Raw genomic sequence first — 57,671 nt, 5'->3', positions numbered from 1 at the left:
CGATTGTGTTCTTCTATGCGGTTCTTGGCGGCATGAAAGGCATTACCTATACTCAAGTTGCTCAGTTCTGTGTGTTAATTTTTGCGTTCCTTGTCCCTGCCGTTTTTACATCCATTATGATGACAGGTAACGTATTCCCTCAAATTGGTATGGGTTCAACCATTTCAGGCACTGATGTGTACTTGATGGACAAGCTAGAGGGCTTAACTCAAGAACTTGGCTTTAACTCCTATATCGATGGTTCAAAAAGTACGGTTGATGTGTTCTTCATTACTGCCGCATTAATGGTCGGTACTGCCGGTCTACCACACGTTATTATTCGTTTCTTTACCGTTCCTCGTGTAAAAGATGCGCGTATTTCAGCAGGTTGGGCATTACTGTTTATCTCACTTCTTTACACCACAGCGCCAGCGGTTGCTTCATTTGCTCGCGTAAACTTAATTGAAACCATTAATGGTCCAGATCAACAAGGTGTTACTGCTGAAAATGCACCAAGCTGGTATAAAAACTGGGAAAGCACCGGTCTTGTTTCTTGGGATGACAAAAATGGTGATGGTAAAATGTTCTACGCTGGTGATGAGCGTAATGAAATGAACATTAACCGCGACATCATTGTATTGGCTTCTCCAGAACTTGCGAAATTGCCAAACTGGGTAGTAGCGCTGCTAGCTGCGGGTGGCTTAGCTGCTGCACTATCAACCGCTGCTGGTCTATTACTGGTTATTTCAACCTCGATTTCACATGACTTGTTGAAGAAAGGCTTGAAACCGAACATGACCGATAAAGAAGAACTGATGTACGCTCGGGTGGCGGCAGCGGTAGCGATTGTCGGGGCCGGTTACTTAGGCATTAATCCACCGGGCTTTGTAGCACAAGTGGTGGCCTTTGCCTTCGGCTTAGCAGCAGCGTCCTTCTTCCCTGCCATCATCTTGGGTATCTTCTATAAGAAGATGAACAAAGAAGGGGCGATTGCCGGTATGGTTGTCGGTATCATCTTTACCGCCGCTTACATTGTTTACTTTAAGTTCATTAACCCAGCAGCAAGCACGCCAGACAACTGGTTATTCGGAATCAGTCCTGAAGGCATCGGTACGTTAGGTATGTGTTTGAACTTTGTGGTATCAATTGTGGTGAACAAGTTTACTGCTGAAGTACCAAAAGATGTACAAGACATGGTTGAGTCTATCCGTTTCCCTAAAGGAGCAGGTGAAGCTCACGACCATTAATATGAACAGCGAGTGCTATCGCTAACATAACAAAGCCCGAAGCATTGAATGCTTCGGGCTTTATTTGTTCCTAGAGGGAAATGATTAATAACTAAAAAAATTTAAATAAAACAGTCATCCTTGAGGAGCCTAAGCGACATCGAAGATCTATATACAGCGCGTGGTAAGTAGATTTCCGCTACTCAGCAGTCTTGTTAATTTATCCCTTCAAGTCCTTTGGAACTCGCCATCTCGTTACCCTTTCTCGACTTCAATCCCCAACACTTGCGCGACAGCTTCAAGTTCAGCTAAATCTTCCACAAACAGCAATGCATTTGAATCATCCACGGCTAAGTAAAAGCTACTGCTGCCATCAAGCGCATTAATGGTAATGGCATGAATGTTTTCCACTTTATCGGTGACCACAAGCCCGCCCATTGCAATACGGACTTGCCCTTGAAAGATCTCAACTAACACACCTTGCTTGGTTTGATATTCACCCATCATTTGCTACTTCCCATTTGATTTTATAAACGATTTAATACGGCTCTTAACTTAAGTGGTTTCACTGGTTTAGCAAGTAATTGGAAGTTACCCTGGTGAATCGCTTGCTTCACTTCTTCAGAACGATCAGCACTGACTACCACACCAACAAAACCATCCCCTAGCACTTGGCGAAGATGATTTAATACTTCCAATCCAGTGCGACCATTATCCAAATGATAATCAGAGAATACGACTTCGGGGCACCAATCTTGCTCAATCGCTTGCATGCTCAACTTCAAATCAGTTGCGGTTCTAACTTCACAGCCCCAACGCTCTAACAAGGTTTGCATCCCAAGTAATATGGCCGGCTCATTATCCACACACAATACTTTGATATTGGCTAATGGCGCATGTTCGATTGGCGCTACCGCCGCGCTTTCTAGCGGTTGTAATTTACCTTTATTTAAAGTGATAGAAAATACCGTTCCATCACCCGGCCATGATCGCAATTCAATCCGGTGATTCAATAACCGAGTGATCCCTCTGGCAATCGCAAGCCCTAAGCCTAATCCTTGATCGGCGCGGTTTTGATCAACCCGAGTAAATTCATCAAAAATCTCACTCTGTTTTTCTACAGGAATCCCGATACCGTTATCCCACACTTCAATTTTCACTTGCTCACCACTGCGGCGCACACCTAATACAACACGACTGGTTTGCCCTTCTTTTTGGCTGTAACGAAATGCATTGGTCAATAAATTTTGTAAAGCGCGACGTAATAATTTAGGGTCAGATTCGACAATAAAGTTAGTGGGAATACGGTGGAAAATAATATTTTGCTCAGTGGCAAGTACGCTAAATTCTGCATCTAACTTATCCAGTACATCGCGCAGAGCAAAACCTTTCACATCCGTTGGAACCTTGCCGGATTCTAAGCGAGAAATATCCAATAAATCGCCAATTAAATCTTCCGCCGCCCCAAGCGCACTTTCAATATGCGAAGAAAACTTTTTGGTGTTCTCATCGGTGGCCGTTTCCGATAACGATGACGCAAATAAGCGTGCAGCATTAAGCGGTTGCATTAAATCATGGCTGACCGCCGCCAATAAACGACTTTTCGATTGAGAGGCTTGTTCTGCACCTTGCGTCGCTGAAACTAACTTAGTGTTTAAATTTTCAAGTTCATGGGTTCGTTCTTGCACGCGATCTTCAAGGTTTTCATTGGCTTCTTTTAAAGCCTGCTCGGCGCGCCTAAATGCAGTAATGTCAGAGAAACTCATCACAAAACCACCGCCAGGCATCGGGTTGCCTTGCACCTCAATCACTTGACCATCGTCACGGATACGCGATGAAGTATGTTTAGTACCGCGCTCTAAGTGTTCAACCCGGCGACGAACATGCACTTCAGGATCGCCCGGCCCACATAAACCTTGTTGTGCATTGTGGCGAATTATATCGGCAATCGGCCGACCCACTTGGATTAAACCGGGAGGAAAATCAAATAATTCAATATACCGTTGGTTCCACGCCACCAGCCGCAGTTGTTTATCCACCACTGCAATACCTTGGCTAACGTGCTCAATCGCACCTTGTAATAAGCCGCGGCTAAAATCGTACAACTCTGAAGCTTCATCGACAATGGCCGCCACTTCCTCTAGTTGCATGTTTCGACCTTTGAGTGCTGAAGTTAGCACCAAGCGTGCTGAAGAGGCGCCAAACACACCGGCGAGCACCCTTTCGGTATGACGAATTAATTGCGCAGAAGCTTGCTGTTGAGGAAGAGAGGTTTCGGGTTGCTGAGCCCAGAACAATTGAAATGCCGTTCTAGCTCGTTTACGCCCAACAAAACGTGATGCCAACATTTCAAGCTCTGCCACACTGACTCGGCTTTGATAAATACTCACATCTTCACTTTCTGGCATAGGCGTGCCAACAAAAGAAGCCGCTTGCAAGCGATCGCTTAAACTAGAACGGGTGAGTTGAGACACCACAAAATAAGCCACGGTATTAACCACAAGGCTTAATGCCATGCCCCAGTCAGCAGAATTTAGATTTAACGCTTGCAGCCATTGTGGCGGGGTTAGCATCCACACCAAAAAGTTGGTTTCCGCGCTGCCAGCCAACATATTGGTTTGTAACATTAAAGTCGCAAGCCACACCAGAAACCCCAGTCCTAACCCGACATACACCCCTTGTCGATTGCCTTGTCGCCAGTACAGCCCACCTAATAGCGCAGGGGAAAATTGCGCAATCGCAGCAAACGAAAGCAAACCAATTACCGACAACGATGACACTTGATCAAGTACCTGATAAAAACCCCAAGCACCCAGTAATAACAAAGCAATTAATGCGCGGCGAACATTCAGCAACAATCCCGATATTTGGCCGGGCTTGGCATTGGATAATTTCATCCGACGCAACAGCAATGGCCACACTAAATCATTCGATACCATGATGGTTAGGGCAATGGTCGACACAATCACCATGCCACTGGCTGCGGATGTCCCCCCAAGATAGGCCAATAACGCAATATTATTTGCGCCCACCGATAATGGCACATTGATCACATAAGCATCGGCACTGCTGCCAGCAAGTAAATATTGCCCAGCCAAAGCGAGTGGCAAAACAAAAAGACCCATTAAGAATAAATACAGTGGAAACACGCGTCTGGCGGTATGCAAATCACGCGCTTGATCGTTTTCAACAATGGTGGTGTGAAATTGCCGTGGCAAACAGATGATCGCCGCCATGGTGAGCACCATATGAATAAGCAATGTTGGAATATTAGGGGATTGATAATATTGCTTTGCCAGAGTCATCATCGATATATCTGGCTCTTGATAAATCAAGTACACCACAAAAACGCCAACCATTAAGAAGGCGACCAATTTAACGACTGATTCAAAGGCAATCGCCATCATGATGCCACGATGATGCTCGGTATTATCAATATGGCGAGTGCCAAATAAAATGGTAAACATGGCCATCACGCCTACCACAAACCAAGAGACTTGCAGGTCTTGATAACCAAGTTCCGCCATCAAATTAGGGGCCACAAGCTCTAGCCCCATAGTGATTCCACGAAGTTGCAAAGCGATATAAGGAAGAATACCGATGACCGCAATCAAGGTCACCACAATGGCTAAACCTTGTGATTTCCCATAACGAGCAGCAATAAAATCAGCAATCGACGTGATGTGCTCACGCTTTGTGACTAGGATAAGTCTCGCTAAAATGCGCCACCCAAAGGTAAACACCAAAATAGGAGCAAGGTAAATTGGCAGGAATGACCACATGTCAGCACTGGCTTGACCGACCGTACCGTAAAACGTCCACGAGGTGCAATACACGGCAATGGATAGGCTATAAATCCAAGGTCGCCAGCGAAATAACCAGCTTCTTTGTCTATCGCCATACCATGCGATTAAAAATAAAATTCCCAGATATGCCAACGACACTGGGATCACAATCCATCCTTGCATAGAACCTCAAATCATACGTCCGTGTATCGTCTCTTACTTGAAGCTAAAATTTATTCACTGCAGCTTCAATTACTTTGGGTATCTATTTTTCACGCTGAGTCATCAGCACCCTTTAAGGCATTGTGCTATGCGCTTATGCTCATCTCAATCTATTTACGATTGATTTGTGGGATCGGTGGAGAAATTGGGCTTATCTTTCAATCCTGTGCATACGGTTTAATGTCATGCTCGAACGTCGCGAGGCTGAGGCTCATCAAGTTTAATCAGCAAAGCCATCAGGCCCATTGCCGCCATAATCCAAAAAATACCACCTCCCCAGTATTCATAACCCCAACCACTGATGGCGGTCATAATTGCCACAAAAGCCCCTAATGGAATCGCATTGTATAAGGCTTGTAGCGGCACCATGTGACGGTCGTCGGCCTGTTGAATATATCGAATCGTGGCATAATGAGCTAATGCAAAGGTCAGTCCGTGCAAAGTTTGCAGTAAAGCAAGCAACCAAATATCATTGGTTAATGCCAATCCACTCCAACGCACAATACTGGCAACCGAAGCCAATAAGAACATCGTTCGTAATGACCAACCCGCAAACAATCGGCCACTAAAAGCAAATAAGATCACTTCCGAAACCACCGAAAAGCTCCATAAATACCCAATGACCGACTCCGAAATGCCCGATGCTTTCCAATGAATAGCACTAAAACTGTAATACGCAGCATGCGAACCTTGGATTAACGCAACCAACAATAAAAACTTCACCACTGGCCATTGCTTTAAAAGCTCAAGCACTTTAGGCCTAGGCCTGTGATGATTTTCCACTTGCGTTTGCAGGGCAATACTTGGGGTGCGTAATGAAAATAAGAAAGTACACACAAGGCCAGCCATCGCGGTATACACCACCATATCACTGCCAAACCCATTCACCAGATACCCCACCACGGTCGAACCCACAATAAAAGCCACTGAGCCCCATAAACGGCTGCGACCATAATCCATTAGATTCAACTTACTGTAAGAATTGGCCACCGCATCCGACAAAGGTATACCTGGGCCAAAACAGGCATTAAATCCAACCGTCGCTAAGGCCAAAAGCCAAAAGTTGCCTCCGGTAAAGAAATGCAATGCACAGAAAATCAGCGCGGCAAACGTCAAAATGCGCAAAGCTGGCATTAAATGCTCAACTTTATGCAACCTTGGTGTTAACACTAAATTGGTGACACAACGAGTAGCAAAACCAATGCCGATCAACAGGCCTATCTCACTCGCCGACACGCCTTGCTCGGAAAACCATAATCCCCAAAAAGGCAGGTACACACCGTAAGCAAAAAAGAATCCGAAAAAATATTGAGAAATCCAACCAAATGGAGACGGTGTGAGCATGAGTATTCCGTTCAAAAATGCGCAGAAAAAGGAAGGTAGAAACCAAGGCAATTATGCCTCTAAACCGTGCGGATGACTATTTTATTCCGCCCTTTAATCGAGGCATTTTTCCGCTATTTATTTTTATTCATATCCTATCATTGGGCATTTAGACCAAAGTCGTCTAGCGAGATAGGATAAAAGTGTACACACTCAATGCTCAGGTTATTTCTTGGTGAGTAGATATCGATGCCAGATAAGTTCAACATGACATTAGCGCCGTTTGATCGCTTATCCGAACAGGAACAACAACGCCTTCGCTCGAGCTTAGATGTCGCTTATTTTCGCCAATCCGATACCATTCTTACGCCGGGAAAATCAGCCGATCACCTTTTCATCATGATCAAAGGGATTGTCGAAGAAACGGATGACCAAGGTAGCGAAGTGTTTGCACACTACTCCACTGAAGATCTCTTTGATGTTCGCTCACAGATTGATGGTGTGATTAAACATCGTTATACCGCATTAGAAGACACCTTAGCTTACTTGCTTCCTCAGTCTATTTTCATGGCGCTGTATCAAGCTAACCCGCAATTTGCCGCGTATTTTGATAATAACCTTTCAAAACGCCAAGCCTTGATCGATAACGCACATAAACAACAAAACTTAGCCGAGTTTATGTTGACTAAAGTCGATCGAAACATTTACAGCCAAGCGTTATGTATTGAATCGAATGCGAGCTTAAAAAGCGCTGTAGAGCAAATGCAACTACATAGTACCGATGCGGTATTCGTCCCATTAGATCCCGCATCACCCAAGGTATTAGGCATTGTCACCCGAACTGACTTATTGCACGCCATTGCTTTGCAAAATAAAACCTTAGACTGTGATGTAAAAGATATCGCCCACTCTCCGGTCATGTCGGTGAAACAAGGTGACTATTTATTCGATGCCATGATCAGCATGACTCGAAATAAGTGCAAACGACTGGCCGTCACTCAAGGCGACGCAGTCGTGGGAATATTGCATCTTACTCAAGTGTTAAGCGCCTTCTCGACCCACTCTCATGTGTTGACCTTGCGTATTGCCAACGCCAATAATATTGACGAATTAGTCTTTGCCGCAGGAAAACAGCGCGAGCTGGTGCAAACTTTATATCGAAATGGCATCCGAACTCGCTTCATCATGGAACTGATTTCGGCAGTCAATGAACAAATCATCGAAAAAGCCTTCGACTTAATTGTGCCGCACAACCTACATGATCATTGCTGCTTATTGGTGCTGGGGTCAGAAGGTCGCAGTGAACAAATCCTTAAAACCGATCAAGATAATGCTCTCATCGTCAAAGATGGCTTGCACTGGCATCAATTCGGCCCATTAATGGAAACATTAAGCCATACCTTACAACAGTTAGGTTACCCACCTTGCAAAGGCAAAGTCATGGTGAACAACCCTGAATGGGTTAAATCTCAACTCGATTGGAAAAAAACCATTCAACATTGGGCAGAACAAAATACCCCGCAATCCGTGATGAACCTTGCCATCATGGCCGATGCTCACGCCATTGCAGGCAATCAAGCCTTACTCACACCAGTGAAGGCACATCTACAACAATACATGCAGCAACAATCACTGTTATTAATGGAGTTTGCTCGCCCAGCATTGGGCTTTGCCGTGCCATTAACGCTGTTTGGTAACGTGAAGCAAAGCAAGCAAGGCATCGACATCAAACAAGGCGGCATTTTCCCTATCGTGCATGGTATTCGCAGCTTAGCATTAGAATTTGGCGTCTCTCAAACCAATACCTTTGAGCGCATTGAACAACTTTGCCAGCGAAATGTTTTAGAAAAACTCACTGCAGATAATTTATCTGAAGCATTAAAACTGTTTATTAAATGGCGCTTAAGCCAACAACTCAACCTAAATCACAGTCATAACCAATTGGACGTTCAACAGCTCAATCGTACCGACCGCGATTTACTCCGCCATAGCTTACACGTCGTAAAAAAGTTTAAGCAATGGTTGAGCTACCATTATCAAATTCGCGAGTAGCCCATGAATTCACTGCAACGATTATGGTGGTATTACCAACTGAATGGCTCGAAATATCAGCCATTATTTCGATCAATCCCAACGGATGAGTTTGTGTCTCTCGATTGCGAGACCACCAGCTTAAACCCGAAGCAAGCCGAATTAGTCACCATTGCCGCAACTAAAATCATCGACAATAAAATCATCACCAGCGAGCCTTTTCATATTCGCTTAAAAGCACCTCAATCGTTAAATGAACACTCTATTCGTATTCATAAAATGCGTCATCACGATTTAGAAGATGGGTATTCAGAAGAGGAAGGATTGCAAAAACTGCTCGATTTCATCGGCAATCGACCATTGGTTGGCTACCACATTCGTTACGACAAAACGATTTTAGACCGAGCTTACAAAAAACATTTTGGTTTTCCACTGCCTAATCCTTTAATCGAAGTAAGCCATCTTTACCATGAAAGGCTCGAGCGCTTATTACCCAACGCTTATTGTGACTTAAGTTTAGAAGCGATTTGTCGGCATTTAGATCTACCCATTCAAGAACGCCACGATGCCCTGCAAGACACCATCACTGCCGCGCTAATTTATGTTCGACTCACTCATGGTTCACTGCCCAATCCGAGTTTGGCGTACAAAAAATAGACATTCAAACGTCATCTTTAATCGATAAAATGCCAAAAAAGTTCAGACTCAGCTCTCACTTTTTGGCATTGCCAGCTTAAAAAAACCTTAATTTACAAGCTATAAGCCTAAAGTCTAATTGTAGAAAAGCCGAGATAAGCAGAAAGTTAAATCAACAGCTATTTAAACTGAAGAATGATTTCAATTAAGAACAATAATCGACTTAGAAATTGAGTCTGCCTCATGCAAGGAGAGCACAATGAGTGAAGTACATATTCATCCTGTCAAAGACAATATCCAAAAGCACACTCACGCTGATAACGATACTTACCTATCCATGTATCAAGAATCTGTTAATGACCCACAATTGTTCTGGGGCAAACATGGCAAAATCGTTGATTGGATCAAACCGTTTACTCAAGTAAAAAACACCTCTTTTGAACCGGGTAATATCAACATTAAATGGTTTGAAGATGGCCAACTCAACGTATCGGCCAACTGTATTGATCGCCACCTTGCAGAGCGCGGCGATGAAGTCGCGATCATCTGGGAAGGCGATGACCCGAAAGACGATGACCAAATTACTTTCAACCAACTGCATGACAAAGTTTGCCGCTTCTCTAACGTATTAAAAGCACAAGGCGTGAAAAAAGGCGATGTAGTTTGCTTATACATGCCAATGGTGCCAGAAGCGGCCGTTGCTATGCTAGCATGTACTCGTATTGGCGCGATTCATACCGTGGTATTTGGTGGTTTCTCACCAGAAGCATTATCTGGCCGTATTATTGATTCTAACGCTAAAGTCGTGATTACTGCCGATGAAGGCGTACGTGGCGGCCGAGCAGTACCATTAAAAGCCAACGTTGACCAAGCACTGAAAAACCCAGATACCAATATCTCAAGTGTGGTGGTTTTCCAACGCACTGGCGGTCATGTCGAGTGGAACAGCGAGCGTGATATTTGGTGGCACGAAGCCGCAGAGCAAGCCTCTCCTGAGTGTGAACCTGAACCAATGAATGCAGAAGACCCACTGTTTATTCTTTACACCTCAGGCTCAACCGGCAAGCCTAAAGGTGTACTACACACCACGGGTGGTTACCTTGTTTACGCGGCAATGACCTTTAAATACGTGTTCGATCACCAAGAAGGCGACGTATTCTGGTGTACCGCGGATGTAGGTTGGATCACCGGTCATACTTACCTTGTTTACGGCCCATTAGCGAATGGCGCAAAAACCATCTTATTTGAAGGTGTGCCAAACTATCCAAACACCAGCCGCATGAGTGAAGTCGTCGACAAACATAACGTTAGCATTCTATACACTGCGCCAACCGCTATTCGCGCGTTAATGGCAAAAGGGGATGAAGCGAATAAAGGCACCTCACGTTCAAGCTTACGTATTATGGGCTCAGTGGGTGAACCCATTAACCCAGAAGCTTGGGAGTGGTACTACAAAACGATTGGTGATGAGCGCTGCCCAATTGTTGATACTTGGGTGGCAAACCGAAACTGGCGGCATCCTCATCACGCCACTACCTGGAGCAACGGACTTAAAACCTGGCTCTGCTACTCGTCCTTTCTTTGGCGTGCAACCTGCGCTATTGGATAACGAAGGCGGTGCATTAGAAGGCGCGAATGAAGGTAACCTCGTGATCACCGATTCATGGCCAGGACAAATGCGTACCATTTATGGCGATCATGACCGCTTCGAGCAAACTTACTTCTCGACCTTCAAAGGCGTGTACACCACTGGTGATGGGGCTCGTCGTGATGAAGATGGTTATTACTGGATCACAGGCCGCGTTGATGATGTATTAAACGTATCTGGTCACCGCATGGGCACCGCAGAAATTGAATCAGCGTTAGTGGCGTTTGATAAAATTGCTGAAGCAGCGATTGTCGGCGTTCCACATGATATTAAAGGCCAAGCAATTTACGCCTACATCACGCTAAACGACGGTGAGTTCCCATCTGCAGAATTGCATAAAGAAGTGAAAGATTGGGTACGTAAAGAAATTGGACCAATTGCTACACCAGACGTGCTGCATTGGACGGACTCGCTACCAAAAACACGTTCAGGCAAGATCATGCGCCGTATCTTACGCAAAATTGCCACCGGTGATACCGATAGCTTGGGTGATACTTCAACCCTTGCCGATCCAAGTGTGGTCGATAAGCTTATCGAAGAGAAAGCGAACTTGGTTTAACGACACCAAAGAGTCAATAAATCAACATTATAAACCGCGGCTTAGGCTGCGGTTTTTTTATATTGAAATCCAATCACACAACACGCTGAATATAAATCCCTAATCACGTCATCATCACTTTAAAGATGACGGTGTTTAAATCATGAATACATCATCATTTCTAGCGAACTTAATACAAAAAAGAAGTCTAACTCCACACGTTAATAAAAATGGCGAAATAGAAGCCGCCATCCATCTTTTACCTCATTAGACCAGTAAAATGCTGCGATTTGCGTTGATTTAGCTATAATTGACCAAATTAGTGGATGCACGGTCAATTTTTTTGCTTTCTTACTTAGCAATTCATCAAAATTATGACATGATGCATTTTACATTCACTTTAATGGATATTAGCCACACAATGTCAGCAAACTTACGAGTTCTCGTCTTAAATGGGCCGAATTTAAATTTGCTCGGGTTACGTGAACCGACACACTATGGTTCGAACACGTTACCCGATATTGTTGCCAACTTAGAAGCGCAAGCTACAGAGTTAGGCATTCAACTGTCTCACTTACAATCTAATCGTGAATACGAGCTGATTGAAGCGATTCATGCTGCCCATAATAATATCGACTTTATCATCATCAACCCAGCCGCTTTTACCCACACCAGTGTGGCACTGCGCGATGCGTTGCTTGGGGTTAATATTCCATTTATTGAAGTTCACCTTTCTAACGTTCATGCGCGCGAAGCGTTTCGCCACCACTCTTATCTTTCCGATAAAGCAGTCGGCGTGATTTGTGGGTTAGGTGCGCAAGGTTATCAATTTGCACTGTCGGCGGCATTTTCACACTTAAGTAAACCGAGTCATTAATTCCGAGTGATTCAGATCACTTGGTATTTAATAAATCGGACACTTAGATAAGAAAGCGCGGTCAGGAATTTATAGCGGCGTCGAGACAATTTCGACAATGCATACAAGCTTGGTGGTCATTTATTGTCACCTTGAAATGAATAATTAAACTAATAGAGAAAACATTATGGATATTCGTAAAATCAAGAAGCTTATTGAGCTAGTAGAAGAATCTGGTATTGCTGAACTTGAAATCTCTGAAGGTGAAGAATCAGTACGTATCAATCGCTACAGCAACCAAGCAGCGCCTGCGGCACCTATCCAATATGCAGCAGCTCCTGCTCCAGTAGCAGCGCCAGTAGCCGCTCCTGCAACAGCAGCAGTAGAAGCACCAGCAGCACCTGTTGAATCAGGTCATAAAGTGCTTTCTCCAATGGTAGGTACGTTCTACCGTTCTCCAAGCCCTGAATCAAAATCATTCATCGAAGTCGGTCAATCGGTCGAAGAAGGTCAAACCATCTGTATCGTTGAAGCGATGAAAATGATGAACCAAATTGAAGCAGACAAATCAGGTGTAATTAAAGCGATCTTAGTAGAAGACGGTCAACCAGTAGAATTTGATCAAGCGCTTGTAATTATTGAATAGTCGCACCGATTAAGAGGCAAGATAAATGCTAGATAAATTAGTCATCGCGAACCGAGGTGAAATCGCCCTTCGTATTCTTCGCGCATGTAAAGAGTTAGGCATCAAAACCGTTGCTATTCACTCAACTGCTGACCGTGATTTAAAACACGTATTGCTTGCAGATGAAACCATTTGTATTGGTCCTGCTCGCAGCACAGACAGCTACTTGAATGTTCCTCGTATCATTTCCGCGGCTGAAGTCAGTGGCGCAGTGGCAATCCACCCGGGTTACGGTTTTCTATCTGAAAATGCGGACTTCGCTGAACAAGTTGAGAATTCAGGCTTTATTTTTGTTGGCCCGAAAGCCGAGACCATTCGCCTAATGGGTGACAAAGTTTCTGCAATCAACGCCATGAAAAAAGCGGGTGTACCTTGTGTACCTGGCTCTGACGGTCCACTTGACGATGATGATGCGAAAAACCGTGCGTTTGCAAAACGCATTGGCTACCCAGTTATCATCAAAGCGTCTGGCGGCGGCGGCGGTCGTGGTATGCGTGTAGTACGCAGCGACAAAGAATTAGTTGAAGCGATTGCCATGACACGTTCTGAAGCAAAATCGTTCTTCAATAATGACATGGTTTACATGGAGAAATACCTAGAAAACCCTCGTCACATTGAAGTTCAAGTTTTAGCTGACGGTCAAGGCGGCGCTATCCACTTAGGTGAACGTGACTGTTCAATGCAACGTCGTCACCAGAAAGTAGTGGAAGAAGCTCCAGCACCAGGTATTACCGAAGAAATGCGTCAATACATTGGTGAGCGTTGTACTCGTGCTTGTATCGAGATCAACTACCGCGGTGCAGGTACATTTGAATTCTTATATGAAAATGGTGAGTTCTACTTCATTGAAATGAACACCCGTATTCAAGTAGAGCATCCTGTGACAGAAATGGTGACGGGCATTGATTTGATCAAAGAGCAATTGCGTATTGCTGCAGGTCAGCCTCTATCTTTCACACAAAATGACATCAAAATCCGCGGCCATGCCGTTGAGTGTCGTATTAATGCGGAAGATCCAGAGCGTTTCCTACCTTGCCCGGGTAAAATCCAACACTTCCATCCACCAGGTGGTATGGGCGTTCGTTGGGAATCTCACGTTTACGCAGGCTACACAGTACCGCCTCATTACGATTCAATGATCGGCAAGCTGATCACTTTCGGTGAAAACCGCGACGTGGCGATTGCTCGTATGAAGAATGCACTAGGTGAAACCATCATTGATGGCATCAAAACCAACATTCCTCTACAAATGAACATTATGAATGACGAAAACTTCCAACACGGTGGTGCAAATATCCACTACCTTGAGAAGAAATTAGGCCTACAATAAGCGTTCACTCTCACTAAGAGAGAACAAAAAAATAAAAGCGAGTACCAGCATTGGTACTCGCTTTTTTATGCACTTTAAACGGTTAAGCCACCTTTGTTTTATTCGTTGGCAGCATCCGATTGCGCTTTTTGTTTCTTCTTCATTCTCATGGTCGAATAAACCGAGAATACCGCTAATACAATAAACGCTAAAGCGATTGGACGGTCGTATAGGAATGACCAACTCCCTTCATACATCATTAACGATTTTCTTAAATTGGTTTCCGCCATTGGCCCTAAAATAATCGCGAGCAGCACAGGGGAAGATGGAATATCGAGCTTAGTAAACACAAACCCAATCAAACCAAACGCAATCGCAATCCCAACATCAAACATTGAATTGTTAATTGCATAAGCCCCCACCACAGATAAGAAGACAATGATTGGGATCATGATCATTTTCGGCACTTCAATAATTCGGCAGAAGAATCGGATACCAAATAAACCAATCGCCAACATCACCACATTAGCCACCAGCATTGAACTGAATACACCATAAACAACATCAGGATTTTGAGCAAACAACAGTGGCCCAGGTGTTAAACCTTGTACAATCAACGCTCCCAGTAATACCGCCGCGACAGCATCGCCCGGAACACCCAACGTTAATAAAGGCACTAAAGAGCCACCGGTCACACCATTATTGCCCGATTCAGCCGCCGCTAAGCCACGAATAGAGCCTTTACCAAACTCTTCTGGATTTTTAGATGAACGTTTTGCTTCGTTGTAACAAACAAATGCCGAAATATCTGCACCAGCACCGGGAACAGAACCGATAGTTGTCCCCATCAATCCACTTTTAATGGTGGTCGGCAGTATGTCTTTCAAATCTCGAGCGCTTAATAATTTATGGTCAAACTTAGGAGGAGCAACACTTTTCTCTGACAAGATTTTTTCTAGCTGACTCAACGCTTCAGAAAGAGCAAATAAACCAATCAATACTGGAATTACGTTAATACCGCTGTATAAATCCATAATGCCAAATGTAAATCTCGGCACGCTGCTAATCGGATCTAACCCCACGGTTGATACCAACAAACCAATAGTCCCCGCCAATAAGCCTTTTAGTATATTGGTTGAAGATACGCTAGCGATTATCGTTAAGCCAAACAAAGCCAAAGCAAAGTATTCCGGAGCATTAAACCTTAAAGCAAAATCTGCCAACTTAGGAGCAATCGCAATCAAAATAATAGTACTGATTAAGCCACCTACAAATGAGGCCACAGCAGAAATACTCAACGCTCTTGCTGCTTGACCTTTTGCGGCCAAAGTATGCCCATCTAGCACGCTGGCAGCCGAAGCTGGCGTGCCCGGTGTTTTAAGTAAAATAGCGGCAATAGAGCCACCATAAATACCGCCAATATAAACACCGATCAGCATGACTAATGCTGCGGTAGGATCCATACCAAAAGTAAATGGGAGTAATATCGCCACCCCCATGGTTGCAGTTAAGCCAGGTAAAGCGCCTAAAATAATACCGCCCAACACACCAAAAAAGAGAACAGGAAAAACGGCTGGGCTCAGTGCTGTGGTTAAACCATCCATTAAATATTCAAACATAATTGCATCCTATAACCACATCGCTTGCGGTAGTGATATATAAAAAACCTCACCAAATAAGTAATTCACTGCAACAACAAAAATGATGGCAACCACGTAATAAACGGGCTTCTTTATTTTGAAATAAACAAGATAGAACATGAAAGCAGCAAGACTGGCATATAAGTAACCAAGCACACTAATAAGCAAGGCATAGCCAATTAAAAAGCAGATACCAAAAATAGACATTTTAGAAATAAAAGCTTCTTGCAGTGATTGATCCCCTTTCAACTTATATTGAACAAGCAACAATACACAAATCACAATTTGAGCCACGACGATGGCCATTGGAAAAAATTTCGCACTCACACTGGAGTCTTGATACATAGGACTATCAAATTGTGTGATAACTGCAAAGGCGATCGCACTCAACACAATGATAATGGACGGGAAAACGACATTTCTATTGAGCATAGAATCCATCCTTAAAAACTCATTTAAAATGAAAAATATAGCAACCCTCAAGAATGAAGGCTGCTATCTTAGGTAATCTCAGAAAGTCACAGGTCACCTTCGTTGACTAACGTTGATTGGTATTACTGACGAAAAAGCCGAGTTACTTAATTAATTCACCCAGTGTTTTTGTGTCATCTTTAACAAACTGAGTAAAGGTTGCCGCATCAAGGTTATGAATAGTCATTGCACCTTTTGCCATGAAATCTTTAAACTCTTCAGATGCCATCGCTTGATCAAAGGCTTTACCTAAAGTTTCAATGATTGCATCTGGCGTATCTTTCGGTGCACCAATACCACGCCACGTACCTGTTACTACATCAACACCTTGCTCTTTTAAAGTTGCTACATCTGGGATGTATTGAATTCGTTCGTTAGACATCACACCTAATGCTTTTAATTGACCAGAACGCAGCTGAGCAATCGCTTCACCCGGCGTGACCATAGTTACATCAGTATGCTTACCAAGAACCGATGGAATGGCTTCCGATGCGCCGTTATAAGGGATGGCATTAAGTTTAATGTTTTGGTCTTTTTCCAAAGCCATTAAATAAAAATTTGGCGCAGCCGTTGAAGCAAATTTCACTTTGCCAGGATTTTCTTTCGCTTCTTTAATCAAATCATTAATCGTATTGTATGGGCTGTCTGCTGAAACCAGCACAACCGCAGGATCAAGGTTCACCATACGGATCAATTTAAAGTCGTCTGCCGTGTGTTGCATTAACCCCATTTGCGGTAAAGAGGCAATCTCACGAGTCACAACAGTTAACGTATAGCCATCAGGTCGTTGTTGGGCACCAAAGCTCATGCCTACAGCGCCAGCGCCACCAGTGCGGTTCATCACCGAAATGTTTTGCCCTAAAATATCTTTAGCACTATTGGCAAGTGTACGACCCACCGCATCTGTACCACCACCTGCACCAAATGGAACCACAAGGCGTATGTTCTTTGTTGGATAATCCGCAGCAACCGCAGTCGCAGAAACAAGAATACCGGCAGCAAGCATGATGGATTTAAGTAATTTACTCATAAGAAATACCTTTCTAATAATTAACGATATGTTTTTGTAGGGTTTTCTAGTTTTTGCATTTGATATTCATGCATCGTCAGTTGCTCGATTGCCACGGCAATCCAACCACTAATTAACATGTCATACCATTGTTCGACGCCACTGCACGCAACGACGATATTGCCATATACGAATGATCCATAAAAAAGCAGATCATCTTCACGTAATGCCGAAGGGTGTAAAGTTTGAAGTTGAATATTGCTGGTGGATTCACGCCACGCTTGTTGTGCTTTTTTACGAGCAAACTGATCAAACGAAATAGACCACGACTCAGGTGAACCTAACGATTTTTCAAAAAGGATCGCATCTTCAAATGACACTTCCCAAGGTTTCACTTGAGGATTCATAACAACAATATGCAATTCTTTTCGATTGGTTCGCTCAAATAAACGCTCAATAGCGGGTGAAACTAGATCCACCGCATCCGCAGCAATTTCTTTAAGATCTTTCATCAACAACTCCTTAACTCGTCCATAACATTCAGAGTATTGTATGACAAAATAACATCAAGAATAATCCTACAATAATCAACTGCCGATCACGGCAAATGCTTTGTATACAAGACTTGGATCACTATTCTTACTTTTAAGGTTGACCATAAGTAATAATGGCCGTATTTCATCAGACGCCTTTCACTTTCATTTAATTTGTCTTATGAAAGCACCACCAAAGGTTAAGAGTTTCAAATCATTAATATTGCAACATGACCTATATTGCACTCCCTATGATTTGTCTCTGAACCCATCTTTTGCCAAAATACGCCTCTTTATCTTACTTTTCTTATACTCGAAGTAATTGAAGCTACACCTTCAACTAAGAGGGGTATATTTGCCAATCAAAGGTATCTCACCATGAAAACCCTGCATGCTCGTTATCAACAAGCACACAAAGAAGCCAAGTGGGCTGTCGGATTAGCGCTGGCTTATTTTGTTTGGTGGTATGTTTCCGCTTATGGTTTAGCGCCTGCACCAGACAACATTCAAGCGATGCCAACACTCTATTTTGGCTTTCCTTTATGGTTTTTAATGGCCTGTATTGTCGGTCCAATTGTTTTCACTTTATTGTGCGCAGCGATGGTCAAATGGATCTATCAAGACATGTCACTGGAAATACAACGAGAGCAAGAAGACCATGAATAACCAAATCCTCATCCCATTGGTTGTGTATTTAGTGGCCGTTTTTGCTCTCGCGTTTTGGAGCAGCCGTCACAGCAATAAACAGGGTTTTTTAAATGAATATCTTGTGGGTGGTCGCAGCATGGGGGGCTTTGTGCTTGCCATGACTCTTGCTGCCACTTACGCCAGTGCCAGTTCCTTTATTGGGGGGCCGGGAGCCGCTTATAAGATGGGATTAGGGTGGGTTTTACTTGCCATGATCCAATTGCCTGCGACCTGGCTTACCTTGGGAGTTTTAGGTAAAAAATTTGCCATTGAAGCGCGTCGTCATAACGCACTCACTCTCAACGATATTTTATACGCACGCTATCAAAACCGAGGTGTGGTGGTGTTTGCTTCACTCTCTTTATTGTTGGCTTTTTTCGGCACAATGGTGGTTCAATTTGTTGGCGGAGCGCGCTTACTGCAAACCGTGACGGGGCTTTCTTATACACATGGCTTAATGATTTTCGCCATCACTGTGGGCTTATATACCACCATTGGCGGCTTTCGCGCAGTTGTCATGACCGATACCTTACAAGGCATTATGATGATCATCGGCACCATCGCTTTACTGGTTGGTATTGTGCATGCCGGTGGCAGCGTTGGCGAGATCATCACCGACTTGCACACCATTGATCCCGCGTTAATCACGCCTTATGGGCCGAATCATTTCTTAACTGAACCCTTTATGATGAGCTTTTGGGTACTGGTGTGCTTTGGCGTCATTGGCTTACCCCATGCGGCGGTACGTTGCATGTCCTACAAAGACAGCGCATCACTGCACAAAGGTATGGTGATCAGCACTATCATGGTCGCACTGCTCATGCTAGGCATGCATTTAGCAGGTGCTTTTGGCCGTGCTATCGTGCCAGATATTGCCAGCCCAGACCAAATTATGCCGACTTTAATGATCACCGTATTACCGCCTGTTGTGGCCGGCATTTTCCTAGCAGGGCCAATGGCGGCGATCATGTCCACCATCGACTCACAATTAATTCAAGCTTCAGCCACCTTACTCAAAGACTTGTACATTAACTACATCAACCCTTCCATTGCCGAAGGTGAAGCCGCCGAGAAAAAACTGCCCAAATTATCGTTATGGGTAACCGGTATATTTTCCGCCTTAGTGTTTGTTGCCGCGCTCAATCCACCCGATATGATCATCTGGCTCAACCTACTCGCCTTTGGCGGCATGCAAGCGGTATTTTTGTGGCCGTTGGTATTAGGTTTGTATTGGAAGAAAGCCTCGGCCACTGGTGCATTTTCTTCAATGTTGGTGGGATTGTTTTCTTATATTGCGCTCAGCACCCTCAAACCAGACATGGGCGGCCTGCATGCCATCGTTCCAACCCTTACCCTTGGTCTGATTGCTTTTATTGTTGGCAGTAAAATCAAACCGAATAGTAAAAATAAACACATTATTTCTGATAACCCATCACCACATAAGCTATATTAGCCCGTATAATTGGTGCATAAATAATGTAAGACCATATCAACCCATAACACCCGACATCGTCAGCTCATCTCTCGAACATAGCTTCCCGAGACGAAATGACGACTTGTCGCACTCAACTAACAAGCGAGCTCATCATGCCTTGGATTCAAATAAAACTTAATGCGACTAAAACCAATGCAGAGGCCATTGGCGATATGCTCATGGAAGAAACCGGAGCCCTTTCCGTCACTTTCCTTGACGCAAAAGACGCACCTATATTTGAACCTCTACCCGGTGAAACTCGCCTATGGGGTGAAACCGATATATTGGCGCTTTATGATGCAGAAATAGATACCCAACTGGTACTAAGCCAAATCAAAGGCAGCAACATGCTAGCCGCCGATTTCGCTTACAAAGTAGAACAACTGGAAGATAAAGATTGGGAACGCGAATGGATGGATAACTTCCACCCAATGCAATTTGGTGAACGCTTATGGATTTGCCCAAGCTGGCGCGATGTACCCGATCCAACGGCGATTAACGTCATGCTAGACCCTGGCCTTGCTTTTGGCACCGGAACGCACCCAACGACCGCTGTATGCTTAGAATGGCTCGATGGTTTAGACCTTGAAGGCAAAACCGTCATCGATTTTGGTTGTGGTTCAGGTATTTTAGCCATTGCAGCGATCAAACTAGGCGCAGCCAAAGTCATTGGTATTGATATTGACCCTCAAGCCATCGTCGCTTCAATTGAAAATGCCAAACGTAATGGCGTAGCCGACCAACTTGAATTGTTCTTGCCACAAGATCAACCAGAAGGCTTAATCGCTGATGTGGTGATTGCGAACATCTTAGCTGCGCCATTGCGTGAGCTATCCGGCGTGATCTCAAGTTTAGTAAAACCGAATGGTTACTTGGGTATGTCTGGTATTTTGGATTCACAAGCTGACGATGTTGCCACCTACTACACCGATCAATTCAACCTAGACCCAATCATTGCTCAACAAGAATGGTGCCGCGTCTCGGGTCAAAAAAAACCTGAATAATCACATCGATAAAAACAATTCATCTCCAAATTCGGGGCTAATTGGCTGAAAAATAGGCAATTTACAAAACTAATTGTGAAATGCTCAAATATTAGTCTTTTCACGCCCCGAAAAAATGCGTAAAATGCGCGCCCTTGCTGATACGAACTGTGATGCTGTTTTGAAAATCGGAAACTACACATTAACGAACAACTTAATTGTGGCCCCAATGGCTGGTGTCACCGATAGACCGTTTCGTGAATTGTGTCTTCGATATGGGGCTGGCATGGCCGTCAGTGAAATGATGTCCTCTAACCCAAAAGTTTGGAACACATCAAAATCCCAACAACGCATGGTACATGAAGGTGAATCGGGCATTCGCAGTGTACAAATTGCTGGGGCAGATCCACAGCTAATGGCACAGGCCGCCCAAGTCAGCGTTGAAAACGGTGCGCAAATCATCGACATCAACATGGGCTGCCCAGCCAAGAAAGTAAATAAGAAACTTGCAGGCTCCGCGTTACTGCAACACCCAGACATCATCGAACAGATTTTGACTGCGGTCGTAAAAGCAGTAGAGGTTCCAGTAACCCTAAAAACGCGCACAGGATGGGACACAGACAATAAAAACTGTGTCGAGATTGCAAAAATGGCTGAGCAATGTGGCATACAAGCCTTGGCACTCCACGGGAGAACCAAAGCCTGCATGTACAAAGGCGAAGCAGAATACGACAGCATTAGAGCCGTGAAACAAGCTATTTCTATCCCAGTGATTGCCAATGGTGATATTGATAGCCCAGAAAAAGCGAAATACGTACTGGATTACACCGGCGCGGATGCTCTGATGATCGGTAGGCCTGCCCAAGGTCGACCTTGGATTTTTAACCAAATCCAACACTTTTTAACGACGGGTGAACACTTGCCACCGATTCCAAAAGAAGAAGTGCAAGGCATCTTACTCGGACATGTTCAAGCTCTGCATGAGTTTTATGGAGAGTTCTTAGGCCCTCGCATCGCACGTAAGCATGTGGGTTGGTACTTAAAAGAACATGATCAAGAGGGTGACTTCCGCCGTGTTTTCAATGCCATCGAGGATGCCGATCAGCAACTTGATGTGCTTAAAGGTTATTTTGTATATCCGAGTTGATTAGGGTGATCACTTTAAACAACCGATATAGATAACGTTGCATTATAATTAAGAAGAGCTAAGACTAATTATGTTCGAACAAAACCTGACTTCAGAACCACTAACAGTAACGACTGTCACATCACAAGACCAGATCACACAGAAGCCATTACGTGACTCTGTGAAAGCATCTTTAAAAAACTACCTGGCGCAATTAAACGGCCAAGACGTTACTGAGCTTTATGAATTAGTACTAGCAGAAGTTGAGCAACCAATGCTTGATATGGTTATGCAATACACTCGCGGTAACCAAACTCGCGCAGCGAACATGATGGGTATCAACCGTGGTACGCTTCGCAAGAAATTGAAAAAATATGGTATGAACTAAGCAATACGCTTAGTTTATCCTAAAAAACCGCGTTCATTGGACGCGGTTTTTTTATGGGCATATCATCACTCCAGCACTTTCCTAAACGGTACAAAAGGAAGTTATAAACACAAATAACCTTTATCAAATACTCTTTTCATTTTTTCAACGCCCTTTTCAACAGTTCTTGTTGCGCGGCATGTTTTTGCGCTTTTGATTCACCGTCGGTGGTTAAGGCTTTTAACTGTTCTTCACTCAATTGTTCTAAATATCGAAAATCTTGGCTATTTTGCAGGTTACCAAGTGATTGCTTTAACCGGTTGATGATGCTCATATTGGCCTCTTTATTGCTCGTTTGAATGGGATTGATGACCACTGACTTGTTGGCGGTAAACGGTTGGGGTTAACCCGGTGTGGCGACGAAACATTTTGATGAATGCGGAGGCATCGCTATAACCTAACTGAAAAGCGACTTGGTTGATGGCATCACTTTGTTTGAGCAACTGCAAAGCGGTGACGACCTTTAAACGTTGCCTCCATTCATTAAAGCTCATGCGTAAGTGCTTTTGAAAACGTCGAGTTAAAGTGCGTTCGGTCGAAAAGACTAATTTTGCCCACTCCGATAAACTGCGATCATCAGCAGGGTTTGCCTCTAGCGCACTTAAGATAGGTTGCAACAAGCTATCTTGCGTCGTGGGTAAAAAGTCATCAACTTGGTGAGCACTGGCTAACCGCTCAAGTAGTACGTCCGTTAAGCAAGTATCTTGATGGCTTTCAATTTTATCGACTTGGCGAGTGATTAAATCGTCAATGATCGCAAGCACTAAAGGCGGTAAGGCAATCATGCAAGCTTGGTTAGGTAGCCCCTCTGAGCGAGCAATATCAATGTTAATCGCGCAATACTCAACATCCTTTCGGTTAAAGGCTCGATGCGGCACATTGGCAGGAGTCCAAATCGCATAACCGGCAGGTGACACCATTTTTCGGCCATTCACCTCCATATCTAACACGCCTTGCTTAATCAGATGAATTTGCCCCCAATCATGCTGGTGTGGCAAGGTTTCAGTACCGCCCGCAATGTGAAAGTAGTGTATGAATACGGTACTGGGTAATTGCTCCACCAGCTTAGGCATAAAGGTTGGGTTGCCATTCACTTGATTGTTGGTCATCACTTCACTCCATTCATCCGCTTGTCTGAATCGACCTATTCAGTGTCCGATTCAACCTACTCTGTTTTTTATCTTTCGTGCCACACTCAAATACCGACTGATAAAACGTTTTACCTATTGAGTCATCATCAGGTATAACAAGGAGAACATCCATGACAACGCACTCCAAAACCGTTTTTATTCGCTGCTTATTTCCGATCATGGCGGTCGCGATTTGGGCGACCAATGCCGTCGTCAGTAAAATGGCAACCGCAACCATTGAGCCAGGTGCTATCGCATTCTACCGCTGGTTTGTGGCGTTGTTAGTGCTCACTCCCTTTTGCTTACCTTTGGTGTATCGTCAGTGGCCTGTGGTAAAAAAGCACTTACTGAAACTGACGGTCTTGGCGTCTTTGGGCATGGTGCTGAACCAAAGCTTGGCTTATTACGCGGCTTATACCACCAGCGCCACCAACATTGCGATTTTCTTATCGTTAATGCCACTGATTGGTTTGTTTCTCGCCGTGCCACTATTGGGCGCAAAGTTACGTAAAACCACTTTATTTGGTGCGGTGTTGTCGTTTAGCGGCTTGATTTATATGCTAAGCGAAGGCAACCCTATGCATATTATTAGCCAAGGGTTAAAGCAAGGTGATCTGTTAATGCTCGCTTCAACGTGTGCTTATGCTTTGTATTCCGTCTTACTAAACCGCTGGAAGTTACCTTTAACCACTTGGTGCGCCGTCTATTGCCAAGTATTCCTTGGCGCGCTTCTGCAACTGCCATTATTACTTTCAAGCCAACATTGGGGCATCGAATTAAATGCTTGGCCTATGGTTGGATTTGCCGCGCTGGCCGCTTCCATTATTGCCCCTTGGTGTTGGTTAAAGGGGGTTTCTTTCATTGGGGCTGAGCGTGCGACTTTATTTATGAACTTAGTGCCAATTTTTACGGCAAGCATCAGTATTGTGTTATTGGGCGTTCACCCGACTCAATACCATTTAATTGGTGGTGCATTGGTCTTTGCAGGCTTAACCTTGGCGCAACTGAAACCCAAAGCGGTGAATTTATCGTCATCACCTCAATCGCTCGCCATGAGCAAGGTCAGTCCGTCGTTATCCAACGCGCGTAAATAAATCGACATAAAGAACAACGACACCATCCCCCGGCCACCACGGTTGGGGGTTTGCTTTTCAGAGTGATTCACGAGATTTCAGCTGCTTAATCGCGCCGATTAACGCATTCAATCCCACTTCCACTTTACTGCGCGGACACCCTACGTTGAGGCGAATATAACCTTGCCCTTCTTTGCCATAGGTATCGCCACGCATGATGGCCACTTTATAGTCATCAATCAAAATGCGTTGCAGTTCGTCCATATCAATATCAAGCGGATTCAAATCCAGCCAAGCCAGATACGTGCCTTGAGGAACTTGATAATCCAGCTCTGGCACTTGTTCGTTTAATCGCTGCGCCACGTAAGTTAAGTTGCCGTGTAAATAGGCTTTTAAAGCTTCTAACCATTCACCACCTGCTTGGTAAGCGGCAATATGTGCGATGACCCCTAAAATAGAAGGTGACGATAAACCGTGCGCAGCTTTTAATTGAGTCAGGTAAGTGTTGCGATTTCCGTCATGGGGAATCACCGCATAAGCACCGGTTAATGCAGGAATGTTGAACGATTTAGAACCGGAACTAACCAAGGCCCATTGATCGTCTTGCGCCACTTGTGACCACGGAATATAACGCTCGAACGCCATATCCATGTGAATATCATCTGAAATCACTTTTACGCCATGCTGCAAACAAATCTCGGCCATGCGGCAGAGCTCTTGCTGTGTCCATACGCGTCCGGTTGGATTTTGTGGGCTGCACAATAATAATATTTTACATTGTGGCAATGCCGCTTGTGCTTCAAATTGCGGCCAGTCAATCTCGTAACTGCCATTGGTTTTAATTAAAGGGCTGCATAACATTTGACGATAATTGGCTGACAGCATATTGCCAAACGCATCATAAGCGGGGGTATGGACTAACACCCCTTCCCCCGGCTTACTCCATTGCAAAATAAGCTGCGAGATGATGTAAATCACCGAAGGCCCATACACCAAGTGATCGTTTTCTAATTTGGCTTGATACCGACGCTCAAACCAACCGGTGATCGCCGATTTGAATTCATCATGATTCCAGCGACTGTAACCCAATACGCCGTGCTCCAATCGAGCCTTCACCGCGCTTAATACACATGGCGCGGTTTCAAAATCCATATCAGAAATGGTGAAAGGCAGTAAATCCGCATGACCAAAGCGATCTTGAACATAATCCCATTGGGTGCAAAACGTGCCGTGACGATCCACCACTTGCGAGAAATCAAACATAGTTACTTACCTCATCCATCGATCCAAATAACGTTGGGGCTTTCAACTCAAGCCGCAAAGGTATTAAGACAAACAACCAAAAGAAAGGGAGGAGTAACCACCTCCTCCCTTCACTGTGTTAAACGGTTTTAATTACGCCGGAGCATTCATAATGGATTGCATTTCATTTTTCACCATATGAACTTGCGGACCGATAACCACTTGTAAGTTATGGTCATCCAACTTCACCACACCGAGTGCTCCATTGGCTTTTAATACCGCATCGTTCACCAAAGACATATCTTCTACCGACATGCGAAGGCGAGTTATACAGTTATCTAAAGACGTAATGTTGGCTTTACCACCTAAAGCTTCAAGAATAATGTCGCCTTTATAGCCAAAGTCACTGTCACGGACTTCAGAAGCAAAGGCCAATTCATCATTGCTTTCCGCTTCACGACCTGGTGTTTTCAAGTTAAAACGAGTGATTGCGAAACGGAACACCCCGTAGTACACCGCAAACCATACCGCAGCAACCAGTGGTACCAGATACCATTCAGTCTTGGTGCCTTGCAGCACACCAAAGATTAAGAAGTCGATAATGTTGCCATCAGTATTACCAATCGTGACGCCTAACAAACCCATCACCATAAAGCCTAGGCCAGTTAAGATAGCGTGCACAAAGTAAAGAACAGGAGCAACGAATAAGAATAAGAACTCAAGTGGTTCGGTAATCCCACCCACCATACAAGCAACCACACCCGATAGAAGCAGCGCTTTTACTTTTCCGCGGTTTTCAGGGCGAGCACAATGATACATTGCTAATGCCGCACCCGGCAGGCCACCTAAGAAGGTTGGCATTTTACCTTGCGATAAGAAAGCTGTTGCTTGTGGATCAAAATTCGTCACGCTTGAACAAGATAGTTGAGCATAGAAGATATTCAATGCACCGCTGACCTCTTGACCACACACTGGCAACGTACCCCCTGCCTCAGTAAAGCGAATCAATGCCACTAAAATGTGATGCAAACCAAACGGCAACAATAAACGTTCGCCAGTTCCGAATAAGAATGGGCCAAATGGACCAGCATGAGAAATTAGAGAACCAATGCCGTTAATGCCCATCGCAAAGTAAGGCCAAACGACAGGAACCGCAAGACCCACTAACCCCAAGACCACAGAGGTTACAATAGGAACAAAACGCGCACCGCCAAAGAAGGCCAAAGAATCTGGCATTTTATACGTGTAAAAACGTGCATGCAGTTTCGCCACGATAATACCGACAATCACCGCGCCCAAAATACCAGTATCAATGGATTGGATACCGATAATAGATTTTACCCCATACGCTTTTTCAAGCTCTGCATTACCCAGTACACCTGCAACCGTTAGGTAAAAGTTTACCGACAAGTTCATGGCAGCAAAGCCCACAAAACCAGAAAAGGCCGCTACACCTTTTTCTTCACGAGCTAAACCCAGAGGAATGGCAATCGCAAACATTACAGGTAAGTAAATAAAGGCAACCAAGCCGATCTTGGTCATCCACAAGAAAATCAGCTGAAGGACAAAATTGTCTAGAAAAGGGAGGCTTTCCTTCACTGCCGAGCTCGATAACGAACTACCGACCCCTAGCAAAATCCCTGAAAAAGCAAGCAGTGCCACCGGTAGCATGAAAGTTTTCCCCAAACTTTGGAAGAACTCCCACATAGTGGTTTTTTTCTTTATGTTAGACATAGTTTGTCACTCCAAGTGATAACGTATTGATAATAAAAGCTACGATAAAAAGACTGCTAAAACGTTTTATCAAATTAGGTTTAAAAAATGCCGATACTTTGAAATGACTTCATCGCTATCAGCATTGTTTTAAGGTTCGAAATAAATGATAAAACGTTTTACCTATAATTTTTGCAAAGTCGATCACGGTTATCTGAGTGAAAAGCAATCATTCTTTGATTTTGTGATCACGATAAAAGAATCTATCTTTACTAACTTTTTTATTAATAAGTGAGCAATGAGCATAACCAAACCCAAAATTACCGATGTCGCCAAATATGCTGGCGTTTCCGTTTCGACCGTCTCATTAGTGTTAAGTGGAAAAGGCCGAATTTCGGATGCCACCATTACTAAAGTAAACCAAGCCATCGAAACGCTGGGTTATGTCCGTAATAATGCAGCGGCAAATCTTCGCTCTAATACCTCCAACCTGATTGGTTTGGTGCTGCGTGATATTACCGATCCTTTTTATATGGGCATAACCGCAGGGTTAAGCGATCAACTCGAAAAACAAGGCTACATGCTTTTTCTCGCGCAATCTGGAAATGACAAGAATAAGCAGCTCAATTGCATTCAATCGATGATTCAGCAAGGGGTGGCTGGCATTGTATTTTGTCCAGTGCGTGAAGGAACTCAAGCTTGCCTCGATCTCATTAAACACGCCAATATTCCGGCGATCAGCATTGCCAGAGCCGATATAAATGCCAATATGGATTATGTCGGCCCCGATAACACTCACGCTGCCACACTCGCCACTCAGCACTTAATTGCACAAGGTCACCGACACATTGCCTACTTAGGTGGCACTAGCGACTCACTGACTCGCGCCGAACGTATTGGCGGCTATTGCTCGACCTTAATGCAATATGGGCTTCCATTTAAAAATGAATGGGTCGTCGAATGCGATCGACGCCAACAATCGGCAGCAGATGCGGCAGAGGAACTGTTAAATAAACACCCTAAAATCACCGCTATTTTATGCCATCGTTCCGCCACCACCATTGGTGCGATATACGGAGCGCAAGCGGCGGGAAAAACCATAGGTAAAGATAATTACATTGGGCAAGAAGTGGCCTTACTTGGGTTTGATGATGCAGCAGAAGCGGAGCTCACCACCCCTTCATTAAGCTTTGTAAACACATCAACCAAACAGATTGGTCAACAGGCCGCACTGCAAATGATCAGGAAAATGCAACAGCCACAATTGCCACCGCAACGCATTATTATCTCACCAACGATGATTTTACGAGACTCGGCCTGATAGAAACCTGACTTAACATGACTTAACACTATCATCACAACAGGTTATTATTTGTGCGCCATTCATAGATTTAAGGGATAGAAATGAAGAAGCTCACGTTTCAAGCCATCTTATTGAGCTCGGTATTATTCACGCTAGGTTGCGCACACCAAGATCAGAAAGCGTTTAAAGACAATGCAAGAGAAGCCGCTCAAGCAACCAAAGAAGCTGGCAGAACCATCGGCCACACCACTCGTGATGCCGCCAGAGAAACAGGCCACTTCTTCCGTGATATTTTTAAAGACTAACTCATTGATTTTACCTCACACGCAAAAAAGCCAAACGATTGCGCGAGCTTTTTAAACAGAAATTAGTTAGAATGTGCGCCATCAAATCTTGGGGTTTCCGGCTAGCTTGTCACTATTGGTCAGTAGTAGGCACGAGAAGCAACAAAGGTTTTTACCAAAACGCGTGAAGTCATATACACCACTCAACTTTTCTCGCTTTGGCAAACATCTTTATTTGTTTTTAACTCCGTGATTTAAGGAATATGGAAGCCATGCAAAACGCTCGCCCAATTCGCCGCGCTTTAATCAGCGTATCTGACAAAACTGGTATTGTTGAATTTGCTCAAGCACTGACACAACGTGGTGTAGAAATACTTTCAACCGGTGGCACTTTTAAGTTGCTACAAGATAATGCCATCACCGCAACAGAAGTGTCTGATTACACAGGTTTCCCTGAAATGATGGATGGTCGTGTGAAAACACTGCACCCTAAAGTTCATGGTGGTGTATTAGGCCGTCGTGGTACCGATGAAGCCGTTATGGAACAACACGGTATCAACCCAATTGATATTGTGGTGGTCAACCTTTACCCATTCGCTGAAACCGTTGCTAAAGCGGGTTGTACGCTTGAAGATGCCGTAGAAAACATCGATATCGGTGGGCCGACTATGGTTCGTTCTGCTGCGAAAAACCACAAAGATGTGACTATCGTGGTTAATGCACACGACTACGACCGCGTGATTGCAGAAATGGACGCAAACGACAAATCTCTAACATTAGAAACGCGTTTCGATTTAGCGATTGCAGCTTTTGAGCACACAGCGGCTTACGATGGCATGATCGCTAACTACTTCGGCACTATGGTTCCTTCTTATGGAGAGAACAAAGAAGGTGACGAGGAAAGCCAATTCCCACGCACTTTCAATCAGCAGTTCGAGAAAAAACAAGACATGCGCTACGGTGAGAACAGCCACCAAGCGGCGGCTTTCTATGTTGAGAAAAATCCTCAAGAAGCGTCTGTTTCAACAGCGCGTCAAATCCAAGGTAAAGCGCTTTCTTACAATAACATCGCCGATACCGATTCTGCGCTTGAGTGTGTGAAAGAGTTCAATGAACCTGCGTGTGTGATTGTAAAACACGCCAACCCTTGTGGTGTTGCGCTAGGTAAAGACATTCTTGAAGCTTACAACCGCGCTTATCAAACCGATCCTACTTCAGCCTTTGGTGGCATCATTGCTTTCAACCAAGAACTCGATGCTGCGACCGCTCAAGCGATTGTTGACCGTCAGTTTGTTGAAGTGATTATTGCACCAAGCGTTTCGGCTGAAGCCATTAAAGTGGTTGAAGCGAAGAAAAACGTTCGCCTATTAGAATGTGGCGAATGGTCAAGCAAGACGACTGAATTTGATATTAAACGTGTCAATGGTGGCTTGTTAGTTCAAGACCGTGACCAAGGCATGGTAAGCCTAGATGACCTAAAAGTGGTTTCTAAGCGTCAACCAAGCGATGAAGAATTAAAAGACGCACTATTTTGCTGGAAAGTAGCGAAATACGTGAAATCAAATGCGATTGTTTACTCAAAAGGTGACATGACGATTGGCGTTGGCGCTGGCCAAATGAGCCGCGTATACTCAGCGAAAATCGCCGGTATTAAAGCAGCCGATGAAGGCTTAGTGGTTGAAGGTTGCGTGATGGCATCGGATGCGTTCTTCCCATTCCGTGATGGCATCGACGCCGCGGCAGAAGCAGGCATTAAATGTGTGATTCAACCGGGCGGTTCAATGCGTGATGATGAAGTGATTGCGGCTGCCGATGAGCATGGCATGGCGATGATCTTTACTGGCATGCGTCACTTCCGCCATTAATTTTCTCTGCATAATTGGGGTGGCAACTGCGTTGACCGCCCCATTAATTTGAGAAAAACTTATTACTGTTTTATACATTTAGGGCAAAAATGCCCTTTAATGATTTTTCATTTTAGAGCAAGGCCTACATTATAGTTCAAGGAAAGTGAGCGGAGTTTATAAGTATAAATGAGCACACTTGACACAGAAATAGGATGTAGGGCGCAGCTATCAAAGGAAAAAATAAATGAATGTTCTAATTATTGGCGCCGGCGGCCGCGAACACGCGCTAGGCTGGAAAGCAGCACAAAACCCTGACGTTAAAACCGTATTCATTGCCCCTGGTAATGCCGGTACTGCGCTTGAGCCTAAGCTTAAAAACGTCAACATTGGCGTTGAAGATATCGCAGGCTTGGTTGAGTTTGCACAAAACAACAGCATTGAACTGACCATCGTTGGCCCTGAAGCACCGCTTGTAATTGGTGTGGTTGATGCCTTCCGCGAAGCCAAGCTGCCAATCTTTGGTCCAACTCAAGCGGCAGCACAGCTAGAGGGCTCTAAGGCGTTCACGAAAGACTTCTTAGCACGTCATAAAATCCCAACCGCTGATTATGCTAACTTCACTGAAATCGAGCCAGCACTGGCTTATGTGCGCGAGAAAGGCGCACCTATTGTGATTAAAGCCGATGGTCTTGCTGCTGGTAAAGGCGTGATTGTCGCGATGACGTTGCAAGAAGCCGAAGATGCAATTCAAGACATGCTAGCAGGTAACGCGTTTGGTGAAGCCGGCAGCCGCGTAGTGGTTGAAGAATTCCTTGATGGTGAAGAAGCCAGCTTTATTGTGATGGTCGATGGTTCAAGTGTACTGCCTATGGCCACCAGCCAAGATCACAAACGTGTCGGCGACCAAGATACCGGCCCGAACACTGGCGGTATGGGTGCATACTCTCCTGCACCAGTGGTGACCCCTGAAATCCATGAGCGTGTGTTGGAAGAAGTGATTTACCCAACGGTTCGCGGCATGGATGCAGAAGGCTACCCATATACTGGCTTCCTTTACGCTGGCCTAATGATCATGGCCGACGGCACACCGAAAGTAATTGAGTACAACTGCCGCTTTGGTGACCCAGAAACACAACCTATTATGATGCGTATGCAGTCAGATCTCGTTGAATTGTGTTTAATGGCGATTGATGAAAAATTGTATGAAGCGGAATCTCATTGGGATCCACGCGCTTCCATCGGTATTGTCTTAGCTGCTGGCGGTTACCCTGCCGATTACGCGAAAGGCGATGTGATCAGCTTGCCAACTGGCGCAGATGTTGAAGATCAGAAGATTTTCCACGCAGGTACTAGCAACAATGAAGCGGGCGATGTCGTGACCAATGGTGGACGCGTATTATGTGCGACCGCATTAGGCCATTCAGTTCTAGACGCACAGCAACGTGCGTATGAGCTCGCCAAACAAGTGAGCTGGAATGGTATGTTCCATCGTAACGATATTGGCTACCGCGCCATTGCTCGCGAGCAAGCGGAAAAATAATACTCTTCATCTAGCAGGCTAAGCGAACAAGCTAATCCACGCAGATGAATGATAAAAAGGCGCTTACAGAAATCCACTGTAAAGCGCCTTTTTCATGTTTCGGTTTAGAGGTAAGCTTTATTTTAAAATTAAATGAGAACGCTCTATACAGCCGTGACTGGCTTTATCAAGCACTAACAAGTTATTGACCACCACTGTTTTACTTTTCTTATCACGAGTGCCAATAAAGGCGGCATAGCTGGTGAAGTCATTTAAACGCTCAACGACCGTGATGGGTAACGACGCTTCTTGATAGTCCACATTTTTATATTGCACACCATCACAAGATTCAAAAGTATTGCCATCCCAAACCCCTTGAACTAACGACAAGCCTTGGGAATTAAGATCATCTACTTTTTCAACCAAATTATCCGCATCTTGAGAATATCTTTTTAAATCACTTTGATTAAGAGGCAAGATTTGATTGTCCACTCGATAGCGTTGATAAATGGCTTCGCCATCAGCACTGAAACGTATGTGTACCAGAAATGGCTTTAGGCTTTGATCAGGCTGGCGCATTTCACCTTCTCGTACGATCTCTTTTAACGTGCCATCTTGCCATTGATAGCTACTTTTATACCAAGCACGATCCGGCTGTTGAACATAATCAGAGGCACTTCTTGGGCTAGAAAGCGCACGAGTTAACCAATAGAACGATTTATCTTGGCCATCATAAGCGCCACCAGAAAGGTTAACCGGCTCAACAGAGCCACTAAATTTACTTTGCCACGACGAACAGCCAGCAAGTAAGAGGAGAGAGATAACAGGAAGAATTAGGCGCTTCATAAAAAAACTACGTTGAGAACAAACTCAACGTAGTATATACGCAAACAACCGCAGGATGCGAGTTGCAATCAGCCGTGAAGATGAATTATTTAACGGCGTCTTTTAGTGCTTTACCAGCGGTAAATGCAGGAACGTTTGCTGCAGAAATTTGGATCTCTGCACCCGTTTTAGGGTTACGGCCAGTACGTGCTGCACGGTGGTTAATTTTAAAAGTACCAAAACCAATTAGTTGAACTTGATCGCCATCTTTAAGCGCTTCAGTTACACCACCAATAGTTGCTTCAAGAGCAGCTTTTGCTTGAGCTTTAGATAAGTCTGCTTTTTCCGCAATTGCATCGATTAATTGAGTCTTGTTCATTCTAGGTTTCCCTTCTCATTTGGTTTTAGAAATCTGAATTCACTCTAAAGCATAAATGCCCCGCCTGGCAAAGGTTTGTGGCGATTCTTTTGCTCTTATGGCGCTTTTTTAACCTTAAATTGAGCTTCAACTCACATTTTGTATTTTTTCGGTAAAAACCATGACAAATTTATGAATTTTAAGCTATTAGTTCCCCCCTGGGATTGCAAGGCTAACATTCATAGCGAATATCATTTTAGAGTGAATTTTAACAAGATTAATGCTCGATACTGATGCCAATATTGCTGATCCCTTCTTCACGTAATTCAATACGCAGTTCTTTGATCAGGTCAATGTCACGAATTTCAGTTTCACGTAATGGACGAAACAGCGCCCATTGCACGTCCCACTCTTGGCAAACCGCTTCATTTTGCTTTTGATTTTCATTGGTGATTTCATCACAGCCTTGCGCTTCTTCTAATTGAGCGACCGTTTTTACTGAAAGCTGACTTAAATCGATCATGGCTTCGAACATTTCTTCACGATCCAATAAAGCATGCAATAAAATAGATAAACCAATACAAGCATCAATTGCAGGATAAACGGCATAAAACTCAAATTCTTCTGAGCTTGGGATCAGCTCTTCTAGCTTTTCCAACTGACGCTCAAAATTCACTTTAGCGGATTTGACCGTTAAAATTTCCCAAACGCTGTCTAAGATTTCACGATATTTTCGTGCATCAGCGAATTCTGTATTTTCACAAAATAAGGCATAGTTTGGATACATGCGTTCACACAGGCTGGCCATAAACGTCATTTGCTGCCAAGGAACGAATTTTTCTAGACGGACTTGAAGAGGATTCTGTAGCATAATACTCAAAACATAATCAAAAAAAAGACAGCAGAAGTGTACTTGATAACCGAATCGTTTACTTGAAAAAGCATTCGATTTTATAAAAAAAGCAGCGAATAAGGTTAATTAAATGACGTTCCCCCCCCAGCAGCAACCGGCATTATTGTACATTAAGTCAAATCAGGCCGAGGTTTACCGCCAGCTATTGCAGCAATCTAGCCTAAAAACACTGCCTATTACGGATGATAAAACACAAGCCACAATTATACTGGCTGATCCACCTCTGCTTGCCACTCAATTGCATGAATTCCCCAAGCTTTCGTGGGTCCAATCAACCTTTACTGGGATTGATGCATTAACCGAACCGTCATTACGCAAAGATTATCAACTCACCAATGTGAAGGGAATATTTGGCCAACTGATCAGTGAATATGTGCTCGGTTATTCATTAAGCTACTTTCGACATTTTCAGCAATATCAACAGCAGCAGCAACAAGCACTCTGGCAGCCTCACGCTTATCAATCCGTTGCCAACAAAAAAATGATCATTTTAGGCACAGGGTCAATAGGGGCTAAGCTTGCTCAAACCGCCTCAGCGTTAGGCTTTTTGGTTATTGGTGTTAATCGTAGTGGCATAACGCCTAAAGAAAGCACCTTTGAGCAATGTTATTCAATTGATGAGCTTGATAGCGCGCTAAGCCAAGCGGACATCATCGTGAATACCCTACCTAGCACCCAGCGCACTCGTAAGCTGATTAACCAATCACATTTATCACATTGTCGTGATGCATTGCTCTTTAATGTTGGGCGTGGCGATGTGATTGATGATGAGGGCTTATTAGTCGCGTTGGAACATCACTGGGTTGCCCATGCATTCTTGGATGTATTTGCCGTCGAACCTATCGCCGCAACTCACCCTTATTGGCAACACCCTAAAGTCACCGTCACGCCGCATATCGCAGCCACCAGCTTTCCCGAACAAGTCTTTGAGATATTTGAACAAAACGTCCAACGATGGATGAACCAACAACCACTATTAAATGAAGTAAATTTCGAGCGAGGCTATTAATGGGCTCATTTAGCTTTGATGAGTTGATGCAAAAAATATCACAGTGCCAAACTTGTGCTTCGTTTCTAGAGCACGGCTGCCGACCTGTGGTTCAAGCTCATCCGAATGCTAAAGTGTTAATCATCGGGCAAGCTCCGGGCTTAAAAGTTCATCAAAGTGGCATTCCCTTCAATGATGCCAGTGGCGATCGGTTACGGCAGTGGATGGGAATCGATAAAGAAACCTTTTATCACCCCGAAAAACTGGCGATTATGCCGATGGGGTTCTGCTATCCAGGAAAAGGGAAAAGTGGCGATTTAGCACCACGTAAAGAGTGCGCACCACAATGGCACCAAGCGCTATTAGAGCAACTGCCCAATATCGAGTTCATTTTATTGATAGGGCAATACGCACAACAATATTATTTAAACGATAAGCCAAACACTCTGACAGAAACGGTTCAAGCGTGGCAGCAATGGGCGCCCAAATTTATTCCTTTGCCGCACCCATCTCCGCGCAACAATATTTGGTTAAAGAAAAACCCTTGGTTTGAACAAGACGTTATTCCTTATCTGCAACAGCAAGTGCATCAGTATTTGAAGTGATGATACCCAGAATAATTGAAGGGTATATGTTTATCTATTACGCGGATAGATTTACTACGCTATAGAGTTAACGGTCGATTTTCGTTTCATTAACCACAATGCTAACGCTCCATACACCAACACTTGCACCCATAATTGCCAAAAATAAGGCAACACTTGTTCAAAGCTAGCCCCCATTTGGTTTAACCGAAGGAAACCATTAATTGCAGGTGTGGATGGTGCAAACTGAGCTAGCCAATACAACACTCTCGGCAATTCGGAGATTGGCCACACAAAGCCGGCACAAAAAACTAAAGGTAAAGAACTCAGCACCACAATCACGGTGGCGATTTCACGCCTTGGAATGAGCTCGCCAATGACCATACCGGTAAAAATCACCGCTAATAAGAACGGTAAAGTCATAGCAAATAAATGCCAAATTGAAGCCAGTTTGCTAATGCCATAAAACTCAAAACTAAAACCAAAGTAATACATCACCAATGGGATATACGTCAGTAATAGGATTAGCGTGCGAGTCGACCATAAATCGATGGGTTGGCACTCACTCCAATAGCCTTTTTTATTCGCTTGCCTTTGTTCATTTTGCCCACCGCCGAGTAAACCAGCCGCTATCAACAAGGTTTGATGCAAGATAAGCACAAAGACCGCTGGGACAATGTAGTTAATGTAGCCATTGGTTGGATTAAATACAGGTTGCATGGATAAGTGAATTGGCGCGTATTGCTGTGAAGCTAATACTAAATTCTCCCCCGACATGACCATTCGAGACACTTTCGCTTTGGCGGATAAGGTTCCCCCAGCGGTTGCGAGCCCTTCAACGACCGTACCATAAACTAAAAAATAGGCCGCATCGCCGGCATAAGCTAAGGTTGGACTTTTCCCTAAGAGTAAGTCGCGACTGAAATGGCGAGGAATCAATAAGATGCCATGCACATCACCTTGATTAAGCAATTGCTGAGCCGCTTCCAAACTATAAACATGTTGAGTAATGGACACTTGCGGAGTGGCATCAACCATACGCTCAAGTTCTCGGCTGGTTGACGTATTATCTAGATTAACCACCACAATCGACTGATCTCTGGGCAATTGTTGGCTATAAGGCAATGGGTACAAAAAAGAGTACATCACTATCCCACCAAAAACCGTTAACAATAAAGCCGGATTGGTGTAAATCGTTTTTAGTTCGCAGCGAAACACATGCCACCAGCTCATTATGCTTGTCCTCGCTGAGTACCATTGGTAAGTGCACGCGCTTTAAATATCACCACAATCAACAAGCTGCTAAATAACGCGAGAACCAACAATTGCCCGCTCGCTTGATCGAGCCCTATTCCGTTATTCACCTGCTTGACTTGCACATCAATATAATGACTAACGGGTAATAAATTACGCCATATTTGCGCCAGCATCGGCATATCAGTTGAGGGGAAAGTAATCCCCATGAATGCAAAAGCCGGCGCAGTAAACGCCGCAACAAAGCTCATGGAACGGGTGGCATCTTGAGTGAGCATAAAAAATAACGCCCCAACACTTTGGCATGCGAGCACCATCAAAAACTGCCCGAGCAATAGAATCCCCCAACTGCCATGCATTGGCCACTCTAACCAACCATACATTGCCCATAAAAAGACTAAACCTTGCGCAAGGAACAATATGGTATAAGGTAATAATTTGATCAAAATAGATTGTGTCGGGTGCTCTCCAAGCCAATCAATCACACCTTTTCGACGCTGCTCAACGGCAAAACTGAGAACCGTAGTCGCCACGATAAATATTTGCCACAGTGCGGGTATCGCAGCGGAAACCAAAAACTGTCCATAATGACTATTACTGTTAAATAAAGCCGTGATTTGAGTTTGAATCGGCACAGCTTGCGCTAAAGCTTGTTGTGGAGGAACATTGCCGTGGCTCATGTTTTTAACGGCGCTGATCTGCGCGTTATAAGTACCCTGAGCTTGTTGCATCGCAGCATTGACTAGCTTACCAATCAAGATAAATTGGCTATTGTAAAAGGTCGTCACCGTCGGTGGATGCCCCAATAATACATCTTTATTTAACCCTTTAGGGATCACCACTAAGGCATAAATATTGCCAGACTTTAGTGCCTCGCTGCCTTTTTGCACCGATGTAAAGCTTTGGGTCACTGCAAGGGTTGGTGATACATCGTAGTAACGAATTAAGCCTCGAGATAACGAGCTTTGCTCAAAATCGACAACGCCGATAGGTAAATCGCGCGCAGTCCCACTGGCGAATACCCACCATAATGCAAAAAACATGGTTAACGGTAACCAAAACAGCATCGCCTTCAGCCAAGGTTGTTGACCAATGATTTTGATTTCTTGAGTGATGTGATCACGCACCAGCATATCAATTACTCACTTTGATAATCGAGCAAGACACTCATACCCACACGTAAGTTCTCAATAGGCTGAATTGGTCGAGCTTCCATTTCAAAGGTTCGCATATCAAAGCCTTGGTTTGAATCCGTCGTACGCCAAGTAGCAAAATCACCCATCACGGCAATATGCGTAACGATAAAGGTGTAAAGCCCGTCACCTAAAGCTGGAATCGATACCTGAATTTCTGAGCCTTGTTTGAATTGCTTTAATTTATCTTCACGTACATGAAATATTGCCCACGCATCTTTCATATCCACAATCGTCACCACCGGGAAACCTTGCGGTGCTAGCTCACCGGCATGCAGCAAAATGTCACTGACTTCACCGTTATGCCAACTTTCTATTTTAGTGTCGGCCGCATAAGCTTCAACTTCTGCAACCGCACCTGCCGCTTGTTGCTCTTGTGCTTTCGCGGCACGTTTAGTTTCATCACGCGCTCCTTCTTGCGCCATTTGATACATTTGATAGGCCGAGCGTTCGGTATAACGAGACGCTTGCCATTGGGTATAGGCCTCATCACGTTTTTGCTCTGCTACTACACCATCTTTATATAAGTTTTGTACACGCTGATAAGTTTTCTCCATTAATGCGGAAGCCGCTTTTGCTTTGCGCCATTGATCTTGGGCCGCGGCAATCTCTTGGCTACGCGCCCCCGTTTCGGCTTGATCGGCCATCGCACCCGCAGCGCCTTCTGCGGCTTTTGCTTGGGCTAATTTTGCTTCAATCTCTGGGCTTAATAGCGTAAAGATCGGTTGTTCAGGCTTCACCCTATCGCCTTTTTTAACCAAGACTTGCTCAATGCGCCCCGCCACCTTCGATGAAATCAAATACTGTTGAGCTTCAATTTGCCCTTGGAATCGTTCTGTTTTTGGCTGATAAGCTAACCAAAAGGTATAGCTTAGCCAGCCGATCACAACAATCGCAAGAACAGCAAAAATGATAGATTTGGTTGAGCGCATTATTGAACCTCTAATCCTTGATATTGTTGATACTGCGTGAAACTGTCCACTTCACCACTGACGGCTAATAAACGAGAAAGTGATAACACGTATTGATAAGCAGCCGCGGAGCGTTGGGTTTTTATGCTGTTTAAATACATTTCAGCATCCACCACATCTAACGAGGTTGATAACCCTTGGCTAAAAGCTTTTTTCTGCAAGCGAATATTTTCTTCCGCCATATCCACATTCGATCCAAGACCGTTATATTCTTCTAATGCTTGATTGGCTTCACGGTAAGTTTTTTCCACCAGCAAGGATAAATCTTGCTTGGCTTGCGCTCTCAAATAACCAACTTTCTTAATGGCACTGTGAGCGGCACCAACTTTATCTGAACGCCCTGAAGTATCCAGTAATGGCACACTCACGCCAACGCCGACCAACCAGTCCGGTGACGTGTCACCGACTAGGGTATCGTCTTTATAAATATTGTAATTACCATATACGTACACTTCTGGATAATATTTACCTTTCTCAACCTCAACCAACCCATTGGCTTGTTTCTCTTTGGCATCCAAGATATTTAAGCCTGGATAATCAGAAAGGGTTTTATCTAAGAAGGCTTGCATCGGTGGCAAGCTTTGATTGATGAAAAGCTTCGTTGAAGGCTCGGCTAAAGAGGGGGATTTAATTAAACGCGTTAATGCCATTTGAGCAATTTCAACATCACGTTGTGCTTTCTTAGTTTCCACTTTGGCTTTGTCGTACGCAACTTCGGCTTGCAAACGTTGCACTCGAGCGATTTGACCTTGTTCTTGCATTTTCTTGGCATGATCAAAATGCTCTTTCAGGCCTCGTTCAACGTCTTGTCTGGTGAGTAAAACTTGCTGAGCCAATACCACGCCAAAATAGTACTTAGATAAATCTTCAAATTTACCTTGCTGCTTCATTTCTAGCATATATTTTGCTTCATCAGATTGGGCTGAAGCAATGTCTTGAGCGGCAGAAATGCGCCCTCCAGTAAAAATTGGCCAAATAGCACGAATCGAACTGGTAAAAATATCTTTTTCAACCAAAGTAGAAGTGAGCATGCCATCAAAGGCTTGGGTCAAAGCGCTCGATCCAACTGACGTACTGTCTGCCAATTGCGAAGGAGAAACCGTCACATCATCATCAAGTCGAGTATAGTTAGCGCTGAGGGTGACGCTGGGTAAATTCAAAGCACCTAATGCTTCTTGCTTGTATTGAGCTTGTTCAACGCCCGCTCGCTCAGCAGCAAGACCATCATTATTTTTTAATAGTGATTGCCATGCTTGCTGAAAGCTGGTGTCTTGTGACCATGCTGGCCATGAGCAAAACAAGGTTAACGAGAACCATGTCAGTGAAAGTCTGCTCTTGCGTTTCATGCCTTTCATCCTAAATAACCACCACCACAAGTCTCCAACTGCATAATCGTCGGCTCAAAAGTAAGTATCCACACATTGATTTTTTCATCTTACGCTATTTAAGCATAACTGATCGGATCTGATTAAAAAACTGTTCAGAACAGTGCATTCGTCTGCATTTTAAAATGACAGGATCCCAAGATATAAAAAAAGCGCAACCAAATTGGCTGCGCTTCATTTTATTCAATCACCATTACTTCTGATGGTACGGCTTTGAAAGCTCATGCACGGCATCAACAAATACACCGGCATTTTCTGGCGGCACATCCAAATGAATACCATGGCCTAAGTTAAATACATGACCAGTACCAGCATCACCAAAGCCTTCAAGAATGGTAGCAACTTCTTGACGAATACGCTCTGGCTGAGCATAAAGCATGGATGGGTCCATATTGCCTTGCAATGCCACTTTGTCACCAACACGCGCAACTGCATCTGCAATGTTAATCGTCCAATCCAGACCGACTGCATCACAACCCGTTGCCGCGATTTTTTCCAACCACATGCCACCATTTTTGGTGAACAAGGTAACTGGAACACGACGACCGTCATTCTCACGAATTAAGCCATCGACGATTTTATGCATGTATTGCAAAGAAAAATCATTGTAATCGCGCGGGGTTAACACTCCGCCCCAAGTATCAAATACCATCACAGATTGTGCACCCGCTTTGATTTGCGCATTCAAATATTCAATAACACTGTCAGCCAGCTTATCTAATAACGCATGCAAAATAGCCGGGTCGGCGTACATCATTTTCTTAATTTTAGTGAACGCTTTTGAACTGCCACCTTCAACCATGTAAGTTGCTAAGGTCCACGGGCTACCAGAAAAGCCAATCAGTGGCACTTCACCTTGCAAGTCTTTACGAATTTGGCGAACCGCATTCATCACATATTGCAATTCACCTTCTGGATCAGGCAGGCCGATTTTATCGACATCCGCTTTGCAGGTAATTGGACGCTCAAATTTAGGCCCTTCACCGGCTTCAAAATACAAGCCTAATCCCATTGCATCTGGAATAGTTAAGATATCAGAAAACAAAATAGCGGCGTCTAAAGGGAATCGGCGCAATGGCTGAAGCGTAACTTCTGATGCTAATTCTGCATTTTTACATAACGACATGAAATCGCCAGCTACACTGCGAGTTTGGCGGTATTCCGGTAAATAACGACCCGCTTGGCGCATCATCCATACTGGCGTGTAATCCACAGGCTCTTTAAGTAAAGCGCGTAGGTAGCGGTCATTTTTTAATTCGGTCATTTTTCTATCCTAAAATTGGGCAGTCTTTATTCTGTTTCGTATTGGCTTATTCTACCATTGCACAGCGCACATTTTGCTAATGGTTTGTAATAGAGATCATGTTCCTGAACATTAAACTCTCTTGATATTTGCTTGAACTGAGCTATTTGTTAATAATTTGTTGGCTAGCAATCTAATTGCTAATAAAAATGATAACAAGCTCGAGCACATGAATGTTCAGCATCTCATAACGACATCTTACTTACCCCTCCGGCGAACCCGGAGGTTTTTTTTATCTATCACGCCGTGTTTTGTCTATCTCAACTTGGATTAGCCAATGTATGTTCGATTAAGGCTCGTGCAATAGTGCCTTCTGGTGCTACCGGTGGCAATGCCTCTTTGGTAAACCAAGCCGCTGACGATAGCTCGGTTTTATCCACTTTAATCTCACCACTTGCATAATCAGCCAAGAAAGCGACCATCATGCTCGATGGAAAGGCCCAAGGTTGGCTTCCAAAATACCGAATATTGGTCACTTCAATACCGGTTTCTTCTTTCACTTCTCTTGCCACACATTGTTCAAGCGTTTCACCTACTTCAACAAATCCAGCAATCACTGTGTGCATACCACTGGTATGCCGAGCATGTTGGGCCAATAATATTTGGTCATCTTTACGTATCGCCACAATAATACATGGGAAGATACGAGGATAATGCAAAGTACGGCACTCACCACACTGCATAGCAATCTGATTGTGGTTAAGATGATTACGACCACCACATTGAGCACAAAATCGTTGAGAGCTTGCCATATGGCCATATTGCACTGCTCGGCTTGCCATTAAAAATAATGCTTCCGGCTCGGAGAGTAAATCTCTTAATGGCGTCATCTCGAGCTCAAAGTCGATATCAATCGCATTCAGCCAATAACACGGTGTTCCCTCCAACTGCCCGATGTAAATGGCATGCTCTGTTGGTAGGTTCAATGCTTCAGCAGTTGCATAAGGCAATGTTTTGTCTTGCAAATGTAACGCGCTGTTCTCAACGATACACCAGTATACTTTTTGATCTTTTTTTAACATCGGCTGATCTCATTGCTTGAAGTTCCACCATTTTACTGGCAATCTAATTTCATACCAGTGCTTATCGATTTGCGGTCAATAATTACTCATATAACTACATGGTATACACTGTCAAAAGGACACTCTATTGACTAATAGAGCCGCTACACGCACAAAGGCGTTAGCAATTATGAGGATATAGCCATGCTAAATAAATTAAAACAAACTCAGGCGCAATTTGGCGGATCCAGTGATGTCATCGACCATTGGCTAGAAACCAGACAAAATTTGATCGTTGAATATTGGAAACTGGCGGCATTCGAGCCAAGCCAGCATAAGAAAACCGCTCTCACTAAACTTCCTTCGCCTGCCGAGTTGCAAAACTTTTGCCAGCATGTGGTTGACTACATTTCTGAAGGTCACTTCAAAATTTACGATATGGTCATGCAAAAATGGCAATCCACCGGTTTTTCTCCAACCGAAGATATCGATCAAACCTATGCCAAGATAGTAACAACGACTGAACCCTTACTGAATTACACCGACAAATACGCGGAAGTCGATGCTGAAGATGAGTTAGAAGATTTTGAATTTGACCTGTCTCAAATTGGTGAGGTTTTAGAAGATCGCTTTGAGCTTGAAGATCAACTGATTCAAATGATTGCGGAAAGTTTAGAGATCCCACCAGGCGCATAAAGAGCGTTGGATTCTCGTTCAACACACGGTTTTTGGTTATTTTGATAATAACCAAAAACGATGCTTTGCCTCTTTTAGACTATTTTTGTGGCACTTTCGCCATGACCGGCCGAGTGCTTTTGCTTCTTTGAGCTAAAATCACCCCACCAATGATCATCGCCATTCCAACATAATGGAAGAAGGTTAATTGCTCATCTAAAATCACACTAGCAAATACCGCGGTAACAGCTGGCATTAAGTTCATAAAGATTGCTGCTTTATCTGCCCCTAAATGTTCAATACCCATCATCCAACACCAAGGCGCAATAATCGATGCCAGTAACCCTGCATATAGAATCAAAGGTACGGTATGCTGATTAAGATGAACCTGCTCGCTCATGCTAAACAAAGGCAATAGCATCACTAATGCGCAACACACTTGCACATAAACAGATTGCCAATTTGAAATCGGCATTCTCCAACGCTTAATAAGAACAACATATAAGGCATAAGCCACTGTCCCTAAAAGGACGAGGACATCCCCATGATTCATTCCTTGAGAAAATAACCCTTTCACATCTCCATGACTCAACATGATTATCAAGCCAACGAAAGAAATCACCGCACCAAATACCGCGTATAACGTTAACTTTTGATTCAAAAGTGGGATGCTTAAAAAAAGCCCTATCAAAGGAACCAGAGAAGTGATCAAAGATAAATTTAATGCTGTGGTGCTTAACCCTGCGTAATAACCTAAAGACTGATTCAACACCATCCCAAGCATAGCAAGAAACATCAACTTAGAAAGATAAGGCAAAATCACTTTTCGATTCTTCCAAGTCGGCACAATCAAAAAAGGCGTTAGGACAATAAATGCCACCAGCCAACGGTAAAATGAAATGGCTCCAGGGTCGATAACGGTTGATGCCATCTTATTAATGATGGCATTCCCTGCCCAAATAAAAACGGTAATGATGGGAAATAAATAAAGCATGAGAACGCCACAAAAGATAATACCGATTGGCAAGTATACGCCTTAAAATTAACAAGGCTAATATCGTGATATCAATTCAAGGGATTTCTGACATGACAAAGACAAAAAAGGCACCCGAGGGTGCCTTTTTAAGCGTCTGAACTTACTTAACTTACTGTATTACTCTTCAGAGAAACCAGCGTTTAGTAGTGCAGCTAGATTGTCAGTTGCTTGCTCAGCAGAAGGACCTTGTTCTTGGTCTTCACGCTCTTTCTGACGCTCTTGATGGTAAGCATAACCAGTACCAGCTGGGATCAAACGACCCACAATTACGTTCTCTTTCAAGCCACGTAGTTCATCACGCTTACCAGAAACCGCAGCTTCAGTAAGTACGCGCGTCGTTTCTTGGAACGATGCTGCAGAGATGAACGACTCAGTTGCTAGAGACGCTTTAGTGATACCTAGTAAGTCACGCTCGAATTGCACAAGTGCTTTGCCTTCAGCTTCAAGCTGACGGTTAGCAATTTTAACTTGTGAAAACTCGACTTGCTCACCTTCTAAGAAGTCAGAATCACCTGAATGAGTGATTGTACACTTACGTAGCATTTGACGAACGATAGTCTCGATGTGCTTATCGTTAATCTTAACGCCTTGTAAGCGGTAAACTTCTTGTACTTCGTTAGCAATGTACTGAGTTACAGCGTGAATACCACGTAAACGTAGAATATCATGCGGCGTTTCAGGACCATCAGAAATGACGTCACCACGTTCTACTTTCTCACCTTCAAATACGTTCAGCTGACGATGTTTATGAATCATTTCTTCATAAACGTCACCGCCTTCGCGAGTGATCAATAGACGACGTTTACCTTTGGTTTCTTTACCAAACGACACAGTACCTGTGTGCTCAGCAAGAATCGCAGGCTCTTTTGGTTTACGCGCTTCAAACAAGTCAGCTACGCGAGGTAGACCACCGGTGATATCTTTGTTTCCACTCGATTTTTGAGGGATACGAGATAATGTGTCACCAATGCCCACTTCTGCGCCATCTTCAATGTTAACGATCGCTTTACCCGGTAAGAAGTAGTTCGCTGGCATATCAGTACCAGGGATCATCACATCGTTACCTTGAGCATCAACTAGCTTGATTGCTGGGCGCATATCTTTACCCGCTGATGGACGTTGTGCTGGGTCTACTACTTCACTCGAAGATAGGCCAGTTAGGTCATCAGTTTGGCGAGAGATAGTCACACCATCAATCATATCAACGAACTGGATACGACCTGCCACTTCAGTGATGATTGGCATGGTGTGCGCTTCCCAGTTAGCTACAACATCACCAGCAGTCACTGCTTCGTTGTCGCCTTTGCTTAGCAATGAACCATAAGGAAGTTTGTGCTTCTCTTTAGTACGGCCAAACTCATCAATGATGGTCATTTCAGAGGCACGTGAAGTGATAACCAGTTTCTTATCTTTGTTGATAACAAACTTAGCATTGTGAAGTTTCACAGTACCTGTGGTTTTCGCTTGAATGCTGTTTTCTGCTGCTGCCGTTGATGCCGCACCACCGATGTGGAACGTACGCATGGTTAGCTGTGTACCCGGCTCACCGATAGACTGAGCAGCAATAACACCCACTGCCTCACCTTGGTTAACCTTGTGACCACGAGCCAAGTCACGACCGTAACAGTTTGCACAACAACCAAAGTCAGCTTCACAAGTTACGACTGAACGTACTTTGATCTTATCAACCGAGTTGTCTTCAAGGATCTGACACCACTTCTCATCAATTAGAGTATTACGTGGGATCAATACTTGCTCAGTACCTGGCTTAACGATGTCTTCCGCTACCACACGACCAAGCGCAAGCTCAGATAGGGCAACTTTAACATCACCACCTTCGATATGAGGCATCATGTCAACGCCTTCGAAAGTGCCACAGTCATGCTCAGTAACCACAACGTCTTGAGCAACGTCTACTAGACGACGAGTCAGATAACCTGAGTTGCTGTCTTAAGTGCGGTATCGGCCAAACCTTTACGAGCACCGTGGGTTGAGATGAAGTACTGAAGTACGTTTAGACCTTCTTTAAAGTTTGCTGTGATCGGCGTTTCGATGATTGAACCATCTGGACGCGCCATCAGACCACGCATACCGGCTAACTGACGAATCTGCGCTGCAGAACCACGAGCACCGGAGTCAGCCATCATGTAGATGCTGTTAAACGATTCTTGTTGCTCTTCTTCGCCATCGCGGTTAACTACGGTTTCAAAAGAAAGGTTATCCATCATAGCTTTTGCTACGCGGTCGTTGGTAGACGCCCAAATATCGATAACTTTGTTGTAACGCTCACCCGCAGTAACAAGACCAGATTGGAATTGCTCTTGGATTTCACGTACTTCTTCTTCCGCTTCTGCGATTTCAGTGTATTTAGCCGCAGGTACAACCATATCGTCGATACCAACAGATACGCCTGAAAGTGCTGCGTATGCAAAACCTGTGTACATGATTTGGTCAGCAAAGATAACAGTATCTTTAAGACCCAATTTACGGTAACACTCATTCAACAAGGTAGAAATTTGCTTCTTACCTAGTTTCTGGTTCACGATCTCGAAAGGAAGGCCTTTCGGTACGATTTGCCAAAGCATTGCACGGCCAACTGTGGTGTCACGCATCGCAGTATTGGTTGTGCTGTTACCATCTTCATCAACGATAGTCTCAGTAATACGTACCTTAACGCGAGCGTGAAGCTCAGCAGTCTTAGTACGGTATGCCTTTTCAGCCTCTTCAGGGCCAGCAAGGTACATACCTTCACCTTTAACATTGATCTTGTCACGAGTCATGTAGTAAAGACCCAATACAACGTCCTGAGAAGGTACGATGATTGGATCACCAGATGCTGGTGAAAGGATGTTGTTGGTTGACATCATTAACGTACGTGCTTCAAGCTGCGCTTCCAATGTTAACGGTACGTGTACCGCCATTTGGTCACCATCGAAGTCGGCGTTGTATGCCGCACACACAAGTGGGTGAAGCTGAATCGCTTTACCTTCGATAAGTACAGGTTCGAATGCTTGAATACCAAGACGGTGAAGTGTTGGTGCACGGTTAAGTAGAACTGGGTGTTCACGAATAACTTCATCTAGGATATCCCAAACGATCGCTTCTTCGCGCTCTACCATTTTCTTAGCTGCTTTGATTGTCGTCGCCATGCCACGAGTTTCTAACTTGCTGTAGATAAATGGTTTAAATAGTTCTAGTGCCATCTTCTTAGGAAGACCACACTGGTGTAGACGAAGGTATGGACCTACTGTAATTACAGAACGGCCAGAGTAGTCTACACGTTTACCAAGTAAGTTCTGACGGAAACGACCTTGCTTACCTTTGATCATATCAGCCAAAGATTTAAGAGGGCGCTTGTTAGAACCTGTGATCGCACGACCGCGACGACCGTTATCTAGTAGCGCATCAACAGATTCTTGCAACATACGCTTTTCGTTACGTACGATGATATCTGGAGCAGCTAAGTCTAGAAGACGCTTCAAACGGTTATTACGGTTGATCACACGACGGTATAAGTCGTTCAGATCTGAAGTCGCAAAACGACCGCCATCTAGAGGTACTAGAGGACGTAGATCTGGCGGTAAAACTGGTAGTACAGTTAAGATCATCCACTCAGGGTTGTTACCTGATGCGATGAATGCTTCAACCAGTTTTAGACGCTTAGTTAATTTCTTACGCTTAGTTTCAGAGTTAGTCGTTTCTAACTCTTCACGCATTTGCTCAGCTTCTGCGTTCATGTCCATGGTGTGTAGCAGATCTTTGATCGCTTCAGCGCCCATTTTAGCAACGAACTCGTCGCCCCACTCTTCTAAGCGATCTAGATATTCTTCTTCCGTTAGCATTTGACCTTTTTCAAGATCAGTCATGCCTGGCTCTGTCACTACATACATTTCGAAGTAAAGAACACGTTCGATGTCACGTAGCGGAATATCCATTAATAGGCCGATACGAGATGGTAGTGATTTTAAGAACCAAATATGTGCCACTGGAGAAGCGAGTTCGATGTGGCCCATACGGTCACGACGAACTTTAGTTTGTGTAACTTCTACGCCACACTTCTCACAGATAACACCACGGTGTTTCAAGCGCTTGTATTTACCACAAAGACATTCGTAGTCTTTTACTGGACCAAAAATACGCGCACAGAACAAACCGTCACGTTCAGGCTTAAACGTACGATAGTTAATAGTTTCTGGCTTTTTAACTTCACCGAAAGACCATGAGCGAATCATGTCTGGAGAAGCTAGACCGATTTTGATTGCATCAAATTCTTCGGTCTTATGCTGTGCTTTTAGAAAGTTCAGTAAATCTTTCACAATCAGCTCCTGTAAGGAGTTAAGAGACGCTCAAGTTGAACGCCTCTTTTCTACCGGGTTAAATCCGAGAGTTCTTTGTTATCAATAGCAGCCGTTACTTTAATATTGCAACGGCACTTCTATAAATAATAATTACTCTTCGTCTTCTAGCTCGATGTTAATACCTAGCGAGCGAATCTCTTTCAACAATACGTTGAATGATTCTGGCATGCCAGGCTCCATGCTGTGATCACCATCTACGATGTTTTTATACATCTTAGTACGGCCGTTCACATCATCAGATTTAACAGTTAGCATTTCTTGAAGCGTGTAAGCAGCACCGTATGCTTCTAGTGCCCATACTTCCATCTCACCGAAACGCTGGCCACCGAACTGAGCTTTACCACCAAGTGGTTGCTGAGTTACTAGGCTGTACGAGCCAGTCGAACGTGCGTGCATCTTGTCATCAACCAAGTGGTTCAATTTCAGCATGTACATGTAACCAACAGTTACTGGTCGCTCAAATTTATCACCGGTACGTCCATCATACAGATCAAGTTGACCTGATACTGGAAGGTCTGCAAGAGCAAGCAATTCTTTAATTGCTGGTTCGTTTGCACCATCGAATACTGGCGTAGCAATCGGTAGACCGCCACGTAAGTTTCCGACCAGAGTACGCACTTCGTCATCAGATAATTCAGCAATATTTACTTCTTGGCGTGTATCACCTAAGTCATAAACTTTTTGCAAGAACTCACGGAATTTAGCCAGTTCTTGTTGCTCTTTAACCATCTGATTAATCTTGTCACCAATACCTTTGGCAGCAAGACCTAAGTGAACTTCTAAGATCTGACCGATGTTCATACGTGAAGGTACACCCAGTGGGTTTAACACGATGTCTACAGGTTGACCTTTGTTATCATATGGCATGTCTTCAACAGGGTTAATCTTAGAGATAACACCCTTGTTACCATGACGACCCGCCATCTTATCACCAGGTTGAATGCGACGTTTAACTGCAAGGTAAACCTTAACAATTTTCAGCACACCTGGAGCAAGATCATCACCTTGAGTGATCTTACGACGTTTAGTTTCAAACTTCTTATCAAAGTCAGCTTTGATCTCATCCCACTGTTCAGCAAGTTGCTCTAACTGAGATTGAAGAGTGTCATCTTCTAGTGTTTGTACTAACCACTGTTTGCGATCAATTGCATCTAGTCTTGCTTCAGAGAAGCCACCAGATAGAAGAAGTGAACGAACACGAGCCAATAGGCCGCCTTCTAAGATTTGGAACTCTTCAGTCAAATCTTTCTTCGCTTCTTTCAACTGCATTTGTTCAATTTCAAGCGCACGCTTATCTTTTTCTACGCCATCGCGAGTAAAGACTTGAACATCAATGATCGTACCTGAAACAGAGTTAGGTACACGCAGTGACGTATCTTTCACATCCGATGCTTTTTCGCCGAAGATAGCACGTAATAGTTTCTCTTCAGGAGTCAGTTGAGTTTCACCTTTAGGGGTTACTTTACCAACTAGGATGTCACCACCCTTCACTTCAGCACCAATGTAAACGATACCTGACTCGTCTAGTTTAGACAGAGCAGACTCACCTACGTTTGGAATATCAGCTGTAATTTCTTCGCTACCAAGCTTGGTATCACGAGCCACACAAGAAAGCTCTTGAATGTGAATCGTAGTGAAACGGTCTTCTTGAACAACACGCTCAGAAACCAAGATGGAATCTTCGAAGTTGTAACCATTCCAAGGCATGAATGCGATACGCATATTTTGGCCAAGCGCTAGCTCACCAAGGTCTGTTGAAGGACCATCGGCAATAACATCACCACGTGCACAGCGTTCGCCAGGCAGTACGGTTGGGCGTTGGTTAATACATGTGTTTTGGTTAGAACGGGTATACTTAGTTAAGTTGTAGATGTCGATACCGGCTTCGCCAGGTACTAACTCATCTTCATTTACTTTAACTACGATACGAGACGCATCTACAGATTGAACTGTACCACCACGTTTCGCGACCGCTGTAACACCTGAATCCACCGCCACATTACGCTCAATACCTGTACCAACTAACGGCTTATCAGCACGTAATGTAGGAACAGCTTGACGTTGCATGTTTGCACCCATCAATGCACGGTTCGCATCATCGTGTTCTAGGAACGGAATAAGCGAGGCTGCGATAGATACAACTTGGTTTGTTGCCACGTCCATGTAGTTAACATGATCGCGCGGGTGAAGACCTGATTCGCCTTTTTGACGAGCAGTGATTAGCTCATCAGCAAAACGACTATCATCAGTCAAGTGTGCGTTCGCCTGAGCGATAACAAACTGGCCTTCTTCAATCGCTGATAGGTAATCCACCTCTTCAGTCACAATCCCATCAACAACACGACGGTACGGCGTTTCTAGGAAACCGTATTCATTACAACGTGCAAACGCTGACAATGAGTTGATTAGACCGATGTTTGGACCTTCTGGTGTTTCAATCGGACATAAACGACCGTAGTGAGTTACGTGAACGTCACGTACTTCAAAGCCGGCACGCTCACGCGTCAAACCACCAGGACCTAATGCAGAAATACGACGCTTATGCGTTACTTCTGACAACGGGTTGTTCTGATCCATAAATTGAGAAAGCTGTGATGAGCCGAAGAACTCTTTCACTGCTGCCGAAATAGGCTTAGCATTGATAAGATCTTGAGGCATAATTGCGTCTAAGTCACCAAGACTTAAACGCTCTTTCACTGCACGTTCAACACGAACTAGACCAACACGGAATTGGTTTTCAGCCATTTCACCAACAGAACGGATACGACGGTTACCAAGGTGATCGATATCATCGACCTCGCCTTGACCGTTACGGATACCGATCAGTTTCTTCATTACAGCAATGATATCGGTTTCGTCTAAAATGCCTTGTTCTTGAGCATCTTCACGTTCGATAGAGCTGTTGAACTTCATACGACCTACTGTTGATAGGTCATAACGTTCTTCAGCAAAGAATAAGCTGTTGAATAAAGATTCTGCAGCATCTTTGGTTGGTGGCTCGCCAGGGCGCATCATACGATAGATTTCTACTAGTGCAGAAATGCGATCGGTAGTGCTGTCAACACGTAATGTGTCAGACATGAATGGGCCATGGTCTAAGTCATTAGTAAACAATACTTCAAGTTGCTTATAGCCTGCTTGAGATAAGTTTGCTAACGCTTCTAAAGAAATTTCTTGGTTTGCTGCAACGATAATTTCGCCAGTCGCTTCATCGATATAATCTTTTGAAGCTACTTTACCTACGATGTATTCAACAGGAACTTCAATGAATTCCACGCCATCTTTTTCTAGGTTACGAATATGACGAGCAGTCACGCGACGACCAGCTTCTACGTAAACCGTACCATTTGCTTCAATATCAAACGATGCTGTTTCACCACGTAGACGATCAGGTACCAACTCCATTAATAGAGTTTGGTCTTTCACTTCAAAGCGTACTTTTTCAAAGAAGATATCTAAAATTTCTTCAGTGGTTTTATTTAAAGCACGTAAAATGATAGATGCAGGTAGCTTACGACGGCGGTCGATACGTACGTACAAGTTATCCTTTGGATCGAACTCAAAGTCTAGCCATGAGCCACGGTAAGGAATAACACGTGCGTTATAAAGAACTTTACCAGATGAATGGGTTTTACCCTTATCACTGTCGAAGAACACGCCTGGGCTTCGGTGCAACTGGGATACGATAACCCTCTCGGTACCATTTATTACGAAGGTACCATTGTCTGTCATAAGCGGAATTTCGCCCATGTAGACTTCTTGCTCTTTAATGTCTTTTACGGTACCTGCTGGTGCGTCTTTATCAAAAACGACTAAGCGCAGTTTAACGCGTAGCGGCTTCGAATAAGTGACACCACGAATTTGACATTCTTTAACATCAAATACTGGCTCACCAAGACGGTAGCTAACGTATTGCAGCTCAGAATTGCCGTTATAGCTCTGAATTGGAAAGACAGAACGGAAGGCAGCTTCAAGACCATATTGGCCTTCAGGATCCTGTTCAATGAACTTGTCGAATGAATCGAGCTGGATCGATAGCAAATATGGAACGTCCAAAACTTGTGGACGCTTACCAAAATCCTTACGGATGCGCTTTTTCTCGGTATAAGAGTAAACCATGGGGTTCCTCAGCTAGCTGATAAGTGACCCAAACTGTCCAAGACACGTTGAAACCAACAACATTGGTAACACGGGGACAGTGACTAACAACACTGTTTTTGGTAGTAACATCCTAACCTCATCTGAAAAATTATTTCAGCAGAACCTTAGGAGTGCTTTTTGCTTGAATATAGACGCCTAAACAGCGGGAAAATTAGCCTATACCCTACAGCGCAAAAAGGCTGGTGGTTAAAAAACCACCAGCCATTAGCCTTGCGGCTAAGAAATTAAATATAAATTATTTAATTTCAACAGAAGCACCAGCTTCTTCTAGTTGTGCTTTAAGAGCTTCAGCTTCTTCTTTAGAAACGCCTTCTTTAAGCGGAGCTGGAGCGCCGTCAACTAGACCTTTAGCTTCTTTAAGACCTAGGCCAGTTGCGCCACGTACTGCTTTGATTACAGAAACCTTGTTTCCGCCAACAGCAGTTAGGACTACGTCAAATTCAGTTTGCTCTTCTGCAGCATCACCTGCAGCAGCGCCGCCAGCAACAACAGCTGCAGCAGCAGAAACGCCGAATTTTTCTTCCATAGCTTCGATAAGCTCAACAACTTGCATTACAGACATTTCTGCAACTGCGTCTAGGATTTGCTCGTTAGTAATAGACATAACAATTCTCTTTTAAAGTTAACAATAAGTTTATATGGTAATCAAAATAAAAGTGGGCTTATGCCGCAGCTTCTTGTTTTTGATCACGAACAGCAGCGATAGTACGTACCAACTTGCCAGCAGAAGCTTCTTTCATGCACATCATTAGGCGTGCGATAGCTTCGTCGTAAGTAGGTAGTGTCGCTAGTACATCAGCGTCAGTAATAGCGCCTTCAAATGCAGCAGCTTTGATCTCGAATTTTTTGTTCTCTTTTGCGAAGTCTTTAAATAGACGCGCAGCAGCACCTGGGTGCTCGTTAGAGAAACCGATCAAAGTAGGACCAACGAATACGTCTGTTAGACATTCGTAGTCTGTACCAACTACAGCACGACGAGCTAGTGTGTTACGAACAACTTTCAAGTAAACACCCGCTTCACGAGCTTGTTTACGTAGAGAAGTCATCGCGCCAACAGCAACGCCACGAGAGTCAGCAACAACTGCAGAAAGTGCACCACTGGCTGCTTCGTTAACTTCAGCAACAATTGCTTGTTTGTCTTGAAGATTTAAAGCCATTTGGATTTACTCCTGGTTGTAGTTACACCATTCACTAAGTATTTAATGAATGTTCATACGGTGCATTCCCAAATGAATATTTCAATGAAATACGACCATCCGTTCGGGCACCATCTACGTAGGTATGATTAAGTTTTATCCATAAAAATGCATAAAACGCCTACGGTCTTGGATGGAAGCATCATTTGCTCTGTCTTACGACAAATTAAGCAACACTCCAACCACAATTAGGCGCAAAATTATACACAAATTTCACGCCTAAGCAAATTAATTAGCTAGCTTTAGTATCTAAGCTTGCTTGATCAACAGTAACACCAGCACCCATTGTAGTAGAGATGCTTACTTTCTTCAGGAAAGTACCTTTCGCTGAAGAAGGTTTTGCTTTCTTAAGAGCAACTAGAAGAGATTCTAAGTTCTCTTGAAGTTGGTTTGCTTCAAAAGAGGCTTTACCAATAGTAGTGTGGATAATACCGTTTTTGTCGTTACGGTAACGAACCTGACCAGCTTTAGCATTTTTAACTGCTTCAGCAACGTTAGGAGTTACAGTACCAACTTTAGGGTTTGGCATTAGGCCGCGTGGACCTAAGATCGTACCTAGTTGACCAACAACGCGCATTGCATCAGGAGAAGCAACAACAACGTCAAAGTTCATTTCGCCTTTCTTAACTAGCTCAGCAAGATCTTCCATACCAACGATATCTGCGCCAGCTGCTTTAGCGGCTTCAGCGTTTGCACCTTGGGTGAACACTGCAACGCGGATGTCACGGCCTGTACCATGTGGAAGTACAGTTGCGCCACGAACGTTTTGGTCAGATTTACGAGCATCGATGCCAAGATTAACAGCAACGTCAACGCTTTCTACGAATTTTGCAGTTGCTAATTCTTTAAGAAGAGCAATCGCTTCGTTGATTTCGTATTCTTTAGTTGCTTCCACTTTAGAGCGGATAGTTTTCATACGCTTAGTAAGTTTTGCCATGATCTTATCCCTCTACCACTAGGCCCATTGAACGAGCAGTACCCGCGATAGAACGCTTCATCGCTTCGATGTCTGCGCCAGTCATATCTGCAGCTTTAGTTTCAGCAATCTCTTGTAACTGAGCGTCAGTAACAGTACCAACTTTCTCAGTGTTTGGACGGCCAGAACCAGACTTAACGCCAGCAGCTTTCTTAAGAAGAACAGCAGCAGGTGGAGTCTTAGTTACAAATGTGAAAGAACGGTCGTTGTATACAGAGATAACAACTGGGATTGGAAGACCTTTCTCAACAGATTCTGTTTTTGCGTTGAACGCTTTACAGAATTCCATGATGTTTACACCGTGTTGACCTAGTGCAGGACCAACTGGTGGACTTGGGTTTGCCATACCAGCTGCAACTTGCAGTTTGATATAAGCTTCTACTTTCTTAGCCATTATATTTCCTAATATTGGGTACGAACGCTAATTAATTAATCAGCTCCCCGTTTGCTTTACATGAATACCTGTAAAAAGGCGCGAAATTATAGACAAATATCACACCTTAAACAAGTCTTTCGCTCGATTTTTAAGCAAAAAACTTATTTAAAAAGAAACTCTCGTTTTTAATCTGATTTCTCAACTTGACTAAACTCAAGCTCAACAGGTGTTGCACGACCAAAGATCGATACAGACACTTTTATGCGGCTTTTTTCGTAATCAACTTGCTCAACAGTACCGTTGAAATCAGCAAATGGACCTTCTGTAACACGAACCACTTCACCAGCTTCAAATAGAGTCTTAGGTCTTGGAGCTTCACTCGCTTGCTCTAGACGGTTTAAGATAGCATCAGCTTCTTTATCCGTAATTGGAGCAGGACGATCAGAGGTGCCACCAATAAAGCCCATAACACGCGGAATACTGCGTACTAAGTGCCATGATTCGTCATTCATCACCATTTGAACTAATACATAGCCAGGGAAGAATTTACGTTCACTCTTACGACGCTGACCTGCGCGCATTTCAACCACTTCTTCGGTAGGGACTAATACATCGCCAAAGAATTCTTCCATAGCGTGCATTTTAATATGCTCACGAAGAGATTGTGATACACGACCTTCAAAGCCCGAAAAGGCTTGAACAACGTACCAGCGTTTTTTTGGTGCTTCACTCATCTTTAAAACCCCTTACACCCCAGTTGCTAGAGCAATCAGACGAACCATAATGCCGTCAATGCCCCATAACAATAGAGCCATTACAATACTTACAGCTAATACGATAAATGTAGTTTGCATTGTTTCTTGGCGTGTAGGCCAAATCACTTTGCGAACTTCAAGCTTTGCTTCTTGAGCAAAGACTATCGTAGCTTTACCTTTCGTTGTTAATGCAGCGACACCGAGTGCAGCAGCAATTAAGATAACAACGGCTGCCGCACGAATCGCAACAGACATATCACCATACAGGTAATTTCCCACGACAGCTGCCGCTAACAGTGCAAAAGTGATGAACCACTTAAAAGCATCTGCCGCTTTTGAGCTCTCATGAGTTTCAGCTTTGGCTTTCATATACAAACCTGTGAAAAGTTTTACTTTAAACGACAATAACCCCGCTACTGCAGGGCTAACTCATTAGTCTCATGACGGGTCATGAACTAAATAAATTAGATAAATATCTAATACAATTCTTCACTGAATAGCACAAAAATTAGCAAAAAAATGACTCAATTTTGTTCAGCGTAGAAAAAGGGCATCAAATGATGCCCTTTTTAGTAGTCGTTAGTCAAATACAATTCGTATTTAAACTTAAAGTTTGACTGATTAAGCGATAACTTTCGCTACAACACCAGCACCAACTGTACGG

Annotated in this window: 47 protein-coding genes and 2 pseudogenes (1 of these 49 running past the window's edge); 20 read left to right on the top strand and 29 right to left on the bottom strand. The window is 44.0% G+C overall.

The features are described from left to right. Nucleotides 1-1,226 carry the 3' portion of a sodium:solute symporter family protein gene (locus A1QC_RS01460; protein ID WP_017026592.1) on the top strand. Its footprint begins 478 nt before the window's first position, so the window shows 1,226 of its 1,704 coding nt (coding positions 479-1,704); its start codon lies beyond the left edge, outside the window; the stop codon is at nt 1,224-1,226. A gap of 234 nt (nt 1,227-1,460) precedes the next feature. Here the strand turns inward: A1QC_RS01460 and A1QC_RS01455 are convergent, their stop codons facing one another. From A1QC_RS01455 to A1QC_RS01445, 3 genes are all read right to left on the bottom strand, one after another. Further along, nucleotides 1,461-1,712, bottom strand: a complete 252-nt coding sequence (locus A1QC_RS01455) for a hypothetical protein (RefSeq protein ID WP_017026591.1) — start codon at nt 1,710-1,712, stop codon at nt 1,461-1,463. Between the two features lie 20 nt (nt 1,713-1,732). Continuing rightward, a complete protein-coding gene (locus A1QC_RS01450; RefSeq protein WP_017026590.1) occupies nt 1,733-5,173 on the bottom strand; it encodes a hybrid sensor histidine kinase/response regulator in 3,441 nt (1,146 codons plus the stop codon). A gap of 222 nt (nt 5,174-5,395) precedes the next feature. Next, on the bottom strand, nt 5,396-6,556 hold the full coding sequence (locus A1QC_RS01445) for a 3-phenylpropionate MFS transporter (protein WP_017026589.1): 1,161 nt from the start codon (nt 6,554-6,556) through the stop codon (nt 5,396-5,398). A gap of 228 nt (nt 6,557-6,784) precedes the next feature. Between A1QC_RS01445 and A1QC_RS01440 the strand changes: the two genes are divergently transcribed. From A1QC_RS01440 to accC, 6 genes and pseudogenes are all read left to right on the top strand, one after another. Continuing rightward, entirely contained in the window at nt 6,785-8,587 is a 1,803-nt protein-coding gene (locus tag A1QC_RS01440; RefSeq protein ID WP_017026588.1) for a DUF294 nucleotidyltransferase-like domain-containing protein, read from the top strand. Nucleotides 8,588-8,590: 3 nt separating this feature from the next. Further along, entirely contained in the window at nt 8,591-9,223 is a 633-nt protein-coding gene (locus A1QC_RS01435) for a 3'-5' exonuclease (protein ID WP_017026587.1), read from the top strand. Between the two features lie 238 nt (nt 9,224-9,461). Then, nucleotides 9,462-11,409, top strand: a pseudogene (acs, locus tag A1QC_RS01430) (acetate--CoA ligase). 400 nt (nt 11,410-11,809) lie between these two features. Beyond that, a complete protein-coding gene (gene aroQ / locus A1QC_RS01425; RefSeq protein ID WP_017026586.1) occupies nt 11,810-12,265 on the top strand; it encodes a type II 3-dehydroquinate dehydratase in 456 nt (151 codons plus the stop codon). 166 nt (nt 12,266-12,431) lie between these two features. Further along, nucleotides 12,432-12,890 (top strand): acetyl-CoA carboxylase biotin carboxyl carrier protein, encoded by a 459-nt coding sequence (gene accB, locus A1QC_RS01420; RefSeq protein ID WP_017026585.1) that lies wholly within the window; start codon nt 12,432-12,434, stop codon nt 12,888-12,890. Between the two features lie 25 nt (nt 12,891-12,915). Further along, nucleotides 12,916-14,259 (top strand): acetyl-CoA carboxylase biotin carboxylase subunit, encoded by a 1,344-nt coding sequence (accC, locus tag A1QC_RS01415; protein WP_017026584.1) that lies wholly within the window; start codon nt 12,916-12,918, stop codon nt 14,257-14,259. A gap of 98 nt (nt 14,260-14,357) precedes the next feature. Here accC and A1QC_RS01410 read toward each other — a convergent pair whose 3' ends face one another. The 4 genes from A1QC_RS01410 to A1QC_RS01395 all read right to left on the bottom strand — a co-directional run bounded on the left by A1QC_RS01410 (nt 14,358) and on the right by A1QC_RS01395 (nt 17,870). Further along, the gene (locus tag A1QC_RS01410; protein ID WP_017026583.1) at nt 14,358-15,857 is read right to left on the bottom strand and encodes a tripartite tricarboxylate transporter permease; all 1,500 of its coding nucleotides are present in this window, start codon (nt 15,855-15,857) and stop codon (nt 14,358-14,360) included. A 9-nt stretch (nt 15,858-15,866) separates the two neighbouring features. Then, nucleotides 15,867-16,310: a tripartite tricarboxylate transporter TctB family protein gene (locus A1QC_RS01405; protein WP_017026582.1), complete on the bottom strand. Its 444-nt coding sequence runs from the start codon at nt 16,308-16,310 to the stop codon at nt 15,867-15,869. Nucleotides 16,311-16,452: 142 nt separating this feature from the next. After that, on the bottom strand, nt 16,453-17,379 hold the full coding sequence (locus tag A1QC_RS01400) for a tripartite tricarboxylate transporter substrate binding protein (protein WP_017026581.1): 927 nt from the start codon (nt 17,377-17,379) through the stop codon (nt 16,453-16,455). A 20-nt stretch (nt 17,380-17,399) separates the two neighbouring features. Further along, on the bottom strand, nt 17,400-17,870 hold the full coding sequence (locus A1QC_RS01395; protein WP_017026580.1) for a hypothetical protein: 471 nt from the start codon (nt 17,868-17,870) through the stop codon (nt 17,400-17,402). Between the two features lie 399 nt (nt 17,871-18,269). Between A1QC_RS01395 and A1QC_RS01390 the strand changes: the two genes are divergently transcribed. From A1QC_RS01390 to fis, 5 genes are all read left to right on the top strand, one after another. Next, complete coding sequence (locus tag A1QC_RS01390; RefSeq protein ID WP_017026579.1) at nt 18,270-18,557, top strand: YhdT family protein; 288 nt, start codon at nt 18,270-18,272, stop codon at nt 18,555-18,557. Beyond that, nucleotides 18,550-20,031 (top strand): sodium/pantothenate symporter, encoded by a 1,482-nt coding sequence (gene panF / locus A1QC_RS01385; protein ID WP_017026578.1) that lies wholly within the window; start codon nt 18,550-18,552, stop codon nt 20,029-20,031. Before A1QC_RS01390 ends, panF begins: the two co-directional genes overlap by 8 nt. A 134-nt stretch (nt 20,032-20,165) precedes the next feature. Then, a complete protein-coding gene (prmA, locus tag A1QC_RS01380) occupies nt 20,166-21,056 on the top strand; it encodes a 50S ribosomal protein L11 methyltransferase (protein ID WP_017026577.1) in 891 nt (296 codons plus the stop codon). Between the two features lie 160 nt (nt 21,057-21,216). Further along, nucleotides 21,217-22,182, top strand: a complete 966-nt coding sequence (dusB, locus tag A1QC_RS01375) for a tRNA dihydrouridine synthase DusB (RefSeq protein ID WP_026026014.1) — start codon at nt 21,217-21,219, stop codon at nt 22,180-22,182. Nucleotides 22,183-22,252: 70 nt separating this feature from the next. Further along, nucleotides 22,253-22,549 carry a DNA-binding transcriptional regulator Fis gene (gene fis / locus A1QC_RS01370; protein ID WP_017026575.1) on the top strand — a complete coding sequence of 99 codons (297 nt, stop codon included), beginning with the start codon at nt 22,253-22,255 and terminating at the stop codon, nt 22,547-22,549. Nucleotides 22,550-22,685: 136 nt separating this feature from the next. Here the strand turns inward: fis and A1QC_RS15500 are convergent, their stop codons facing one another. Next, entirely contained in the window at nt 22,686-22,862 is a 177-nt protein-coding gene (locus A1QC_RS15500; RefSeq protein WP_017026574.1) for a hypothetical protein, read from the bottom strand. A gap of 10 nt (nt 22,863-22,872) precedes the next feature. Next, on the bottom strand, nt 22,873-23,697 hold the full coding sequence (locus A1QC_RS01365; protein ID WP_017026573.1) for an AraC family transcriptional regulator: 825 nt from the start codon (nt 23,695-23,697) through the stop codon (nt 22,873-22,875). Nucleotides 23,698-23,849: 152 nt separating this feature from the next. On the opposite strand from A1QC_RS01365, the gene A1QC_RS01360 reads away from it, so the two are divergent. Further along, the gene (locus A1QC_RS01360; RefSeq protein ID WP_017026571.1) at nt 23,850-24,812 is read left to right on the top strand and encodes a DMT family transporter; all 963 of its coding nucleotides are present in this window, start codon (nt 23,850-23,852) and stop codon (nt 24,810-24,812) included. Nucleotides 24,813-24,869: 57 nt separating this feature from the next. Here the strand turns inward: A1QC_RS01360 and A1QC_RS01355 are convergent, their stop codons facing one another. Both A1QC_RS01355 and malX read right to left on the bottom strand, forming a co-directional pair. Then, nucleotides 24,870-26,054: a MalY/PatB family protein gene (locus A1QC_RS01355; protein ID WP_017026570.1), complete on the bottom strand. Its 1,185-nt coding sequence runs from the start codon at nt 26,052-26,054 to the stop codon at nt 24,870-24,872. A gap of 132 nt (nt 26,055-26,186) precedes the next feature. Further along, nucleotides 26,187-27,767: a maltose/glucose-specific PTS transporter subunit IIBC gene (gene malX, locus A1QC_RS01350; protein WP_017026569.1), complete on the bottom strand. Its 1,581-nt coding sequence runs from the start codon at nt 27,765-27,767 to the stop codon at nt 26,187-26,189. Nucleotides 27,768-28,044: 277 nt separating this feature from the next. On the opposite strand from malX, the gene malI reads away from it, so the two are divergent. From malI to purD, 4 genes are all read left to right on the top strand, one after another. After that, nucleotides 28,045-29,067 carry a Mal regulon transcriptional regulator MalI gene (gene malI / locus A1QC_RS01345; RefSeq protein ID WP_017026568.1) on the top strand — a complete coding sequence of 341 codons (1,023 nt, stop codon included), beginning with the start codon at nt 28,045-28,047 and terminating at the stop codon, nt 29,065-29,067. An 83-nt stretch (nt 29,068-29,150) separates the two neighbouring features. Beyond that, entirely contained in the window at nt 29,151-29,354 is a 204-nt protein-coding gene (locus tag A1QC_RS01340) for a hypothetical protein (protein ID WP_017026567.1), read from the top strand. 251 nt (nt 29,355-29,605) lie between these two features. Then, nucleotides 29,606-31,198 (top strand): bifunctional phosphoribosylaminoimidazolecarboxamide formyltransferase/IMP cyclohydrolase, encoded by a 1,593-nt coding sequence (gene purH / locus A1QC_RS01335; protein WP_026026012.1) that lies wholly within the window; start codon nt 29,606-29,608, stop codon nt 31,196-31,198. A gap of 226 nt (nt 31,199-31,424) precedes the next feature. Next, nucleotides 31,425-32,720 (top strand): phosphoribosylamine--glycine ligase, encoded by a 1,296-nt coding sequence (purD, locus tag A1QC_RS01330; RefSeq protein WP_017026565.1) that lies wholly within the window; start codon nt 31,425-31,427, stop codon nt 32,718-32,720. Nucleotides 32,721-32,837: 117 nt separating this feature from the next. On the opposite strand, the gene A1QC_RS01325 is transcribed toward purD, so the two are convergent. From A1QC_RS01325 to A1QC_RS01315, 3 genes are all read right to left on the bottom strand, one after another. Continuing rightward, complete coding sequence (locus A1QC_RS01325; protein WP_017026564.1) at nt 32,838-33,545, bottom strand: DUF1481 domain-containing protein; 708 nt, start codon at nt 33,543-33,545, stop codon at nt 32,838-32,840. Nucleotides 33,546-33,630: 85 nt separating this feature from the next. Further along, nucleotides 33,631-33,903, bottom strand: coding sequence for a nucleoid-associated protein HU-alpha (hupA, locus tag A1QC_RS01320; RefSeq protein WP_017026563.1), 273 nt, complete (start codon nt 33,901-33,903; stop codon nt 33,631-33,633). Between the two features lie 256 nt (nt 33,904-34,159). Next, nucleotides 34,160-34,753, bottom strand: a complete 594-nt coding sequence (locus A1QC_RS01315; protein ID WP_017026562.1) for a YjaG family protein — start codon at nt 34,751-34,753, stop codon at nt 34,160-34,162. Between the two features lie 112 nt (nt 34,754-34,865). Here A1QC_RS01315 and A1QC_RS01310 point away from each other — a divergent pair, with 112 nt between their 5' ends. Both A1QC_RS01310 and A1QC_RS01305 read left to right on the top strand, forming a co-directional pair. Then, a complete protein-coding gene (locus A1QC_RS01310) occupies nt 34,866-35,804 on the top strand; it encodes a D-2-hydroxyacid dehydrogenase (RefSeq protein ID WP_017026561.1) in 939 nt (312 codons plus the stop codon). Continuing rightward, complete coding sequence (locus A1QC_RS01305; protein WP_017026560.1) at nt 35,804-36,388, top strand: uracil-DNA glycosylase family protein; 585 nt, start codon at nt 35,804-35,806, stop codon at nt 36,386-36,388. Before A1QC_RS01310 ends, A1QC_RS01305 begins: the two co-directional genes overlap by 1 nt. Before the next feature lie 54 nt (nt 36,389-36,442). On the opposite strand, the gene A1QC_RS01300 is transcribed toward A1QC_RS01305, so the two are convergent. The 6 genes from A1QC_RS01300 to nudC all read right to left on the bottom strand — a co-directional run bounded on the left by A1QC_RS01300 (nt 36,443) and on the right by nudC (nt 43,495). Further along, the gene (locus tag A1QC_RS01300; RefSeq protein WP_017026559.1) at nt 36,443-37,600 is read right to left on the bottom strand and encodes an ABC transporter permease; all 1,158 of its coding nucleotides are present in this window, start codon (nt 37,598-37,600) and stop codon (nt 36,443-36,445) included. After that, nucleotides 37,600-38,754, bottom strand: a complete 1,155-nt coding sequence (locus A1QC_RS01295) for an ABC transporter permease (protein ID WP_017026558.1) — start codon at nt 38,752-38,754, stop codon at nt 37,600-37,602. Before A1QC_RS01295 ends, A1QC_RS01300 begins: the two co-directional genes overlap by 1 nt. A 5-nt stretch (nt 38,755-38,759) precedes the next feature. Next, nucleotides 38,760-39,746, bottom strand: coding sequence for an HlyD family secretion protein (locus A1QC_RS01290; RefSeq protein ID WP_017026557.1), 987 nt, complete (start codon nt 39,744-39,746; stop codon nt 38,760-38,762). After that, nucleotides 39,746-41,131, bottom strand: coding sequence for a TolC family protein (locus A1QC_RS01285; RefSeq protein ID WP_017026556.1), 1,386 nt, complete (start codon nt 41,129-41,131; stop codon nt 39,746-39,748). Before A1QC_RS01285 ends, A1QC_RS01290 begins: the two co-directional genes overlap by 1 nt. A gap of 232 nt (nt 41,132-41,363) precedes the next feature. Beyond that, entirely contained in the window at nt 41,364-42,434 is a 1,071-nt protein-coding gene (hemE, locus tag A1QC_RS01280) for a uroporphyrinogen decarboxylase (RefSeq protein WP_017026555.1), read from the bottom strand. Between the two features lie 299 nt (nt 42,435-42,733). After that, nucleotides 42,734-43,495 (bottom strand): NAD(+) diphosphatase, encoded by a 762-nt coding sequence (gene nudC / locus A1QC_RS01275; protein WP_017026554.1) that lies wholly within the window; start codon nt 43,493-43,495, stop codon nt 42,734-42,736. Between the two features lie 183 nt (nt 43,496-43,678). Here nudC and A1QC_RS01270 point away from each other — a divergent pair, with 183 nt between their 5' ends. After that, nucleotides 43,679-44,170 carry an Rsd/AlgQ family anti-sigma factor gene (locus A1QC_RS01270; protein WP_017026553.1) on the top strand — a complete coding sequence of 164 codons (492 nt, stop codon included), beginning with the start codon at nt 43,679-43,681 and terminating at the stop codon, nt 44,168-44,170. Nucleotides 44,171-44,249: 79 nt separating this feature from the next. On the opposite strand, the gene A1QC_RS01265 is transcribed toward A1QC_RS01270, so the two are convergent. From A1QC_RS01265 to secE, 9 genes and pseudogenes are all read right to left on the bottom strand, one after another. Then, complete coding sequence (locus A1QC_RS01265) at nt 44,250-45,143, bottom strand: DMT family transporter (RefSeq protein ID WP_026026011.1); 894 nt, start codon at nt 45,141-45,143, stop codon at nt 44,250-44,252. 159 nt (nt 45,144-45,302) lie between these two features. Next, nucleotides 45,303-49,501, bottom strand: a pseudogene (gene rpoC / locus A1QC_RS01260) (DNA-directed RNA polymerase subunit beta'). 132 nt (nt 49,502-49,633) lie between these two features. After that, nucleotides 49,634-53,662, bottom strand: coding sequence for a DNA-directed RNA polymerase subunit beta (gene rpoB / locus A1QC_RS01255; RefSeq protein ID WP_017026551.1), 4,029 nt, complete (start codon nt 53,660-53,662; stop codon nt 49,634-49,636). A 277-nt stretch (nt 53,663-53,939) separates the two neighbouring features. Then, complete coding sequence (gene rplL, locus A1QC_RS01250; RefSeq protein WP_017026550.1) at nt 53,940-54,308, bottom strand: 50S ribosomal protein L7/L12; 369 nt, start codon at nt 54,306-54,308, stop codon at nt 53,940-53,942. Nucleotides 54,309-54,366: 58 nt separating this feature from the next. Continuing rightward, nucleotides 54,367-54,861, bottom strand: coding sequence for a 50S ribosomal protein L10 (gene rplJ, locus A1QC_RS01245; RefSeq protein WP_017026549.1), 495 nt, complete (start codon nt 54,859-54,861; stop codon nt 54,367-54,369). 271 nt (nt 54,862-55,132) lie between these two features. Next, on the bottom strand, nt 55,133-55,837 hold the full coding sequence (gene rplA / locus A1QC_RS01240; protein WP_017026548.1) for a 50S ribosomal protein L1: 705 nt from the start codon (nt 55,835-55,837) through the stop codon (nt 55,133-55,135). Between the two features lie 4 nt (nt 55,838-55,841). Beyond that, nucleotides 55,842-56,270, bottom strand: a complete 429-nt coding sequence (rplK, locus tag A1QC_RS01235) for a 50S ribosomal protein L11 (RefSeq protein WP_017026547.1) — start codon at nt 56,268-56,270, stop codon at nt 55,842-55,844. Nucleotides 56,271-56,437: 167 nt separating this feature from the next. Next, on the bottom strand, nt 56,438-56,986 hold the full coding sequence (nusG, locus tag A1QC_RS01230) for a transcription termination/antitermination protein NusG (RefSeq protein WP_017026546.1): 549 nt from the start codon (nt 56,984-56,986) through the stop codon (nt 56,438-56,440). 12 nt (nt 56,987-56,998) lie between these two features. Beyond that, nucleotides 56,999-57,376: a preprotein translocase subunit SecE gene (gene secE, locus A1QC_RS01225; protein WP_017026545.1), complete on the bottom strand. Its 378-nt coding sequence runs from the start codon at nt 57,374-57,376 to the stop codon at nt 56,999-57,001. Between the last annotated feature and the right edge of the window lie 295 nt (nt 57,377-57,671).

Origin of the sequence: Vibrio rumoiensis 1S-45, from assembly GCF_000286955.2 — a bacterium.
Lineage (GTDB): Bacteria > Pseudomonadota > Gammaproteobacteria > Enterobacterales > Vibrionaceae > Vibrio > Vibrio rumoiensis_A.
The sequence above is the reverse complement of the archived record's forward strand: the minus strand, read 5'-3'. Positions and strand labels throughout refer to the sequence as shown.

Coding starts and splice junctions, on each gene's coding strand:
- purH (WP_026026012.1), top strand. CDS start 29,606: ATGCAAAACGCTCGCCCAATTCGCCGCGCTTTAATCAGCGTATCTGAC.
- A1QC_RS01265 (WP_026026011.1), bottom strand. CDS start 45,143: ATGCTTTATTTATTTCCCATCATTACCGTTTTTATTTGGGCAGGGAAT.
- secE (WP_017026545.1), bottom strand. CDS start 57,376: ATGAAAGCCAAAGCTGAAACTCATGAGAGCTCAAAAGCGGCAGATGCT.
- A1QC_RS01285 (WP_017026556.1), bottom strand. CDS start 41,131: ATGAAACGCAAGAGCAGACTTTCACTGACATGGTTCTCGTTAACCTTG.
- accC (WP_017026584.1), top strand. CDS start 12,916: ATGCTAGATAAATTAGTCATCGCGAACCGAGGTGAAATCGCCCTTCGT.
- A1QC_RS01365 (WP_017026573.1), bottom strand. CDS start 23,697: ATGACCAACAATCAAGTGAATGGCAACCCAACCTTTATGCCTAAGCTG.
- nudC (WP_017026554.1), bottom strand. CDS start 43,495: ATGTTAAAAAAAGATCAAAAAGTATACTGGTGTATCGTTGAGAACAGC.
- rplK (WP_017026547.1), bottom strand. CDS start 56,270: ATGGCTAAGAAAGTAGAAGCTTATATCAAACTGCAAGTTGCAGCTGGT.
- A1QC_RS01340 (WP_017026567.1), top strand. CDS start 29,151: ATGAAGAAGCTCACGTTTCAAGCCATCTTATTGAGCTCGGTATTATTC.
- hemE (WP_017026555.1), bottom strand. CDS start 42,434: ATGACCGAATTAAAAAATGACCGCTACCTACGCGCTTTACTTAAAGAG.
- A1QC_RS01305 (WP_017026560.1), top strand. CDS start 35,804: ATGGGCTCATTTAGCTTTGATGAGTTGATGCAAAAAATATCACAGTGC.
- malI (WP_017026568.1), top strand. CDS start 28,045: ATGAGCATAACCAAACCCAAAATTACCGATGTCGCCAAATATGCTGGC.
- A1QC_RS01400 (WP_017026581.1), bottom strand. CDS start 17,379: ATGAGTAAATTACTTAAATCCATCATGCTTGCTGCCGGTATTCTTGTT.
- A1QC_RS01410 (WP_017026583.1), bottom strand. CDS start 15,857: ATGTTTGAATATTTAATGGATGGTTTAACCACAGCACTGAGCCCAGCC.
- prmA (WP_017026577.1), top strand. CDS start 20,166: ATGCCTTGGATTCAAATAAAACTTAATGCGACTAAAACCAATGCAGAG.
- rplJ (WP_017026549.1), bottom strand. CDS start 54,861: ATGGCTTTAAATCTTCAAGACAAACAAGCAATTGTTGCTGAAGTTAAC.
- A1QC_RS01450 (WP_017026590.1), bottom strand. CDS start 5,173: ATGCAAGGATGGATTGTGATCCCAGTGTCGTTGGCATATCTGGGAATT.
- panF (WP_017026578.1), top strand. CDS start 18,550: ATGAATAACCAAATCCTCATCCCATTGGTTGTGTATTTAGTGGCCGTT.
- hupA (WP_017026563.1), bottom strand. CDS start 33,903: ATGAACAAGACTCAATTAATCGATGCAATTGCGGAAAAAGCAGACTTA.
- A1QC_RS01315 (WP_017026562.1), bottom strand. CDS start 34,753: ATGCTACAGAATCCTCTTCAAGTCCGTCTAGAAAAATTCGTTCCTTGG.
- rplL (WP_017026550.1), bottom strand. CDS start 54,308: ATGTCTATTACTAACGAGCAAATCCTAGACGCAGTTGCAGAAATGTCT.
- rpoB (WP_017026551.1), bottom strand. CDS start 53,662: ATGGTTTACTCTTATACCGAGAAAAAGCGCATCCGTAAGGATTTTGGT.
- A1QC_RS01360 (WP_017026571.1), top strand. CDS start 23,850: ATGACAACGCACTCCAAAACCGTTTTTATTCGCTGCTTATTTCCGATC.
- A1QC_RS01405 (WP_017026582.1), bottom strand. CDS start 16,310: ATGCTCAATAGAAATGTCGTTTTCCCGTCCATTATCATTGTGTTGAGT.
- A1QC_RS01395 (WP_017026580.1), bottom strand. CDS start 17,870: ATGAAAGATCTTAAAGAAATTGCTGCGGATGCGGTGGATCTAGTTTCA.
- nusG (WP_017026546.1), bottom strand. CDS start 56,986: ATGAGTGAAGCACCAAAAAAACGCTGGTACGTTGTTCAAGCCTTTTCG.
- A1QC_RS01325 (WP_017026564.1), bottom strand. CDS start 33,545: ATGAAGCGCCTAATTCTTCCTGTTATCTCTCTCCTCTTACTTGCTGGC.
- A1QC_RS01435 (WP_017026587.1), top strand. CDS start 8,591: ATGAATTCACTGCAACGATTATGGTGGTATTACCAACTGAATGGCTCG.
- rplA (WP_017026548.1), bottom strand. CDS start 55,837: ATGGCAAAACTTACTAAGCGTATGAAAACTATCCGCTCTAAAGTGGAA.
- purD (WP_017026565.1), top strand. CDS start 31,425: ATGAATGTTCTAATTATTGGCGCCGGCGGCCGCGAACACGCGCTAGGC.
- A1QC_RS01455 (WP_017026591.1), bottom strand. CDS start 1,712: ATGATGGGTGAATATCAAACCAAGCAAGGTGTGTTAGTTGAGATCTTT.
- accB (WP_017026585.1), top strand. CDS start 12,432: ATGGATATTCGTAAAATCAAGAAGCTTATTGAGCTAGTAGAAGAATCT.
- A1QC_RS01310 (WP_017026561.1), top strand. CDS start 34,866: ATGACGTTCCCCCCCCAGCAGCAACCGGCATTATTGTACATTAAGTCA.
- fis (WP_017026575.1), top strand. CDS start 22,253: ATGTTCGAACAAAACCTGACTTCAGAACCACTAACAGTAACGACTGTC.
- A1QC_RS01290 (WP_017026557.1), bottom strand. CDS start 39,746: ATGCGCTCAACCAAATCTATCATTTTTGCTGTTCTTGCGATTGTTGTG.
- A1QC_RS01295 (WP_017026558.1), bottom strand. CDS start 38,754: ATGCTGGTGCGTGATCACATCACTCAAGAAATCAAAATCATTGGTCAA.
- A1QC_RS01440 (WP_017026588.1), top strand. CDS start 6,785: ATGCCAGATAAGTTCAACATGACATTAGCGCCGTTTGATCGCTTATCC.
- A1QC_RS01355 (WP_017026570.1), bottom strand. CDS start 26,054: ATGTTTGATTTCTCGCAAGTGGTGGATCGTCACGGCACGTTTTGCACC.
- A1QC_RS15500 (WP_017026574.1), bottom strand. CDS start 22,862: ATGAGCATCATCAACCGGTTAAAGCAATCACTTGGTAACCTGCAAAAT.
- aroQ (WP_017026586.1), top strand. CDS start 11,810: ATGTCAGCAAACTTACGAGTTCTCGTCTTAAATGGGCCGAATTTAAAT.
- A1QC_RS01390 (WP_017026579.1), top strand. CDS start 18,270: ATGAAAACCCTGCATGCTCGTTATCAACAAGCACACAAAGAAGCCAAG.
- A1QC_RS01300 (WP_017026559.1), bottom strand. CDS start 37,600: ATGAGCTGGTGGCATGTGTTTCGCTGCGAACTAAAAACGATTTACACC.
- A1QC_RS01445 (WP_017026589.1), bottom strand. CDS start 6,556: ATGCTCACACCGTCTCCATTTGGTTGGATTTCTCAATATTTTTTCGGA.
- A1QC_RS01270 (WP_017026553.1), top strand. CDS start 43,679: ATGCTAAATAAATTAAAACAAACTCAGGCGCAATTTGGCGGATCCAGT.
- malX (WP_017026569.1), bottom strand. CDS start 27,767: ATGTCTAACATAAAGAAAAAAACCACTATGTGGGAGTTCTTCCAAAGT.